The sequence below is a fragment of the Buchnera aphidicola (Rhopalosiphum maidis) genome (genome assembly GCF_003671935.1).
In the GTDB taxonomy this organism is placed as follows: Bacteria; Pseudomonadota; Gammaproteobacteria; order Enterobacterales; family Enterobacteriaceae; genus Buchnera; species Buchnera aphidicola_AL.
On record NZ_CP032759.1, the window covers coordinates 115343 to 173013 of the forward strand.

A 57671-nucleotide genomic window follows, 5' to 3' on the forward strand; every position below is an offset into this window, starting at 1 on the left:
AAAAAACTATTAAAATTTCTTTGTTTAGAAAAATATCCTAAATATTACGATCCTAAATCAAAAAAAATTTTTCCATTTCGAGTTCCTTATTCTTTCGCGTTAAGAATGAAAAAAAAAGACCCCGAAGATCCATTATTATTACAAGTTATTACAAATAATCAAGAATTTTTAAATAATTCACAATTTAATCACGATCCTGTCAAAGAAAGAAAAGATATTGTTTTACCAGGGCTATTACATAAGTATAAAGATCGAGTACTATGGATGTTAAAAACAAATTGTGCCATTAATTGCAGATACTGTTTTAGAAAACATTTCCCATATGAAAAAAACAAGGGAAATAAAAAAAACTGGATGAAAATACTTAACTATATTAATCAAAATATACAGTTAAATGAAGTAATTCTTTCAGGAGGAGATCCATTAATGGCAAAAGATCATGAATTACTATGGGTAATCACATCATTATCTAAAATAAAACATATAAAAAGACTAAGAATTCATACTAGATTACCTGTTGTAATACCAAATCGCATTACGTCTGATCTTTGTCAAATTTTTTTTAATTCAACTTTAAAAATCATTATTGTTACTCATATTAATCATCCACAAGAAATTAATAAAGAATTAAGTGATAGTTTGTTAAAATTAAAAGAATCTAACGTTATTTTACTTAATCAAAGTGTTTTATTAAAAAAAATAAATGATAATGCTTCTGTTTTAGCGGAGCTTAGCAACGTTTTATGTAAAAATAATATTATTCCATATTATTTACATATTTTAGATAAAGTTAAGGGAACATCACATTTTCTAGTTTCAAATGAAAAAGCTAGATCTATTATATCAGATTTAATGAAAATGGTATCCGGTTTTTTAGTACCAAGATTAGTTTTAGATGATGGGTCGAAAAATCACAAATCAATTATTATTTAATATAAATAGTTAATTTTATATTATTTGTTAGTAATTTAAAAAAAATAAAATCTTTCCTCAGAAAGATACATCTGAGGAAAGATATCTTTAAATTAATTTAAAAAGTATTAACTAAGAAATTTTTACATCATTCCACCCATGCCGCCCATTCCACCAGCAGGGGATGAACCTATATCAGAAGATTTATCTTCTTTTGGTAAATCAGTTACCATACATTCTGTTGTAATCATTAATCCAGCAACAGAAGCAGCATACTGTAAAGCAGATCGAGTAACTTTAGTAGGATCTAATATACCAAAATCAATCATATCTCCATATTCATCAGTAGCGGCATTATAACCATAATTACCTTTTCCATCTTTTACATTATTAGTAACTACAGAAGGCTCTTCACCAGAATTTGAAACAATTTGACGCAATGGAGCTTCCATAGCACGCAAAGCAACTCTTATACCAACATTTTGATCTTCATTATGACCACGTAAAGTAGATATTTTTCCGGCTACACGAACTAAAGCAACACCTCCACCCGCAACGACACCTTCTTCTACAGCAGCACGAGTAGCATGTAAAGCATCTTCTACTCGAGCTTTTTTCTCTTTCATCTCTACTTCTGTAGCTGCACCTACTTTAAGTACTGCAACACCTCCAGATAGTTTAGCTAAACGTTCATTTAATTTTTCTTTATCATAATCAGAAGTAGCTTCTTGAATCTCTTGACGAATTTGACCAATACGACTTTGAATAGCATGTTTTTCTCCAACACCACCAATTATAGTCGTAGTATCTTTATTAATTACAACTCTTTTCGCTTGCCCTAAATCTTCTAAAGTAGATTTTTCTAAATCCATAGCTAATTCTTCAGATATTACAGAACCACCGGTTAATATAGAAATATCTTGTAACATTGCTTTGCGTCGATCACCAAATCCAGGAGCTTTTACAGCAGCTACTTTAACAATTCCTCGCATAGAGTTTACTACTAGAGTAGCTAACGCTTCTCCTTCTAAATCTTCTGAAATTATTAATAATGGTTTTCCAGACTTTGCAACAGATTCTAATATTGGCAGCATCTCACGAACATTGGAAATTTTTTTATCAGCCATTAAAATATATGGATTCTCTAATTCAACAATACCTGTTTCTGGTTTATTGATAAAATAAGGAGACAAATAACCTCTGTCAAACTGCATACCTTTTACAACTTCAAGTTCATTTTGAAGACCTGTTCCTTCTTCTACTGTAATAACTCCATCATTACCAACTTTTTCCATTGCTTCTGCAATTAAAGCACCAACTTTTTCATCTGCGTTCGCAGAAATAGTACCAACTTGTGTAATAGCTTTAGAATCTGAACACGGTACAGATAAATTTTTTAATTCTTCAACAGCACTAATAACTGCTTTATCAATTCCACGTTTTAGATCCATAGGATTCATGCCAGCTGCTACAGCTTTTAAGCCTTCATTCACAATAGATTGTGCTAATAAAGTAGCAGTTGTTGTACCATCGCCAGCTGCATCATTTGCTTTTGATGCAACTTCTTTTACCATCTGAGCTCCCATATTTTCGAACTTATCTTCTAGTTCAATTTCACGAGCTACTGATACTCCATCTTTAGTAATACTAGGTGCTCCAAAAGATTTATCTAAAACTACATTTCTACCTTTTGGTCCTAAAGTTACCTTAACTGCATCTGCTAATACATTCACTCCGCGAAGCATTTTAATACGTGCTTCATTACCAAATTTTACATCTTTAGCGGCCATTTTGACATTTCCTTAAATATGTTGTTTTTATAAATATAACATATAGTTTAGTTTACTAGCTTAGTTTACTATTCAACAATTGCTAAAATGTCACTTTCAGTTAAAATTAATAATTCTTCGTTATCAATTTTTTCTGTTTTTGCACCATAACCTTCATTAAAGATTACAACATCTCCAACTTTAACATCCAACGGTTTAATTTGACCATTATCTAGGACACGACCATTACCAACTGCTGTAATTGTTCCACGAGTAGACTTTCCTGCAGCAGAACCTGTAAGAACAATACCACCTGCAGATTTCAATTCTGCTTCGTTACGTTTTACAAGCACACGATCATGCAATGGACGAATTTTCATATAACAATACTCCTGTGAATAATCCTGCTGAATTAGATTAAAAAAAAATTATTTTTTAATTGTTTAAAACTCTTTCTATATATTTAGATATAGGGATGCTTATTAAAACTTTCAAGGGTAAAAAATTATTTTTTTATTTTTTATTTTTAATTTTTACTGAAAATAGAAAAAAATTAGTTAAATTAAAAAAATTCAAAACCAACTTCTATAAAAAAAGATTGACAAAGTTTTATCTTTGATGATTTAATGTAAAAACTGCCCGGATAGCTCAGTCGGTAGAGCAGGGGACTGAAAATCCCCGTGTCGGTGGTTCAATTCCGCCTCCGGGCAAAAAATTGTATTTTTATTTTCCTATACAAAAAGTAGAAAAAATACGTTTTAATAAATCACTAGAAGTAAATTCACCTGTTATTTCTCCTAATAATTTATTTATTATAGAAAGTGATTCAGCTAGTAGTTCAATGTTTTTATATTTTGTCCAATTTTTTTGAGCTTTTAAAAACTCGCGATAAGATAAATCAATTTGATAAATGTGACGTCTTCTAGCTATAAAAAGACCCTCTTTAGCTTTATCCTTTTCTTTATTTAAAAGATGTTTCTTTAAAGTATCGATTCCTTGACCTGTAAGAGCGGAAACACTGATAAATAATAAATTATCAATTTTTTTAATTCCAAAAGAATCTTCTAATAAATCATTTTTATTTAAAACAAAAGTTACTTCTTGTATCTTATAAGAAGAAATTTTTTCCATGAATTGTATAGATAGTTTCTTTTGATCTTCTAAATTAATTGTTTTATCCATTACATAAAGGATATGATCAGAATTTTTAATAATCTCCCAAGAACGTTGAATTCCAATTTTTTCAATTTCATCTTCTGTATTACGTAAACCTGCAGTATCAATTATTTCACATGAAATACCGTGAATATTTACATATTCGTAAAGAACATCGCGTGTTGTTCCAGGAAAATTAGTAACTATAGCTCTATCACGAGATGATAAAATGTTCAATAAACTAGATTTTCCAGCATTTGGTGGTCCAACAATTGCTATTTTTTTTGCTTCTCTTATCAAACTACCTTCTGAAATTATACTTTTTATTTTTGAAAACTTATTATTCAATTTTTCAAAATTTGATATGACAAGGGTGTTAAAATCAAAAGAAATATTTTCTTCTGAAAAATCTATACTTGCTTCTATATTAGTACGAAATTCAATTAGTTCTTTTATTAATTCTTGAATATAAACTGAAAAACCTCCATGTAAAGAATTTAAGGAAGCTCGAACAACTGATTCTGTCTCAGAATTAATTAATTCGTCTATTGCTTCTGCTTGAATCAAATCAATTTTTCCATTTAAAAATGCTCGTTGACAAAATTCACCTGGTTGAGCTATTCTTATTTTAAGATTCTTTATGCATAAAATTCTTTTCATTAGTAAGTCCATGATAAAAGGACTTCCATGACCTTGTAATTCTAATACATCTTCACCTGTTAGAGAAAAAGGTGCTGGAAACCATAAAGATATCCCTTCATCTAATACCTTTTTATTCTTATCAAAAAATTTTGAATAAGTAGCAAATCTTGGCTTAGGGACTTTACCCAATACGTTTATAGCCACTTGATCTGCATGAAGTCCTGAAATTCTTAATATTCCAACAGAACTTTTTCCCGGACAAGTAGCTTGAGCGATAATAGTTTCATTTTGAATCATAAAATATTTTCTTAATTTGCAAATAAAAAAAACAACTAACTTTTATCTTTTTTATTTCTTTTTAAAATTAGATAGAATAAATTTTTGTTGTATAATAGTCACTAAATTACTGACTATATAATATAAAACTAATCCTGACGGAAACCATAAAAAAAATACTGTAAAAACAACAGGCATAAAATTCATTATTTTTTGTTGAAATGGATCTGAAATACTATTAGATGACGTTCTTTGGATAAAAAACATAGTTAAACCCATAACTATAGGTAAAACATAATATGGATCCTGATCAGATAAATCTTTTATCCAAAATAAAAAGGGAGCGTGACGTAATTCAACAGAACCAATCAACATATAATAAAGAGATAAAAAAATAGGCATTTGAATAAAAATTGGCAAACAACCACCTAATGGATTTATTTTTTCTTTTTTATATAAAGCCATCATTTCTCTACTCATTTGTTGCTTATCGTGTCCAAAATTTTTCTTTAACTCATTAATTTTAGGTTGTAATTCACGCATTTTTGCCATAGAAGTATACTGTGCTTTTGTTAACGGATAAGTAACACCTTTCATGATAAAAGTAATTAAAATAATAGAAAAACCCCAATTTCCTATAATATTATATATAATACTTAATAATTTAAATAAAGGTTGAGATAAAAACCAAAGCCAACCATAATCCACTGTTAAATCTAAATTTGGTGCTACTGCTGCCATCTCTTCCTGTTTTTCAGGTCCCACCCACAATTTAGATTTTATAATATATTTAGAATTAGAGGGGATATTAATTAAAGAAGATTTATATCCAATGATAGCTGTACCATTATCTAGATAAGATGTATAAATTATATTAGAACCAATATTAGTTTGAGGTATCCAAGCAACAACAAAATATTGTTGTAACATAGCAATCCAGCCATCATTAGTCGTAATATTTAAATGTTTATTATTAGCGATATTATCAAATTTGTATTTTTCATATTTAAAATCTGAACTTGAATAAGCAGCACCACGAAAAGTCTGAAGAGCAAAATTACCACTATAAATATCACGATTTTTAGGCAATTTAATGGTTTGTTTCAATTGTCCAAAAATATTTAATTCTAAGTTTTTATTACTAGAATTATCAATATCATACTCTATATGTACATCATATCTTCCCGATTTAAGAATGAAATTTTTTATATAAGTTATCCCATTTTTTCCAACAAAAGTTATTGGAACACGTAATTCTTTTTGATTATTCCTTAATTCAAAAAAATTTTTTTTTGCAGAATACAACGGTCTGATATTATTCATTGAACTATCTGGACCATCTTTCCCAATTAGTCCACTTTGTGCCTGATAGACAAAATCAGATTTTGTTTCTAATAATTTAAAATGATTAGGAGAATTTAGTTTGTCTTTATAATCAAGTAAACTTGCTTCTTCTATATCACCTCCATACATATTTACAACTAAACGAAGTACGTCATTTTTAATAATTATTTGATTTTTTTTTTCTTTTTTATAGTTCAAATAAACACGAGAATTAGTCGTTTCATTTGTTTTATTTTTTTTTAATGATTGACTTTGCCATTCTTGCCATAATAAAAAAGAAACAAATAAAAAAGCAAAAATAAAAAAATTACGCTGTAATTCCATCATTAATATTCACTTTTATTTTTAACTTTCAAAGGTAATAAATCATCTCCTCCTTCATGAAATGGATGACATTTACATAAACGTAAAATTGTTAAAATTAAACCTTTAAAAACACCAAATCTACGTAAAGATAAAATCATATACGATGAACAAGTAGGATAAAAACGACAATTCGGCTGCATAAAAAAACTAATACAATTTTGATAGATTAAAACAAAAAAAGTTAAAAAAAATACAACTATCGTTGATAGTTTGACCATATGTTCTCCAATATATTTGTTATTTTTTTATTATCTAAATAAACAATGCTTTTCCTCGCTATAACAATAAAATCCATTGAAATTAATTTATGTTGTAATAAACGAAAAGTTTCTCGAATTAATCGTTTAATTGTATTACGCTTATATGCATGTTTGATGTTTTTACGAGATATACTAAGACCTAATCTAGGATGTCCTAATAAATTAGAACGTCCTAATATATTTATTTGAAAAGTATTTTTAGTACAAGGATTGCTAAAAACATATTGAAAACTTTCAGATCTCAACAACCTTGATTTTTTTTTTAAAAAATAATTTAACACTATATTTAACCTATTATTTACTGGAAACAGTTAAACGCGTTCTCAGTTTTGCACGTCTACGTGATAAAATATAACGACCATTTTTAGTTGCCATCCGAATTCTAAACCCATGTGAACGATTACGTTTTAATATTGATGGTTGGAAAGTTCGTTTCATTTTAATGTTTACCTAAATGTACTTTATTAAATACAATTAATAAGATTCTCTAAAAAAAAGAGAAGAAGATTTTTTCAAATGATAAAACTAAATTTAGTTTAGCTATTAAATCAGTAATTCATTATTTTTTTTATAAAAAACAAAATCTAAAAAATCACTTCTTTAAATAAAGAATATATTACATCCTTTTCGTTATACTCACCAATCTTAAATTGTATAACTTTTAATGTAAAAAAATATATTTTTTTTTATATAAAATATATGTGTCAAAATAGAAAAATAAAAAATAGCAATTTTTTCAAATTTTATTTAATTTTGTTCGCTTGGAGTCTACCGTGTCACTTTGTCTTTGGAAACAGTGTCTTGACCGGTTGCAGGATGAGCTTCCATCTACGGAATTTAGTATGTGGATACGCTCTCTGAAAGCCAAACTAAACAATAATACTTTAGAAATATATGCTCCAAATCAATTTATTTTAGATTGGGTAAAAGATAAATATTTAATTCATTTTAAAAAAATACTGCAAGATTTTTGTGGTTCTAATTCACCATTAATAAAATTTAAAGTATATCAAAATTCTAAAGAAAAAAAATTTAAAAAAAACATTTCACAGAAAGCACAAAATATAAATGAAAAACCAATTTGGGATAAAATACCAATTTTTAAACAATCATCTTATCGTTCAAATATTAATAAAAAACATAATTTTGATAATTTTATAGAAGGAAAATCAAATCAATTAGCACGAGCAGCAGCATCTCAAGTAGCTAATAACCCTGGAAATTCCTATAATCCACTTTTTTTATATGGAGGTACAGGATTAGGAAAAACACATTTATTACATGCTATAGGAAACGGAATATTAGCATATAAATATAATGTCAAAATCATCTATATGCATTCTGAACGTTTTGTACAAGATATGGTCAAAGCTCTACAAAATAATGCAATTGAAAAATTTAAATTATACTATCGTTCTGTTGATGCATTATTAATTGATGACATTCAGTTTTTCGCACATAAAGAACGTTCTCAAGAAGAGTTTTTTCATACATTTAACGCTCTTTTAGAAGGAAACCAACAAATTATTTTAACTTCTGATCGTTATCCTAAAGAAATTAATGGCGTTGAAGATCGTTTAAAATCAAGGTTTGGTTGGGGTCTTACAGTTGCTATTGATCCACCAGAATTAGAAACTAGAGTTGCTATTTTAATAAAAAAAGCAGATGAAAATAATATTATATTACCTGATGAAGTTGCATTCTTCATAGCTAAACATTTACGTTCTAATGTTCGAGAATTAGAAGGAGCTCTAAATAGAGTAATTGTTAACGCTAATTTTACTAATCGCTCTATTACTGTAGAATTTGTTCGAGAAGCGCTTCGAGATATACTAGCTTTGCAGGAAAAACTTGTTACTATTGATAATATTCAAAAAACAGTTGCAGAATATTACAAAATAAAAGTAGCAGATTTATTATCTAGACGACGCTCTCGCTCAGTAGCTCGGCCAAGACAAATGGCAATGGCTATGGCAAAAGAATTGACTAATCATAGCTTACCTGAAATTGGAGATGCTTTCAGTGGAAGGGATCATACTACAGTACTGCATGCTTGTCGTAAAATTGAACAATTACGTGAAGAAAGTCACGATATTAAAGAAGATTTTTCAAATTTAATTAGAACTCTATCAGTGTGATATTATGAAATTTATTATTCAAAACGATATTTTAGTTAAAAATTTAAAAAAAATAACACGATTACTAGTAAAAAATGTTTCATTTCCTATTTTAGAAAATATATTAATTCAAATTGAAAATGGAATATTATCTTTAACAACAACTAATTTAGAAATAGAACTTGTTTCAAAAATTGAAATTTTAACAAAATACATACCAGGAAAAACAACTATTTCAGGTAGAAAAATTCTAAATATTTGTCGAAATTTTTCGGAAAAATCACAAATAAAAATGCAATTAAAAGAAAAAAAAATGTATATTTCTTCTGAAAATAGTAATTATGTATTAAGTACTTTATCTGCTGAAACTTTTCCAAACCATCAAAATTTTAATCATATTTCTAATTTTTATATATCCTCAAATATCCTAAAGGAAATGATAGAAAAAACAGAATTTTCAATGGGAAAACAAGATGTACGATATTACTTAAATGGTATGTTGTTAGAAAAGAAAGATGAGTATCTACGTAGTGTTGCTACAGATGGATATAGATTAGCAATATCACATACTCAATTAAAAAAAGATATTAATTTTTTTTCAATTATTATTCCAAGCAAAGCAGTAATGGAATTATTAAGATTATTAAACATTAAATCAAAATCATTAAATATTTTAATTGGTACCAACAGCATAAGAATACATATAAAAAATTTAATTTTTACTACTCAATTAATTGAAGGTGAATACCCTGATTATGAAAGTGTTTTATTTAAAGAAAAAAAGAATCCTATTGTTATCAATTCTATTTTATTAAAAAAATCATTATTACGTGCTGCTGTTTTTGCTCATGAAAAATTTTGTGGAATTGAAATAAATATTAAAAACAATAAATGTCAAGTACTATCTGATAATCAGGAAGAAGAAACTGCCGAAGATCTATTCGGTATCAATTATTTTGGAGAAGCAATAGAAATATCAATAAATGTTTATTATTTATTAGATGTAATCAATAATATAAAAAGTGAAAAAATTACCTTGTTTTTAAATAAATCTCAATCTTCGATACAAATTGAAGAAGAAAATAATTCTTCAAATTCATACGTTATAATGCTATTGAAAAGATAAAAAAGAATAATTTAAATATATCAAAAAATTTTAGAACATAAACTTTATAATATTAAAAAAAATAATTAAAGTTTTAAAAATAAAAAATATATCATTATTAATGATAAAAACATTTTATCAATAAAAAAATAATAAGGAAAAATATGATAGATACCTATAATTCTTCCAAAATTAAAATATTAAGAGGATTAGATGCTGTTCGTAAAAGACCAGGAATGTATATTGGAGATACTGATGATGGAAGTGGACTGCATCATATGGTATTCGAAATTGTAGATAATTCTATTGATGAAGCACTAGCAGGATTTTGTAAAGAAATTAAAGTAGTAATTCATTCTGACAATTCAGTGTCGATTAAAGATGATGGAAGAGGTATTCCAACGGACATACATCCTGAAGAAAATATTTCAGCAGCAGAAGTTATTATGACAGTATTACATTCAGGTGGTAAGTTTGACAATTCTTCTTATAAAATATCAGGGGGACTGCATGGTGTAGGAATATCAGTTGTGAATGCTTTGTCAGAAAAACTAGAATTAGTAATTTACAAAAATAAGAAGAAATATCAACAAATATATAAAAACGGAAATCCAGAATCAGCTTTACGTGTTATAGATAAAGCTCATTCAACAGGTACATATATAAGATTTTGGCCTAGCTATAAAATTTTTACTAATAAAACAGACTTTAAATATGAAATTTTATCTAAACGTTTACGCGAATTGTCTTTTCTTAATTCTAATATATCTATTCATTTAAAAGATAATCGAATTAATTTAGAAGAAAACTATCACTATAAAGGAGGTATAAAAGCATTTATAAAATTTTTAAATAAAAATAAATTTCCAATTAATCCACATATATTTCATTTTCGATGCGTTAAAAATCAAATAGAATTAGAAATTGCAATACAATGGAATAATTCCCATCAAGAAAACATACTTTGTTTTACTAATAATATACCTCAAAAAGATGGAGGAACACATTTAGCAGGTTTTCGAGCAGGAATAACACGTACATTCAACTTACATATAGAACGCGAAGGATATAATAAAAAAAATAAAACAATCATTACAGGTGAAGATACACGAGAAGGATTAACAGCAATAATATCTATTAAAATACCTGATCCAAAATTTTCTTCTCAAACAAAAGATAAACTCGTTTCTTCTGAAGTAAAATCAGTAATAGAATCATTAATTAATGAAAATCTTATTGAATATCTTTTAGAAAATCCTATTGACGCAAAATCTATAATTCAAAAAATTATAAATTCAGCTAAAATAAGAGAAGCTGCAAGACGAGCTAGAGAAATAAATAAAAAGAAAGGAACATTAGATTTAGGTACATTACCTGGAAAACTATCTGATTGTCAAGAAAATGATCCTAAGTTATCAGAAATTTATTTAGTCGAAGGAGATTCTGCTGGGGGGTCAGCTAAACAAGGTAGAAATCGAAAAAATCAAGCAATTCTTCCTTTAAAGGGAAAAATACTAAATGTGCAAAAAACAAAATTTGATAAAATCATCTTATCTCAAGAAGTAGCATCGCTTATTACAGCACTAGGATGCAATATTACTAACAATGAATATAGTTTGGAGAAACTAAGATACAATCATATTATTATAATGACTGACGCTGACGTAGACGGAGCACATATTCGAACACTATTGTTAACTTTTTTTTATCGTCAATTACCAGAATTAATTGAAAAGGGATATATTTATATTGCTCAACCTCCTTTATATAAAGTAAAAAAGGGGAAAAAAGAAAAATATATTAAAAATGACGAAGAAATGAATAAATATCAAATTAAAATAGCTTTAAAAGAAGTTGTTATAAAAAATACAAAAAGCACAGATTTCAATGAAATTACTAAAGAATTTCAAAGAATAGTGTCTGATTTTAATCAAATTCAAATTGAAATGAAAAAAAATAAAAATTATTTTCCTGAATTAATATTAAATGAACTGATCTATCATCCTCGTTTATATAATTTTAAAAATGAAAAAATAGTTCAAAATTGGATAGAAAAATTAGTAATAAAATTAAATAAAAAAGACAAAAAAAATACAGTATATACGTCAAAAATAAAAAGAAACGAAAAAAAGAATATATTTGAGCCAAGTATAAAATCATCAAGATATGCGCATCATGTTCAATATGATTTAAAAAATGATTTTTTAGAGAGTGAAGAATATCTTTTAATCACTAATTTAGGTGAAAAATTCAAAAAATTTCAAGAAGATGAAAATTTCATAGAAAAAGGAGATAAAATTTACAAAATAAACGATATAAAAAATACATTAGAATGGCTGCTAAAAGAATCAAAACGCGGTTTATTTATACAACGCTATAAAGGACTCGGAGAAATGAATCCAGATCAATTATGGAATACTACAATGAATCCTAAAACGCGAAATATGCTACAAGTAACTATCAAAGACGCTATTTCTGCTGATAATTTATTTAATACACTGATGGGAGATTTAGTTGAACCTAGAAGAAAATTTATACAAAAAAACGCTTTGAAAGCAGAAAATATCGATATCTAAACATATAATTAAAACGCTATAAAACAGGTGTACATTTTTGTATCATTTTAAAAAAATTTAACTAATAATTGCGGCAGGAAGAAAACCAGCCGCGAAAATTTTTTATTTTTTAAATTTATCCATAATTTCAAGAACACGTAATTTTGCAATTGCTTTAGAAATTTCAAGTAAAACATCGTCTTTTTTAACAGTTATAGTTTTTTTTGCAAAATTTTCTTCAGCTTCTTTCTTTGCTTGTAAGACACGTTTCCGATCTAAATCAATACCACGAATAGCAATATCTGCTAAAATAGAAACAACGGAAGGCTGGACTTCTAAGATACCCCCAGATATATAAAGACACTCTTCTTTTTTATTTGTATGGAATATATATACTATCCCTGGTTTAATTATGCTTAGTAATTGAGTGTGTCCTGGATAAATTCCCATTTCTCCTTCACTTCCAGATACTTGTATTTTATTTACTGATCCAGAAAATATACGTTTTTTAACACTGACAATATCTAAGTAAAAATTCATGGATATATCCAAAATATTTAATTATAATAATTTTGCTTTTCTTATTACTTCTTCAATAGTACCTACCATGTAAAAAGCTTGTTCTGGTAAATCGTCAAATTCACCTTCAATAATTCCTTTAAAAGCACGAATATTATCTTTTAAAGATACATATTTTCCTGGAAAACCAGTAAAAACTTCTGCTACAAAAAATGGTTGAGATAAAAATCTCTGTATCTTACGAGCTCTCGAAACCAAAATTTTATCATCTTGAGATAATTCATCCATGCCTAAAATTGCAATAATATCTTTTAGTTCTTGATATCTTTGTAAGATAGACTGCACACCTCGTGCTGTTTCATAATGTTCCTCTCCTACAATATAAGGATCTAATTGACGACTAGTAGAATGCAAAGGATCAACAGCTGGATAAATACCTAATGCTGCGATTTGACGGCTCAACGTTACGGTAGAATCCAAGTGTGCGAACGTAGTGGCTGGAGAAGGATCAGTTAAATCATCTGCTGGAACATATACTGCTTGAACAGATGTGATCGAACCTTCTTTCGTTGAGGTGATTCTTTCTTGAAGCAAACCCATTTCTTCAGCTAAAGTTGGTTGATAACCTACAGCAGAAGGCATTCGACCAAGCAATGCAGAAACTTCTGTCCCTGCTAAAGTATAACGATATATATTATCAATAAATAACAATACGTCTTTTCCTTCATCACGAAACTTTTCAGCTATAGTCAATCCTGTAAAAGCAACACGTAATCGATTACCAGGGGGTTCATTCATTTGACCATAAACAAGAGAAACTTTATCTAATACTTTAGAATCTTTCATTTCATGATAAAAGTCATTACCTTCACGAGTTCTTTCACCAACTCCAGTAAATACTGAATAACCAGAATGTTCTATCGCAATATTTCTAATTAATTCCATCATATTAACTGTTTTACCTACACCTGCTCCACCAAACAAACCAACTTTTCCTCCTTTTGAAAAAGGACAAACTAAATCAATAACTTTTATACCTGTTTCTAATATTTCTTGAGAAGAAGCTTGTTCTTTATAACTTGGAGGAGAACGGTGAATTTCCCAATATTCTAACTCAGAATTATCTATATTTTTTAATGGTCCCTTATCATCTATTGTTTGTCCTAATACATTGATTATACGACCTAACGTAGCTTTTCCTACTGGAACTTTAATATAATGTCCAAGATCTATAACAACTAACCCCCTTCTCAAACCGTTAGTTGAACCCATAGCTATTGTTCGTACAATTCCAGCACCTAATTGTTGCTGTACTTCTAAAATAAGTTGTATATTTTTATTTCTTATTTCTAGAGCGTTATATATCTTTGGTACTGAATTTTGATCAAATTCTACATCTACTACCGCACCAATAATTTGAATAATTTTTCCAGAAGCTTTCATTTTAAAACCTCTAACTAATTTTTAATCTACTGATACTGCTGATGCTCCTGAAACAATTTCAGTCAATTCTTGAGTAATGTTAGCTTGACGAACTTTATTATAAATTAACTGTAATTCTTTAATACGATTGCTACTATTATCTGTCGCAGTTTTCATAGCAACCATACGAGCGGCTTGTTCACTTGCAATATTTTCTAAAATGCTTTGGTAAATCTGAGATTCAATATATCGATCAAATAACGTATCTAAAATTAATTTAGATTCTGGTTCATATAAATAATCCCATTTTATTGTCTTTTTGTAGAGAACATTTTCTTTACTGCAAAGTGGTAAGAGCTGACTGATTTTTGGGTACTGCGACAACTTATTATGAAACTTATTATAAGCAATAAAAAGTCTATCAATTTGATTATTTTGATACTTTTCTAAAATAATTTTAATTGAACCAATTAATTTTGATAAATCGGGATTTTCACCTAAGTTTGTTACACTTGAAATAACAGAACTACCGTATAACTTAAAAACAGATAAACTTTTTAAACCAAATAATATTAAATCAGCAGGTACATTTGTTTTAGCAAAATCTTGAATTTTAAATAGTACTTGTTTAAAAAGATTAGTATTTAAACTACCACATAATCCTCGATCAGTAGAAACTATAATAATACCAATTCTTTTATTATTTCTCTTTTCTAAATAACTGTGTTTATATTCTAAACTACCTTGTAAAACATGATGAATTACTTTTTTAATTATTTCAGAATATGGTCTACCTAAATGCATTCTTTCTTCTGTTTTTCTCATTTTAGAAACAGCAACCATTTCCATAGCTTTAGTAATTTTCTTGGTATTTATAACACTTGTTATTTGATTTTTAATTTCTTTTTTACTTGCCACTATTTTATCTCAATGAGTTTTTTTGTATTGTTAGAAAATAAAAATTAGAAAAAATTTTAAAATCAAGAATTTTTAAAATTATTAATTAATTCTATAAAATTTTTCTTTATTATATCATTGAAATTTCCATCTTTGTTTATTTCTTTCATTAAATCTAAATGATAATTATAAGCATATACTAAAATTTCTTTTTCAAATTGAACGATTTTTTCTACAGAAATATCATCAAGAAAATTATTTTCGGCAATAAAAAACATTAGTGCTTGTTCTGCTATAGACATAGGTCTATATTGTTTTTGTTTTAATAACTCAGTAATTTTTTGACCATACGTTAATTGTTTTCGAGTTGTTTGATCTAAATCAGATGCAAATTGCGAAAATGCAGCAAGTTCATTATATTGAGCTAATGCAGTGCGAATTCCAGAAGATAATTGTTTAATAATTTTAGTTTGAGCGGCACTACCGACACGAGATACAGATATACCTGCGTTTACAGCTGGTCGAATACCTGAATTAAACAAATTAGATTCTAAAAATATTTGTCCATCAGTGATAGAAATTACATTTGTAGGAACAAATGCAGAAACATCACCAGATTGTGTTTCAATAATAGGTAAAGCCGTAAGAGAACCAGTTTTTCCAATAATTTTACCTTTCGTAATCTTCTTCACATGCTCTTTAGACACACGAGCAGCTCTCTCTAATAAACGTGAATGAAGATAAAATACATCTCCTGGAAACGCTTCTCTTCCAGGTGGTCTTCGTAATAATAAAGAAATTTGGCGATATGCTATTGCATGTTTTGAAAGATCATCATAAACAATTAAAGCATCTTTTCCTCGATCACGAAAATATTCTCCCATTGCACAACCGGAGTAAGGTGCTAAATATTGTAAAGAAGCTGCTTCTGAAGCTGAAGCAACAACAACAATAGTATTTAACAAAGCATCATGTTCATCTAATTTTTTCACAACATTGATAATAGTCGACAGTTTTTGTCCTATAGCAACATAAATACATGGAATATTAAATGCTTTTTGATTAATAATAGTATCTATTGCAAGCGCTGTTTTTCCTGTTTGTCTATCTCCAATAATTAATTCACGTTGTCCACGACCAATAGGAATCATCGAATCAATAGCTTTATAACCAGTTTGTATAGGTTCGTTAATTGATTGTCGATCAATAACACCAGGCGCATCCGCTTCTACTGGCAAATAGACGTCATGTTTTATAGAACCTTTTTCATCAATAGGAAAACCTAATGCATTAACTATTCTACCTAACAGTGCAAAACCTGCTGGAACTTCTAGGATTTTTCCTGTGCATCTAACTTTAGTACCTTCAGTAATATGAATATAGGGTCCCATAACTACAGCACCAATTGTGTCTCTTTCTATATTTAATGCAATTGCATATTCGTTTTCAGGCAATAAAATCATTTCTCCTAACATAACATTAGAAAGACCATAAATTTTTATGATACCATCATTAACAGAAATAATAGTACCTTCATTATAAGATTGATTAAATACTTCAAATTGAGCAATTCTTTCTTTAATCAATTGACTAATTTCTGTAGAATTTAATTGCATATATAATGCTCGCTTAAAAATTTAAAACTTCAGATAATTGTTTAAGATAACTACGAACAGAATAATCAAACACCATATCATTTTTTTTTATGACTATACCATCAAGTATTTCTTGATCAATTTTATATATAAACTTTATTTTAGATAAAAATGCTTTTTGCAATACACAACGTATATCAATAATCTCGCTTTTTTGCAAAGAATATGCTGATGTTAATTCAATAATGGTATTACCTTGATAAGATGTTTCTAATTTTAAAAACTGTTGCAGTATATTATTAAATATTCTAAAACGCTGATTTTTCGCTAATAATTTTATTAAATTTCTTGCATGATCATTAATTTGATCACCAGCAATAAAAATAAAACAAGACGATAAATAACTAGGAGATAAAGATCCAGATAAAAATTTCTCAATTTTTTTTGAAAAAACCATTTCATTAATAAAAATGAGCATTTTTTTCCATTTTTCTATTGATTTATTTTCTACAGCTAATTCGAAAATCGCTTTAGCGTATGGTCTAGCAATAGTATCAAACGATGACATTAATCTTTCACCTATATTAATTTTTTATCTGTGATAAAGAAATAATTAAATTTTTTATTAAGTCTTTATTTTTATCTTTTTGAATGTTCTCTTTAATAATTTTTTCAGCTATAGAAATAGATAAATCTACAATTTCTTTATGTAATTTTTTACGTTCTTGCATAATTTTTATATCGATTTCTAATTGATTTCTTAAAAAAATTTTTTTACTTTCCTCTACAGCAATATTTTTCGCATTCTCTAAAATAATCAATTTTTGTTTATTTGCTTCATTTATAATAAAAGAAGCTTTTTCTTTAGAAACTTGAATTGTTTCATTCATTTTTTTTTGAATAATGAGAAATTCTTCTTTGGCTTTTTTTAAAGAAATTAAAGATTCTTCAATGTTTTTTTGTCTTGTTTCAATAGCAAAAATAATAGGAGGCCATATATATTTCATACAAAACCAAACGAATAAAAAAAATGAAAGTGCTTGTCCAAGAATTGTTGCATTAAGATTCACGATAATGGACCTTATGTATTAAAAATAAAAATTAATCTTTACGCTATCTAAAAACGTAAAGATTTTACTTATAATTTAAAGCAATAAATTTTTTTAAAAAGAAATAAAAGAAAATCAAGAAACAGCAAAAAGCATATACAAACCTAAGCCAACTGCAATCATTGGAATTGCATCTACTAATCCCATTACAACAAAGAACTGTGTCCTTAATAAAGGAACTAAATCAGGTTGCCTAGCTACTCCTTCTAAAAATTTACTTCCTAAAATACCGATACCAATTGCTGCTCCAATTGCTGCTAATCCAATCATAATAGATACTGCTATATACAACATATCAACATTTAAACTTTCCATTACAAACTCCTGTTTTGAATACAATTATGGTCAATTTTCATCTTAATGAGATTGAGAAGCCATTGACAAATAAACAATCGTCAATACCATAAAAATAAAAGCCTGTAGAGAAATTATTAAAATATGAAAAATAGCCCATGGAACATTTAAAACAAACTGAGACCACCATGGGAGTAAACCAGCAATTAAAATAAAAATCATTTCACCAGAATACATATTTCCAAAAAGCCTCAATCCCAAAGAAATTGGCTTAGATAGTAAAGAAACTAATTCTAATAAAAAATTAAAAATAAAAAATACAGGATGATTAAAAGGTTGTAAAGTAAGTTCTTTAAAAAAACCAAATAATCCCTTGATTTTTATACTGTAAAAAAGAATTAAAACAAAAACACCTAACGACATTGACAATGTAATATTAATATCAGCAGATGGTACAATACGCATTGCTGGAAAATGAAAAAGCTTCTCAGAAATAAATGGAAGAAAATCAATTGGAATTAAATCCATAAGATTCATTAAAAAAACCCAAATAAAAACTGTTAACGATAAAGGTGCAATAAGGGGATTTTGACCTTGATACATACTTTTTACATTAGAACTAATAAAATCAAAAATCAATTCAATACAAGCTTGCAATCCATTTGGAATACCAGTCGTAATTTTTTTCGCTACTGTATAAAAGATACTCAAAAAAAAACATCCTAATACGAGAGAAAATATCATTGAGTCAATGTTTAACACCCAAAAATGGGAGGAAACATTTCCTGGTGCAACAATTTTAAAATTACATAAATCTATTTGAAAATGATTTAAATGATGACTGATATATTTTTGAGGATTAGATATTTTCTCTAAAAACATAGTTTTTTCTCATTTATTTTATATATTTTAAAAATAAAAAAAACGAAATAAAGTAACTAATTTTAAAAATACTAAATTAATAAATAAAATCAAGAAAAATATTATATATTTAAAATTAATTAAAAAGTGAAAAAGACAATTTATCATAATACATGATTTTTATAATATTCTTTTTTTAAATGTATTAATAAAATAGATATAGTTGCTGGTGTTATACCAGAAATACGCGACGCTTGACCAACGGAAACCGGTTTATAATCATTTAATTTTGAAGCAGCTTCATGAGATAAACCTTTGATTTTATTATAATCATAGGTAGGTAGCAAGGGAGTATTTTCATTTTTTAAATGTCTATTTATTTCTTCTAACTGTCTTTTAATATAACCTTCATATTTAATTTGATTTTCTATTTGATCTGCTGCTTCTAAATCAGAAATACCTGTTTCGAATGCTTTTAAAAAATTTAAATTTTTATATGTAATTTCTGGACGTTTTAACAAATTTAAAATATTTACTTTTTTAGTTAAAACAATATTAAATAAATTACTTAAAATATCAGCATCAGAAGATTCAGGATATAATTCTATTTTTTTTAAACGATTAGTTTCATTATGAATATTCAATATTTTTTCATTATAACGAACCCATCTTGAATTATCTACTAATCCTAATTTATAAGCAATTTTAGTTAAACGTAAATCAGCATTATCTTCTCTCAAAGTTAACCTATATTCAGCTCTTGAAGTAAACATTCGATAAGGTTCTTTGGCACCTTGAGTAGTTAAATCATCAATAAGAACACCTAAATAAGCTTGATCACGTCTAGGGAACCATTGTTTACAATCTTTTGCATTTAAAGCTGCATTCAACCCTGCTAGAAGTCCTTGAGAAGCAGCTTCTTCATATCCAGTAGTACCGTTAATTTGACCGGCTAAAAAAAGACCTTTAATCCATTTACTTTCTAGAGTAAGATTTAAATCCTTAGGATCAAAAAAATCATATTCTACAGCATAACCAGGAGTAATAATTTTAGATTTTTCTAAACCTTTTATAGATTTTACTATCTCTTTTTGCACATCCAAAGGTAAACTAGTTGAAATACCATTAGGATATATTTTAATACTAGTTAATCCTTCTGGTTCTAAAAAAATTTGATGAGATTTCCTATCAGGAAAACGTATAATTTTATCTTCAATTGAAGGACAATATCGAGGACCTAAACCTTTAATTATACCTGTATATATAGGACTCTTGTCTAAATTATTACGTATTATTTCATGTGTTTTTTCATTGGTATGTGTAAGAAAACATGGTATTTGAAGAGGATGATTAGAAACATGTCCCATAAATGAAAAAACAGGAGTAGGAATATCACTATGCTGAACAAATAAATTTTCAAAGTTAATTGTATTAATGTCAATCCGAGGTGGTGTTCCAGTTTTTAATCTATTTACACGAAGAGGTAAATCTCTTAAACGAAGAGCTAAATCTATGGATGCTTTTTCTCCTTTTCTTCCAGAAGAATAACTGTTCAACCCTATGTGTATTTTCCCTCCTAAAAAAGTACCTGTAGACAATACAACTGATTTAGAATAAAAACTTATGTTACTTTGAGTTAAAACGCCTATAACTTGATAATTTTTAACAATTAAATCTTTTACTTCTTCTCCTAAAATTAATAAATTAACTTCTTTGTTTAATAAATTTTTTATATTTTGACAATAAAGTATTCTATCAGCTTGAGCTCTAGTAGACCTCACAGCAGGACCTTTTTTAGAATTTAAAATTCTAAATTGAATCCCTGAATAATCAATAGCTCTAGCCATCAAACCACCTAAAGCATCTATTTCTTTTACCAAATGGCTCTTTCCTATTCCTCCAATTGCTGGATTACAAGATAATACACCTATGTCATCAATTTTTTGAGTTAATAATAATGTTTTACAACCTATCCTTGCAGAGGCTGCCGCAGCTTCAGTACCAGCATGTCCTCCACCAATAACAATAACATCAAAATTTTTTAAATACGACTTCAACATACAAAAGACCCTTTAAAATATTCAAATTATTCTATACAGTATTAATATTTTAATCAAGATAACACATAATAAATATTCAAAATAAAATATTACAAACAAAAATAATTAAAGATTGTTTTTCTGTTTTTAAAAATAAAAAAAAAAAGAATAATACTTATTATTAGTAAACATAAAATCTGTGGATAAGTCACGTGTGATATTGATAATCAAAGAAGTTCTTGAACTAACTAACTGTGTACAATTAGTGTTTTTCATACGAATAACTTTTTTTATATGTTATAATTTTAATCAAAATTAAACAAAAATTTACTCTAAAAAAAGTTACTATTGCATTCATGATTATTTTTTTTATAAATTAATAAAAAACTATCTACTAATAACAAAAAATTTTAAATTATATATCGTTAAAAAATAAAAAACTAAAATAAGGAAAAATAGAAATGCATTTAAATAAGATGAAAAAATTAACTATATTAAATAAAAAAACATATTTAATGATATTTCTTCTGGTTTTTCTTATTTTTTTTGTTGTTTTGTTTAAAAAACCGAAAGAAAAAAAAATAAATTCACAAGAATTCAGATACGAAGAAATTATAAAAAAAATAAATGCAAAAAAAAATCAAGATTTAAGTACAATTGAAAAATTTATTATAGAAAACAAAAATATTTATGGAACTTTATCTTCTCTTTTTTTAGCAAAAGAATATATTTTAGATAATAATTTAGATAAAGCTTTTATCCAATTAAACAATAGCTTAAAATATACAAAAGAAGAAAATTTAAAAAATATACTGAAATTAAGAATGGCAAGAATAAAAATTCAACAAAATAAAAATCAAGATGCAATGAAAATACTAGAAAAAATAAAAGACGATAGTTGGATAAGTATAGTAGAAAACATAAAAGGTGATATTTTTATGAAAAATAAAGACATTAAAAAAGCAAAATTAGCGTGGGAAAAAAGTAAATATTTTCAACAATCTAATGCATCTAAAGAAATGATTAATATGAAAATTAATCAAATAAAAAAATAAATGCAAAATTTAAAATAAAAAAATGGATACTTAAAATGTTACCTATCATTGTATTAATTGGACGTACTAATGTAGGAAAATCTACTTTGTTTAATATATTGAGTAGAACTAGAAAAGCACTAGTTGCTGACTATCCCGGACTTACTAAAGACAGAAATTATGGATCTTGTTACTTAACAGAAAATAAAAAAATAATTATAGTAGATACAGCAGGACTCGACTTTAAATTACAAAAAATAGAAAAAAAAAGTCATGAACAAACTTTAAAAGCTATTCAAGAATGCGATGGAATTTTATTTTTAGTAGATGCTCGTGATGGAATCATGCCACAAGAATATGAAATTGCTGAAGAAATAAGAAAATATCAAAAAAAAACAATATTAGTAATTAATAAAGTAGATGGCATTAAAGAAGATTCTAAAATTAATGAATTTTATTCTTTAGGATTTAAAGAAAATATAAAAATTTCTGCAAGTCATAACCAAGGAATTAATAGTCTTATTTCAAAGTATTTAACTCCTTGGATTACAAAAAAATTTAAAGAAACAAACCTAGAAAAAAACAGTCAAGAACATTCCATAAGAGAAAAAATTTCCGTAACAGTTGCATGTATAGGAAAACCAAATGTTGGAAAATCAACGTTGATTAATTCAATAATCATGAAAAAAAGAATGATTACTTCTAAAACACCTGGTACAACAGTAGATACTGTGTCAGTACCTATTAAATACAACAATAAAAATTATATTTTTATAGATACTGCAGGAACATCTAAAAAAAAATCTAAAAAAAATAAAATAGAAAAATTTTCTACAATTAAAACATTGCAAACGATTGAAAAATCAGATTTAACTTTACTCGTAATAGACGCAAAAAATGAAATATCTAATCAAGATTTATTATTAGCGAACTTTGTTGAAGAATCCGGAAAACCATTAATTATTGTAATTAATAAATGTGATTTATTAAAATTATCAGAAAAAAAGAATTTACAGAATTTGATTAAATATCAATTAAAATATTATTTCTTTTCAAGAATACATTTTATATCAGCGCTTTATAATGAAGGAACATTTGAACTTTTTCAATCTATTGATATGTCTTATAATTCTTCTAAAAGAAAAATACAAACTTCAGAGCTCATGAAAATCATGCATACAGCAATAAAAAAACACCACCCTCCAATGATAAATGGACGACGAATAAAACTAAAATATGTCCATCTAGGAAGCTCTAATCCAGTTAAAATTATTATACATGGTAATCAAGTAAAAAATTTATCTTTATCTTATAAAAAATACCTAAAAAATTTCTTTTACGAAACACTGAAAATGAATGGAATACCAATAAAAATACAATTTAAAGAAACTATTAATCCATATATTTCAAAAAAATAACTAATTTTCTATTGTATAATTCGTATTATATAAGGGAATTTGTACTTCTATGTCACTAGTACCAATAACTGCTTGACAACTCAATCGACTCGTAGATTCTAAACCCCAAGCTTTATCTAATACATCTTCTTCTTTTTCAGACCATCCTGAAAGAGAACGAAAACCTTTTGTTATAATACAATGACACGTACTACAAGCACACGATTTTTCACAAGCATGTTCTAATTTAATGTTATTTTTTAATGCAACATTTAAAATAGTTTCACCTTCTTTAGATTCAAAACATCCACCTTTAGGCAATAAAAATTTATGAGGTAAAAAATATATTTTAGGCATTATATAATCTCTTCTAATCAATTTTTAATTGAAGAAAAATCAATAGTTTTTTTTAATCGTAATGAAAAAAAATTTTTACTAACTTCTTCTAACTTTTTTAAATTTAATTTCATAGAAAAAAAATCATCGTCATCTATAGATTTTTGCAATTTAATTTGTTTTGATCTTATTTTTTTTAATTCTTCTGAAGTAATTAGGTGTTTGTCTTCTTGTAAAGCATTGTTTAAAATATCTAAAATATATTTAGATTCAATTTTTTTTTCTTTTTTAACCCTGAGATAATAATCATCCTTGGCGTACATAGTAGATTCTTTAATTATATTATTAATATTTTTATTTTTTAAAAAAACAATATTTTCAATTTGAACTTTTTTTTGTTTATGGCTAGCTTTTTCTAAAGCTTGTACACTAATTAAACCATCAGCATCTACTTCAAAAGTAACTAAAATACGAACCATACCAGCCTTTTTAGAAGGAATATTTTTTAAAACAAATCTTGAAAGAGAAATACAATCTTTTACTAATTCTCTTTCTCCTTGTAATACATGAATAAGAATAGAACTTTGATTATCTTTAGAAGTCGTAAATTCTTTCGTCTTAGAAATAGGTATAGGAGTATTACGCAAAATAATTTTTTCAACAAACCCGCCCATAACTTCAATACCCAAAGAAAGAGGTATCACATCAAGTAAAATTGTTCTTTTTTGAAAAGTATTTTGAACAAGCATACCTGATTGCATTGCAGCTCCTATTGCAACAACCTGGTCAGGATTTATAGAAATTAAAGGTGGTCTTCGAAAAAATTTTTTTACTTCCTCGTATACTAATGGAACACGTGTTGATCCACCAACCATAATAACTTCTTTAATATGCTCTACTTTAAGATCAATTTCTTTAAGAATATTAGAACAAATAAATAAAGTTTTTCTAATTAAATTTTTAATAATTAAATTGAATTCATCACGATAAATAACACCATTCCAATTAAAAAAATTTATTTCTACTTTCTCATATTGAGTAAGTTTTATCTTTATTTCTTTCGCTTTTTTAAGCAACAAAGATTGAAAAAAGATATTGCATTTATTTGGAAAATTTAATTTTTTATAAATATAATTAGCTAAGCAAGTATCGAAATCATCTCCTCCTAAATTTGAATCACCAGCTGTTCCTAAAACTTCAAATATTCCTTTATTTAACTTTAATATAGAAACATCAAAAGTACCACCTCCTAAATCGTAAACCACAACGAGACCTTGTTTATCTAATTGTAAACCATAAGCAACAGCAGCAGAAGTTGGTTCATTTAATAATCTAATTAAATTAATTTTTGCTGAAATAGCAGCTTTCTTTATAGATTCTTTTTGAAGATTATCAAAATAGGCAGGAACAGTAATTACTGTTGCATCTATTTTTTGATTAAAAAATTCACATGCTTTTTCCTTTAAAAATTTTAATATTTCGCTAGCAACATCAATAGGAGTAACTAATCCAGCATTTGTATGAAATAAAACCCCTCCATCTTTATTCTCTTCTATAACGTATGGTAAAATAGGAAATTCTTTTTTTATAAAATCAATAGAACGACCAATTAAACGTTTCACTGACGTAATTGTATTTATTGGATCTTCAACGATTTTTTTTTCTGCTTCCCAGCCAATTAATGGTTTGCTTTTATTAAAATTTACAATTGATGGTAATAAAAAGCGTTTCTTATTATCTGTTAATAAAATAGTACGTTCATTTTGTATACTAGCTAAAAGAGAATAAGTAGTTCCAAAATCAATACCTAAAATTAATTTTTTTTTAACTTTATTTTTTGAAAAAAACATGTAGAAAATCCTAATTTATCTAACTTAGATAAGTTATTATTGTTTCTTTAAACGAGTTTGTATTTTTTTAAAAAATAGAAGTTCAGTTATTAATCGAATAACGTCATTCCATTTTTTTTCGTCAAATTTAATTTCAATTGTTTTTTCATAATTTTTTATTATATTTTTTATTTTTTTAAAAAAAATTTCAATTTGAACTTCATCACAATTGTTTTCTGTTAAAAAATCTAATTCTTCATATAAAAAAAAATATTTTTTTAAAAAATCTTTATCTTCACACAAAAACTTTTCTTTACTAATTTTAAAACCATTTAAGGAAAGTAAATATATACCTCTCTTTAATGAATCTTGTAAAATCTTATACCCTTTATTAATTTCAATTGATTTTTGTAAAACAATTTTCTTTTCAAATTCAGAACAATGTATGAATAAATCTGGATGAAATTTTAATTGTAACTTATAAAAGGCTTCAGAAAGTAAAGATTTATTAATTCTATATTTTTTCGGTAAATTAAATAATGTAAAATAATCCATAAACCACCTAAGTTACACTATATTTCAAAAATTTATAATGCATAATTAAATGTTGAAAGAACATTTTCTTTCAACATTTTAATTAAAAAAAATTAAAAGTTAGTTTTTATTTCTTTTACTTTTATAATCTGAAATAGCAGCTTTAATAGCATCTTCTGCTAAAATAGAACAATGTATTTTTACTGGCGGTAATTCTAATTCTTCAACTATATTAGTATTTTTAATCGCTTCTGCTTCTTTTATAGATTTACCTTTAATCCATTCTGTAACTAAAGAGCTAGAAGCTATTGCAGAACCGCAACCATAAGTTTTAAAACAAGCATCTTCAATGATACCCTTATTATTAACTTTAATTTGTAATTTCATTACATCACCGCAAGCAGGGGCTCCTACCAATCCACTTCCTACGTTAGAATCAGAATTAGAGAATGATCCGACATTACGTGGATTTTCATAATGATCCATAACTTTTTTACTATAAGCCATTTTTCAATTACCTTCTTATCTGTTTAATTTAATTACTTTAACTATGATCCCATTCTATACTGTTTAAATCAACTCCTGATTTAAACATTTCCCATAAAGGTGAAAGAGCACGCAATCTATGAATTGATTTATGTACTGACTTTATTGTATGTTGAATTTCTTCTTTCGTTGTAAATCTTCCAATTGAAAATCGAATAGAACTATGTGCTAATTCATCTTTAATTCCTAAAGCTCTTAAAACATAAGAAGGTTCTAAACTTGAAGAAGTACATGCAGAACCAGAAGAAATAGCTAAATCTTTAAGTGCCATAATTAGTGATTCACCTTCAATGTAATTAAAACTAACATTTAAAATATGAGGTGCACCTTGTTTTAAATCACTATTTAAATAAACCTCTTCAATATTTTTAATACCATTCCAAAGATCGTTTCTTAAATTGGTTAAATGAATAAAATCATCATTTATTTTCTTTCTAGCTAACTTAAAAGCTTCACCCATTCCAACAATTTGATGAACCGGTAAAGTTCCTGCACGCATTCCTCTTTCATGACCTCCTCCATGTGATAATGCTAATAAACGTACACGTGGTTTTCGACGAACGTATAAACCTCCAATGCCCTTAGGTCCATATATTTTATGAGCTGAAAAAGACATTAGATCCACAAATAAATTTTTTAGATTAATAGCTATTTTTCCTACACTTTGAGTGGCGTCAACATGAAAAAAAACATCATGAGATCTGCAAATTTTAGATATATTGGTAATGTCTTGTATAATCCCAGTTTCATTATTTACATGCATTATTGAAACCAGTATAGTATTTTTGTTTATATTTTTTTTTAAATCATTTAAATCAATGATGCCGTTATTTTTAGGTGTAAGATAAGTTACAGAAAAACCTACACTTTCCAAATATCTACATGCATCTAATACAGATTTATGCTCTGTTTTACTCGTAATAATATGATTACCCTTTTTTTTATGGAAAAAAGCTATACCTTTAATAGCTAAATTATTTGCTTCAGTCGCACCAGAGGTAAAAATAATTTCTCGAGAATCTGAGCCAATTAACTCTGATATTTCATTACGAGCAATGTCAATGACTTCTTCAGCTTCCCAACCAAATTTATGCGAACGAGAAGCAGGGTTTCCAAATATTCCATCTATTGTTAAATAATTCATCATTTTTTTTGCAACTTTAAATTCTACTGGTGTAGTAGCTGCATAATCTAAATAAATTGGAGTTTTCACTAAGTTGTTCACCTTATATAATTATTGTAAAAAAACTAAAAAAAATAATATTGTATTATTTTAACAAACATTTAAAAATAAAAGTAAATACAAATTAAAAGTAAAAATATATAATATACAAACTAGACTTTTAACTTAATTAGGAATATAATTGTTTTTAAAATTTAAATATCATTAGGGGTGTAGTTCAATTTGGTAGAGCATCGGTCTCCAAAACCGAAAGTTGTAGGTTCAAGTCCTTCCACCCCTGCCAAAAATCTCACTCATTTTTTTTTAAAAAAACTTAATCTTATTAAATCAAAGAAAAACAATATCAACTGATTATCATATTTTTTTTATGATATATAATTCCTTTTTTTAAAAATAAAAAAAAATCTTTAAAAATTTAAAAAAATATACCTTTTTTAAAAAAATCCTAAAAAATAATAAGAAATATTTCTAGGAGTAATTTATAAAATGCCTAAATATCGTTCATTTACAACTACACATGGAAGGAATATGTCTGGAGCAAGATCTTTATGGCGTGCTACAGGTATGACAGATGAAGACTTTAAAAAACCTATTATTGCAATAGTAAATTCATTTTCTCAATTTGTACCAGGACACATTCATTTGCAAGAAGTCGGTAAAATAATTTCTAAAGAAATAAAAAAATACGGTGGTGTTCCAAAAGAATTTAATACTATTGCTATAGATGACGGAATAGCAATGGGTCATTCAGGAATGTTATATTCTTTACCATCTCGTGAATTAATTGCAGATTCTATAGAATATGTAATTAACGCACATTGTGTTGATGCAATTATATGTGTTTCAAATTGTGATAAAATAACTCCGGCAATGTTTATGGCTGCATTACGTTTAAATATACCATCAGTCTTTGTTTCAGGTGGACCAATGGAAGCAGGTAAAATAAACAGAAAAGATAAAATAGAAAAAATTGATTTAGTTGATGCCATAATACATGGAGGAAATCCTAATCAATCAGATGATTTTTTAAGAAAAGTGGAGCTTTCAGCTTGTCCTACCTGTGGTTCTTGTTCAGGTATGTTTACAGCAAACTCTATGAATTGTTTAATAGAAGCTATAGGTTTAGCTTTACCTGGAAATGGAACACTATTAGCAACGCATATTGATCGTAAAAAATTATTTAAGAAAGCAGCAGAAACTGTTGTTAAAATTACACAAGATTATTATCTTAATAATAATAAAGACATTTTACCACGAAATATAGCAAATAAAGAATCTTTTGAAAATGCTATGGCTCTAGATATTGCGATGGGAGGTTCTACTAATACTATTCTACATTTATTAGCTGCAGCTTATGAAGGCAATATTGATTTTAAAATGTCAGACATTAACACACTTTCAAAAAAAATTCCTCACATTTGCAAAGTTGCTCCAAGTACTAATTTATATCATGTAGAAGATGTACATCGAGCAGGTGGTGTAATGAGAATTTTAGGAGAACTAAATCGTTCTAATTTATTGAATAAAAAAACAAAAAATATATTAGGATTAAATTTAGAAGAAACATTAAAAAAATATGACATTTTATCTGCAAAAAACAAAAATATAATAAAGATGTTTCATGCAGGACCAGGTGGTACTCGTACAGTAAAACCTTTTTCTCAAAATTACAGATGGGATAAATTAGACAACGATCGTGTTAATGGATGTATTCGTTCATACGATAATGCCTATAGCAAAAATGGTGGTTTATCTGTTTTATATGGAAATTTAGCAAAAAATGGATGTATAATAAAAACAGCGAGCATAGACAAAAAAAATTATATTTTTTCTGGATTTGCTAAGGTATATGAAAGTCAAGAAGAAGCTGTTACTGCTATTTTATCAGGAAAAATAATTTCTGGTGATGTTGTAGTTATTCGTTATGAAGGTCCTAAAGGTGGACCAGGTATGCAAGAAATGCTATATCCGACAACATATTTGAAATCTATGAATTTAGATAAAGAATGCGCATTAATCACTGACGGGCGATTTTCTGGTGGAACATCTGGTTTATCTATAGGTCATATATCACCTGAAGCAGCAAATAAAGGTATTATAGCTGTAGTAAAAAATGGTGATAATATTCAAATTAATATTGAAAAAAAAACAATTCATTTAAATATTACAGAAAAAGAATTAAATCTTCGTATTATTAAAGAAAACCTAAAAGGTTCTAAAGCATATAAACCCCTAAATCGAATAAGAAATGTTTCTTTTGCTCTGCGTGCTTATGCACATTTTGCTTCTAGTGCAGATACAGGTGCAATAAGAAACAAAAAGAAATTATTCAATTTTTAAAAAATAAAAATTTGTCATTAATAATGGTAAATATTAAATAAATTTTAAAGACTTAGGAATTACTGAAATGAATTATTTTAATAAATTATCTTTTCGTAAAAAAATTAATGAAATTAAGAAATGTCGTTTTATGAAGAGAAACGAATTTAAAAATGAAAACGAAATTTTAAAAAATAAAAAAATAGTTATTGTAGGTTGTGGATCACAAGGTTTAAATCAGGGTTTAAATATGAGAGATTCTGGATTAAATGTTTCTTTTGCACTTAAAAAAAAGAGCATTTTAAAAAAAAATACTTCCTGGTTAAACGCTACTAAAAATAATTTTGAAGTTAACGATTATGATTCATTAATACCAAATGCGGACCTAGTTATTAATTTAACACCGGATAAACAACATGAAAATGTTGTAAAAGAATTGCAAAAATTAATGAAAAAAGATTCATTTTTAGGTTATTCACATGGATTTAATATTGTAGAATGTGGTGAAGTTATACGAAAAGACATAACAGTGATTATGGTCGCACCAAAATGTCCTGGAACAGAAGTTCGAGAAGAGTTCAAAAGAGGATTTGGAGTACCTACATTAATTGCAGTTCATGATGAAAATGATCCTAATAAAATCGGATTAGAAATTGCGAAAGCATGGGCTTTTTCAACAGGTGGACATCGTGCTGGAGTATTAGAATCCTCATTTGTAGCTGAAGTAAAATCAGATTTAATGGGAGAACAAACAATTTTATGCGGAATGCTGCAAACAGCGTCTTTAATATGTTACGAAAAATTAATTAAAGATGAATATGATCCTTCTTATGCAGCAAAATTAATACAATATGGTTGGGAGACAATTACAGAATCTCTTAAACATGGAGGTATTACGTTAATGATGGACAGACTCTCTAATCCATCAAAAATAAGAGCATATAAAATATCTAATGCAATAAAAAAGATATTATCACCTTTATTTAAAAAACATATGGATGATATTATTTCAGGTGATTTTTCTAAAGAAATGATGATAGATTGGCATAATAATGATAAAAAACTATTAAATTGGCGCGAAAATACAAAAAACACATCTTTTGAAAAAAATACTCTTTCTTATTCAAAAAAAATATCAGAACAAGATTATTACGATCATGGAACACTAATGGTAGCTATATTGAAATCAGGTATTGAATTAGCTTTTGAAACCATGATTAATACAGGTATCATAAGTGAATCAGCTTATTACGAATCTTTACATGAACTACCATTAATTGCAAACACGATTGCAAGAAAAAAATTATATGAAATGAATATAGTGATTTCAGATACAGCAGAATATGGAAGTTATCTATTTTCAGAATCAGCATATCCTATTTTAAAAAAATTTATTATTAATCTTGAAAGAAATGACTTAGGATCTTCGTTAAATAAAACAAAAATAAACAATGTTGAATTATATAAAATTAACGAAAAAATTCGTAATCATCCAATTGAAATTGTTGGAAAAAAATTAAGAAAATATATGAAAGAAATGAAATCAATTTGTGTTGAAAAATAAAATCCAAATTTACCAAATTGTAATTTTTTTAAGAATTTTAAAAAACCAATTATTTAATTAATCTAAAATTATCATTTTATGCCTCTTAATTTTAATCAAAGAAATGCTATAGAACTTATTAATGGTCCCTGCTTAATATTAGCAGGGGCTGGTTCAGGAAAAACAAAAGTTATTATCAATAAAATTATTTATTTAATAAATTATTGTCAATGTAAACCCGGAAATATTATCGCTGTTACGTTTACTAATAAAGCTGCTCATGAAATAAAAGTTCGTCTTGCAAAAAATTTAAATTATTTGCAAATAAAAAAAATGATTATTTCTACTTTTCATTCACTTGGATTAGAAATTATTAAAAAAGAAATTAATGCATTGGAATTTGATTCTAATTTTTCTTTATTTGATGAAAAAGATCAAATGATTTTATTAAAGAAAATATGCAATAAAAATATAAAAAATAACACAAAATTATTAAAAAAATTAGTATTCATGATTTCTTTTTGGAAAAATAAATTTCTTACTCCTTTACAAGTACAGTTATCAGCACAATCAAATTTAGAAAAAGATTTCGGATACTTGTATGAAGAATATAACTCTTATTTACGCAAATCAAATATATTAGATTTTGACGATTTAATTTGCATACCAACAACTTTATTGAAAAACAATCAAATTATACAAAATCGCTGGCAAAAAAAAATTTCTTATCTATTAGTAGATGAATATCAAGATACAAATAATAGTCAGTACGAATTAATAAAAATGCTTACTAATATAAATTCAAATTTTACTTTAGTAGGAGATGATGATCAATCAATATATTCATGGAGAGGTGCCAAACCGCAAAATATTTTTCTATTAAAAGAAGATTTTCCCAATTTAAAAGTCATAAAAATGGAACAAAATTATCGTTCTTATGGAAGAATACTTAAAGCAGCAAATAAGTTAATCTCAAATAATTTACATTATTTTAAAAAAAATTTATTTTCTACTCTAGAATATGGTAAAAAAATAAAGGTTATAATTGGACAAAATGAAGAAATCGAAGCAGAAAAAATAGCAGATAAAATAATTAATCAATGTTCGGATAACATAATACAATACAAAGATTATGCCATACTATATCGTGGAAATTATCAATCTCAAATTCTTGAAAAAACTTTATTAAAAAAAAATATCCCCTATGATATTTCTAGCAGTTCATCATTTTTTTCTCGTCCTGAAATAAAAGATTTATTAAGTTATCTTCGTTTAATTGTTAATCCAAACGATAACTATGCATTTATAAGAATTCTAAATATTCCTCATCGTAAAATTGGATTAACTACACTAAACAAATTAGAAGAACTATCTATTAAAAAAAATAAAAGTCTTTTCGAAATAAGCAACGATATAGAAATAAAAAAAATTTTAAGAGAAACAACAATAAAAAAAATAAAAAATTTTATTTCTTGGGTAAATAACATAATTGCATTATCGCATCTTAAACCAGATGATGTTTTAGATAATATTATTAATGATACTAAATATGAATTATGGTTAACTAAAACTTTAAAAGAACCTAAAAAAATTCAAAAAAGTATAAATAATATTTACACTTTATCAAATTGGTTAAAAGACATGTTAAAAGGAAATGAATTTGAAAAACCAATGAATCTATTACAAATTGTTAAAAAAATGACTTTACGAGATGTTTTAGAAAAAAAAATAAAAAAAAATCAAGTTCAAAAAAATCGAGTACAATTGATGACATTACATTCATCTAAAGGACTAGAATTTTCTTCAGTTTTTATAATTGGTATGAATGAAGGTATTTTACCTAATATAAAAAGTATTAATAATGATAATATTGAAGAGGAAAGAAGACTAACTTATGTAGGTATGACAAGAGCAAAAAAAGAATTATTCTTTACATATTGTCAAACTAGAATTCAATATGGACAAAAATTAAATACACTTCCTAGTAGATTTTTATTTGAGTTGCCTCAGGAGGATTTACAGTGGGATAAAGATATTTATTTTCATAAATTTTATAAAAAATAAAAAAAATATAAAGATAAAAAATTTAAAAAAGATACCAAAAAAAAATATCTAATTTCAAATAATTAAAATTATTTAATTTTAGTTTAAATCAATTCTCAAAAATGATATTATATTAAGGCTAATTAAATAAATTTAAATTTTTTATTATTGAACTAGAGTAAAAAAAATGAACAAAATAATTGAACTTACTGATGACAATTTCGAAAAAAAAGTATTACAATCAAAAAATTTTGTACTAGTCGATTTCTGGGCGGAATGGTGTAACCCATGTAAAATACTAGCTCCTATTTTAGAAGAAGTGGCACAAGAATACTTTCATAAAGTTACGTTTGGTAAACTAAATATAGAAAAAAATCCAAATACTGCTCCTATTTATTCTATTCGTGGAATTCCAGCATTGCTATTATTTCGTGAAAAAGAAGTTCTTGCTACTAAAGTAGGAGCAATTTCTAAATTACAACTTAAAGAGTTTTTAAATGAAAATATTCAATAAATATTTATATTATAAATATTATTAATTAATTTTTAATTAAAAATTTAATTTTATGAAAAATTTATTAATGAAAATAAAAAAATTTATAATTTATATCACAGTTATCATTTCGAGATTTACCCCGATTTTACTAAGAACCCACCATTATGAATCTTACCGCACTTAAAAATATGCCAGTTTCTGAATTAATTACTCTTGGTGAAAAAATGGGGTTGGAAAATTTAGCGCGTATGCGTAAACAAGATATTATTTTTGCCATCCTTAAACAACATGCAAAAAGTGGAGAAGATATATTTGGAGACGGTGTTTTAGAAATATTACAAGATGGATTTGGTTTTTTACGTTCTGCTGATAGTTCTTATTTAGCCGGTCCTGATGATATATATGTTTCACCAAGTCAAATTCGTAGATTTAATTTACGTACTGGTGATACTATTTCAGGAAAAATAAGACCACCAAAAGAAGGTGAAAGATATTTCGCTCTGCTTAAAGTTAACGAAGTAAATTATGATAAACCGGAAAATGCTAGAAGTAAAATTCTTTTTGAAAATTTAACACCTTTACACGCTAATTCTCGATTAAGAATGGAAAGAGGAAACGGCTCAACTGAAGACTTAACAGCAAGAGTTCTTGATTTAGCCTCACCTATTGGACGAGGTCAAAGAGGTTTAATTGTAGCACCACCCAAAGCAGGAAAAACGATATTATTACAAAATATTGCACAAAGTATAGCTTACAATCATCCAGATTGCGTACTGATGGTTTTATTAATTGATGAAAGACCAGAAGAAGTTACTGAAATGCAAAGACTAGTGAAGGGAGAAGTCGTTGCATCTACTTTTGATGAACCTGCGTCAAGACATGTTCAAGTTGCTGAAATGGTTATTGAAAAAGCCAAAAGATTAGTAGAACATAAAAAAGATGTAATTATATTACTCGATTCTATCACTCGTTTAGCACGTGCTTACAACACAGTTGTTCCAGCATCAGGAAAAGTTTTAACAGGAGGAGTAGATGCTAATGCTTTACATAGACCTAAAAGATTTTTCGGTGCAGCTCGAAATGTAGAAGAAGGAGGAAGTTTAACAATTATTGCAACAGCATTAGTTGATACCGGATCAAAAATGGACGAAGTTATTTATGAAGAATTTAAAGGAACAGGAAACATGGAACTGCCATTGTCAAGGAAAATAGCAGAAAAACGTGTTTTTCCTGCTATTGATTACAATCGATCTGGTACTAGAAAAGAAGAACTATTAACTTTACCAGATGAATTGCAAAAAATGTGGATTTTAAGAAAAATAATTCATCCTATGAGTGAAATAGATGCAATGGAATTTTTATTAAACAAATTATCTATGACAAAAACAAACGATGAATTTTTTGATATGATGAAACGTTCGTAAAGATTAAAAATATTTTTTTACTTTATATTATTTTTGTTTTTTAAAATTTTAAAAAAAAAACTGGACAATAAAGATTATTAATCTTAAACTAATCTAGTTTGGTTTTATTTTAAATGCGCTCGTAGCTCATTTTGGATAGAGCGCTATCTTCCGAAGGTAGAGGTATCAGGTTCAAATCCTGTCGAGCGCACTTTTTACAAAATATAATAAATAATTTTTAAAAATATTCAAAAAAATAATGAAATTTTGGTGGCTATAGCTCAGTTGGTAGAGTTCTGGATTGTGATTCCAGTGGTCATGGGTTCAAATCCCATTAGCCACCCCAAAATAAAATATTTTACGGCGAATAGCGCAGCTTGGTAGCGCAACTGGTTTGGGACCAGTAGGTCAGAGGTTCAAATCCTCTTTCGCCGACCAAAAAATTAAGTTTTATTATTAATTTTACTAATTAATTCTAGTAAACTATTGTTATTTGCATAATCAGAAACAACTACATCATGCCAACCAATCTCTTTGGCTATCTTTTCTAATCTATTTCCAACAACAATAATTTTACATTTAAACAACCATTGAATTTTATCAGGAACAGAAATTATTTTATTTAATTGATATAATGTTTCACTGTTTGTTACTACAAGTGTATTTATTTTGTAATAACGCCATTTTTTTGTTTCTGAAACAATATCTATAATTTTAAATATTCTTTTATAACATTCAACAACAGATACATCACAACCTTTTTTTATCAAATATTTTTTTATTAATTTTCTTCCATTTTCCCCTTGTAATAAAATAATTTTTTTCTTTAAAAGATTACTTTGACATAAAATAGATAACAAATTTTCACTGTTTTCTTTATTCTTAGGAATTAAAATTTTTTTTTAACATATTTTTTTAAAAGAATCGCAGTACTTTTACCAATAGCATAATATATTGGATATATCGGCCATATTAATTTTTTTTTTTTAAATAAATATTTATGTAATAAATAGAAGTTTTAGAAAAAATCAGAATTATATCTGATATATATATATCATAAATTTTTCTTGATACACTATTTTCTGTTTTACTCGGATAAAAATCAAATAAAGAGAAATGTAAAGAAAATACATCTATATTATTTAAATTCCTTACTAATTTTTTTCCCTCTGGAGAGGGTCTCATAACTAATATTTTCATATGTAATGTGATTTTTTTATATAAAAATTGTCTAAAATTTTTCTTGCCCCATTATTAAGTAATTCTTTTGCTAAAGAATAACCCATTTCTTCTGCAGTATTATACCAACCGAATCTTTCTCCTTTTAATATTATTTCACCATCTGGTGAACCAACTAATCCTCTAAGCCAAATTTTTTTCTTTTTAAGAATTGCGTAGCTTCCAATTGGAATTTGACATCCAGCTTCTAATTTTTTACAGAATGCTCTTTCTGCATTGATTTCAATAAAAGTATTAAAATGATTTAAACGTGATAAAAAAAATAATATTCTTTTATCATGTAATCTAGATTGTATACCAATAGAACCTTGACCACAGGAGGGAAGAGATAACTCAGCTGGTATAATTTGAGTAATTCTATGTTTTAAATTTAATCTATTTAATCCTTCAGCAGCTAAAATAATTGCATCATATTTACCTTCGTCTAACTTAGCAATTCTTGTTTCTACATTACCTCTTAATGGTGATACAATTAAATCTGGCCGATAAGTAACTAACTGACATTGTCTTCTTAAACTGGATGTACCAATTATTGCTCCTTTCGGTAAATGATTAATAGATTGATAACGATTAGAAACTAATGAATCTAATGGATTTCCTCTCTTACATATACTAATTAAACATAATTCTTTTGTGATATGAACAGGAAGATCTTTCATTGAATGTATAGCAATATCCGCTTTATTTTCAAGAAGAGCAAACTCTAATTCTTTTATAAATAAACCTTTTCCTCCAATTTTAGAAAGAGATTTATTTAAAATATTATCTCCATGAGTAACAATAGGTATTATTTTTATATTTAAATCTGGATATAAAGATAACAACTTTTTTTGTACATATTTAGTTTGTTGTAGAGCCAAGGGACTTTTTCTAGTAGCAATTCTTAATGTTTGTTTTCGCATATTACAATTCGTATTATTATAGAGATATTATTTAGTATTTTAAAATACTTAAAAAAATTATTTTTTATTTTGCGGTTCTTTTTATAGTAGTAAAAATTAAATTTTTATTTGATTGCATAGAACATGATTTTTCAAATATTTCCCAAAAATTTTTGTTACTGCGATTACAAATCCATTTATCTGTCTCGTAATTAAAATGATATGCATTTAATTTTGTAGCTAACCATACTTGTTGCAATGATTCTTGTTTGTTAATAACAATTATACTTTTATTTGAAAAAGTAATAGTCATAACATAATCTTGCACTTCATAATCAATATCAATTTTATTATCGTAAAAATTTAAATTATCTTCTATCTTTGAAAATAAATCATCTACTAATTTATAAAAATTATTATTTATTTCAGTAAAAATTGTATTTTTTTTCATTTTTTATATCCTTGAATAATAAATTTGATTATATTAAGTTAATAAAGATAATTATCTTTAATAAAAAAAGAAAATTACTATTAGGAAAAAAAAATGTTTTCAAATCATAAAAAAAAGAAAAAGATTAATTTTTCCAAAATGCATGGTTTAGGTAATGATTTTATGGTTATTGAATCAATTAAACAAGATTTTATTTTGAATCAATCAATTATCAAAAAATTATCTAATCGAAATACTGGAATCGGTTTTGATCAATTATTATTAATTGAAAAATCAAATAATCTTAAATTTGATTTTCATTATCGTATTTTTAACTCTAATGGAAATGAAGTTGAACAATGTGGAAATGGTGCTCGATGTGTAGGTTTATTTCTTCTTTTAAAAGGTTTAACTAATAAAAAAACAATTAGTTTAAGTACTAATAAAAAAAATATATTTATAAAATTTATTGCTGATAACAATATTAAAGTTAACATGAACGAACCTAATTTTAAATTAGAAGAAATACCTGTTTCAAAAAAAATTACATCGAAAAATTTTTGCGTGAAACTTTTAAATAAAAATTTAATATGCAGCTTAGTTTCTATCGGCAATCCTCATTGTGTTATTCAAGTAGAATCTATAAATAATGCACCTGTAAAAAAAATTGGCAAATTTTTAGAAAAAAATTCAATATTTACTCACGGGATAAATATAGGTTTTATGAAAATTATAAATAAAAATCATATTCAGTTAAGAGTTTATGAACGTGATGTAGGTGAAACTCAGTCTTGTGGTAGTGGTGCTTGTGCAGCTGTTGCAGTAGGTATTGCTAAAAATCTTCTTTGTGATAATGTTAAAGTAGATTTATTAGGTGGAAGTTTAATCATTAAATGGAAAGGTTTTAATTATCCTCTTTATATGATAGGACCGGCTCATCATGTTTACGACGGGTATATATACATATAAGAAACATTTTGTATTTGAAAGATGTTTTTTATACTTTTGGAAAAAAAAAATGCTATTAAAAAAAAAAATACAAAAAAATTTAATCAAATTGTTTTATCTCTTTTTTTAGGCGGGTTTTCTAGTTTTTCTATTTTATACTGTGTACAATCAATTTTACCAGTATTTTCTAAACAATTTTCTTTAACTGCAACAGAAAGTAGTTTATCTTTGTCAGCTGCAACAGCAACAATGGCTATTGGAACACTATTTATTGGTCCTTTATCAGATAGAATTGGTCGAAAATCAATTATGTCTTCTTCTTTACTAATAGCAGCAATACTTACTATTATATGTTCTATTACAAATAGTTGGTTAATTATTGTTTTTCTTCGTGCTTTAACTGGATTAGCATTAAGTGGTGTTGTTGCAGTTGCTATGACTTACATTATTGAAGAAGTACATCCAAATTCTGTTTCATTTTGTATGGGATTATATATTAGCGGAAACACAGTGGGTGGATGTTCTGGAAGACTTTTAAGTAGTTTTTTAGCAGAATATTTCTCTTGGAATATTGCATTTGTAATAATTGGTTTTTTTTCTTTAATATCATCTTGTCTATTTTTATATTTTTTACCATCATCAAAAAACTTTTATCCTATTTCTATAAATCTTCATAAATTTTTAAAAAATTTTTACTTGCATCTAAAAAACCCAACATTACTTGTTTTATTTGCAATAGGATTTATTTTAATGGGTAGTTTTATTACAATTTTTAATTATATTGGTTATCGATTAATGTTATCACCATTTTTTTTATCTTCTTCAAGCATAGGATTTACATCTATTATTTATTTAACTGGAGTCTATAGTTCTCCTAAAGCTGGTATTTTGATAAATCAATATAATCGAAGTAGTATATTAAGAATAGCACTATTATTAATGATTTTAGGTGTTTTAATTACACAATATAATCAAATTTATATAATTATTTTAGGATTAGTAATATTTTCAGGTGGATTTTTTGCATCTCATTCTATTGCAAGTAGCTGGATTAGTTCTTATGCAAAGATTGCTAAAGTTCAAGCAACTTCTTTGTATTTATTTTTCTATTATTTAGGATCAAGTATATTTGGTACGTTTGGAGGATTTTTTTGGTTTTATTCAAAATGGATAGGTATTTCAGCTTTTATTATAATTATTTTAATTTTTGGCATTTTTTTATCTTTAAAATTAGAAAAATAACATAATTTTTTAAATAAAATTTATATTTTACTTTCCTCTAACACGGTTTCTCACAGATAATAAACTTAGTTCAATTCATCAAAATGGCTTAAAGATCATGCTATATTTATTTTCTTATTCTGATTTGAATCATAGTTTATTTGTTTTACTTGCTTTAGTTTTTGTATTGTGTTACGAAGCTATTAATGGATTTCATGATACAGCCAATGCTGTGTCAACATTAATTTACACACGGGCAACTTCAGCTCATTTTGCAGTTATAATGTCAGGTGTATTTAATTTTCTTGGTGTTCTTCTTGGAGGCTTAACAGTTGCATATGCGATTGTTCATTTATTACCTAACGATTTATTATTAAATACTGATTCAAAACATGCTCTTGCTATGGTTTTTTCCATGTTATTGGCGGCTATACTATGGAATTTATCTACATGGTATTTTTGTTTGCCAGCTTCAAGTTCACATTCACTTATTGGAGCAATAATTGGAATTGGTTTGACTAATGCAATAACTACTGGTTCGTCTTTAGTATATGCATTAAATATTCCTAAAATGACAAATGTTTTTTTATCTCTTATTTTTTCTCCTATTGTAGGCTTGATAATTTCTGGGAGTTTAATATTTTTGTTACGTTTTTTTTTAAAAAAGAAAAAAAATTTTTATCGTATTCATATGACTCCATTAGAACGAGAAAAAAAAGACGGGAAAAAAAAACCACCTTTTTTAATTAAAATTGCTTTAATTTTATCATCTATCGGAGTAAGTTACGCTCATGGTGCAAATGATGGTCAAAAGGGAATCGGTTTATTAATGCTTGTTCTTATTGGAATTACACCATGTAACTTTTTAGTTAATTTAAATGCATCTAAAAAAGAAATTATTTATACAAAAAATGCAATTAATCATTTATATGAATACTATTTGAAAAACAAAATTAAAATAATTAATAATACTAATAATCAAAAAAAAATTAATAACACAATAAAAAATTATAATTATTTTCAAGTTATAAAAAGCATAAAAAAAACTAAAATTTTATTACAAGATATCTATGATTATAATCAATTAAACATACAAAAAAGATTTAAATTACGTCATTTTTTACTTCTTCTTTCCGAAAATATTGATCAAACAATGAATTTTTTGAATATTTCTAAAAAAGAGAAAAATTTCCTGGAAAAAAGTAAAAAAGACATACTTAAAACAATTGAATATGCACCTATGTGGATAATATTAATTATCGCACTCTCTTTATCTGTGGGTACAATGATTGGTTGGAAACGTATAGTAATAACTATTGGTGAAAAAATAGGAAAAAAAAGAATGACATATGCGCAAGCTATGTCAGCACAAATAACTGCTTCGTTATCAATTGGGATAGCAAGTTATACAGGAATACCTGTATCTACAACACATATTTTATCTTCGTCTGTGGCTGGAGCGATGTTAAGCGATGGAGATGGAATTCAAATTAGTACAATAAAAAACATTGCTCTTGCTTGGATATTAACCTTACCTGTTTCAATTTTATTATCTAGTTTTTTTTATTGGATAGCTCTTTTATTAATATAAAAAATTTTAAAAGATTGACAATATTTTTAATATAGGAGTACGTTTTACAATAAAATGTACTCCTATTTTTTTTATTTAAAAGGAAGATATATATCAAAACGATGATGTTTATTACTAATAATAAAATCTACTTTATCATTAGATATAGGATTAGCATAAGATGGTCTTTTTACAACAATTCTTTTTTTTGCAAATTTTCTTGCAACATTTAATAAATCTTTAGATTGATTACTTTTATTTGTTAACTTTCTCAAAAATTGCATGTTTTTTTTAGGAAGAGACTTTCTTTTATTACTTGGATACATTGGATCTAAATAAATGACATCTGGTTTTAAAATTTCCATATTAAGCATATTTAAGCTATTGTTAAAAATTAAGTGTAATCTTTTTTTTAACCAAAAACCAATATTTTCATCTTTATAACCTCTTTGTAATCCATCTTTTAATAAAGCGGCAATTACAGGATGACTTTCTATCATAACGACATGGCATCCTAAAAAGGAAAGTAAAAAAGCATCTTTTCCCAATCCTGCTGTTGCATCTAACACAGAAGGAAAATAGTTTTTTTTGATTCCTATAGCTTTATAGATAATTTCATTTTTTTTTTAAAATTTAAACATCTATAATTATTTCTTTTCGAACTAAAATTAACTTTTATAGATTTTTTTTGAGGTGTTGAACGATCATATAATTCTAAAGAGTTGGAATTCATTATTAATGCCATAGAAGAATTTTTATCATGTTGTAAACGATATTCATGAATTAAATTTTGTATTCTTTGATTTTTATGATTTATTATTAAATATATATTCATAATATTTTTTATTTTTTTAAAATTAATTAATTGACTTTTTTAAAAATACATTTTATAATTAAATTAAATTTTTTTTTATTTTTGTTTCTTTATTTTAAGAACTTAAATTTAATAAATTTTTTTTGTATAGTTATAAAACTTTAAAATTGTAATTAATAATCTATTTTTTTGTTTTTAAAAAAAATTTAATTTACAATTTTTAAAAAAATTTACGTTAAGACTGAGATAGTAAATTCTGAGATAGTAAATTAAAAAAAGGAAAAAAAATTATGTCATCTAATATTACTCTAGTTGATAAATTAAATCCAACACGTTTTAATCAAAATGACAAATTAAAAACTAAAATTGATGAAATATACCACGAATCATTAAAAAATATTAAAAATTCTTCAGAAATTTTAACACAAGAAAAAAAATATCCTATTAGTAGCACTAAAGTTTCTATTAATTATGTTGAAAATGAAAATGAAAATAGTCCAATTGATTTAGAAGAATTTTATAGAAAATATTTATTAAAATTCAATGATTTCATAGATATGAAAAAAAAACTTCTTCTGAATCCTCTTCTGAAAGTACTTCCTATAATCCAATCGATATAATAAAAAAAATTCAAAAAAAAATTCAAGATATAGTTAAAGATATTAATTTAAAAAAACAAATCATGGATTCTCTTAATGCATTAAAAAATACTGTACTTAGTGCTTATGAGACAGTTAAAAACGAAACTATAAATCTTTTTAATGGTACAACCTTCTTAAAAATTTTTAACGCAGGATGTGAGTTATTCTCACAGCCGACAGAATCAACTAAAGAGACAAGTGAAAAAATTGATAATTTGATGAATCAAGTTGAAGAATTAGGTAAAACAATTGAATCTTCAAAATTTTTTATACATACTATAATTGAAAAAGTTAAAGAACAAGGAAGATTAAAAGTAGTTAATAAATTAAATAAAAATCCACAGCATCCAGAATATGAAAGTTCTTTTCCAGAGCTTAATGTTATGGTTCCTAAAAAAGAAAATTTAAATAAATGGTATCCATTTAATTTAGATGAAAGTTTTGATATAGAAGTAAGAGAAGGTGCTTTAAAAGTTAATCAAAAATTTAAAGATAGAATGAATAGAACTATTGAGAAATCCCATTATAAATATTTCACAGATAATAATGTTTGGACAGTTTCAGATAGATTAGATGTATCACCTGAAAATTTCTTTTCTACGATTGCGCATTTTCAAAAAATATACGAAAAATTAAAATCTTCTTCTCAAGAATTAAATAAAGATTTTATGACAGATTTTAATTCATCTCTTTTTGTTGTTGATGGAAATTTAATTTATTCTACAAATAAAGAAGATATGATAGAAAAATTTAAAAAAATCGTTCCAAATGTTACAGATCAAAAGTTAATTTCTGCATATGCACATCCAAAAATTTTAAGTCAATCTTATTTCCAATTGCTTTCTAAACATCCAGAACTAAATGAATATCAAATTATAAATTCAAGAAATGTTTATACAATTACACACATAGATAATAATCAAATAAAATTAGTGGCTACCAACTTATCTAATTTACGTGCAAAAGACGAAAATTCTGTTCAGCCGTATTATTCTTTTGGAATACGTACAAGTATAATTATTTCTTCTAAAAATGCACCAGCAATGAAATTTTCACATTTTGTTCGTTAATTTGTTAACATAAACATTTTTTTAAAAAAATAGGGTATATGAAATATACCCTATTTTTCAAAAATAGTATTTATCTATTAGAAATATCTTTAAATTTTTCCATTAAAGCAAAATGTATTTCTTTAGGAAGATAAGGTTTAATATTACCTTTATATTTTGCTATTTCTTTCACAAAAGATGAAGATATAAACGAAACTTCTTTAGAAGAAAGAAAAAAAATACTATCTAAATCAGGATAAATTTGTTTATTTATAGCAGCTAATTTTATTTCATAATCAAAATCAAATATTGTTCTTACTCCCCTAATTAAAATATTAGTTTTTTCTTTTTTTGCTAAATTAGCAAGCAAACCATTAAATCCAATTACTTTTTTTATATTTTTAAGATGTAATGTAGCTACTTTAGTTAATTTTATTCTTTCTTTTAAATTAAAAATAGTTTTTTTATTGAGATTGTTAGAAATAGCAATAGTGATATTATCAAAAATTTTTGCTGCGCGAGTTATGATGTCTAAATGTCCGTATGTAATTGGATCAAATGTACCTGGATATATTGCTATTTTTTTCATTTTTTATTTTTTTTTATTTACTGATTAATTATGTTTAAGTCATTTATTATATATATAATATTTTTTTAAAATTAATATTTTTATTTTTTAAAGGGAAAATATATGCAAAAAAAATGGCAACCTAGTTCTTCTATTAAAATTTTAAAAAAACGATCAAAAATTATTGCTAATATTCGTTCTTTTTTTTTAAAAAAAAACGTTATGGAAGTAGAAACTCCAATATTATCTCGATCATCAGTAACAGATATAAATTTGACTCCATTTGAAACAAATTACTTTTCTTTTAATAGTAATCTAAAAAAAATTAAATTATGGCTAATAACTAGTCCAGAATATCATATGAAACGTTTATTAGCAGCAGGAAGTGGATCTATATATCAAATTTGTCGTAGTTTTAGAAATCAAGAATTTGGTCAATATCACAATCCAGAATTTACCATTCTTGAATGGTATCAACTTTCTTTTTCTATGGAAAGAATGATTGAAGAAATAGACTGTTTTTTTCAAGAAATTTTGAATTTTGATAAATCAGATAAAATTTCTTATCAAGAAACATTTATAAAATATTTACAAATAGATCCCTTATCTACTAACTTATCTGAATTATTACAATGTTATAAAAAATTTAAATTAGAGCATTTAATTCATTTTGAAAACGATTTAAGTAAATTAATAGAAATGCTTTTTACATTACAAATACAACCTTTTCTTGGAAAAGAAAAACCATTATTTGTTTATCATTTTCCTTTAGAACAAGCTTCTCTTGCTGCTATGAACGTAAAAGATAATCGTATTTCAGAAAGATTTGAAATTTTTTTTAAAGGTATTGAATTAGGAAATGGTTTTTATGAATTAACAGATTATTTTGAACAAAAAAATCGTTTTTTAAAAGATAATGAAAAACGTCAAGATATGAATCTTCCCAAACAAAAAATAGATAGTTATTTTCTAAATGCAATGAACTATGGTTTACCAATTTGTTCAGGAGTAGCTATTGGTTTAGATCGTTTAATTATGATAGCATTAAATCAAAAAAGTATTGATCAAGTTATGTCTTTTTCATTTGATCGTTGTTAAAAAATTACCAATAATTTTCCATGGTAATATGACCACGTTTGCGTCGCAAATTCTTTTTCATAAGTCGATTCTCTTGTAAAAATAAATATGTATCTTTTACCATAAATGGATTTCCACATAACATAACATGTGAATTATTGGAATTAATTTTTAAACCAATTTTTTTTTCTAAAATTTGATTTTTTAATAAAAAAGGAATTCTTCCGTGCAATGAATTATCAATTTTTTCTCGACTTAATATTGTTTCAATTTTTAATTTTCCATTGTATTTCTTATGAAGTTCTTTCATTAAAGGAAGATAGGTTAAATCATTTTTATATCGTACAGCATGTATTAAGACAATGTTTTTAAATCTATTAACATCTTTGCCTTCTTGTAATATAGAACAATAAGGACCTATTGCAGTACCAGTAGCAAACATCCACAACGTTTCACAAGTCTGTATTTCATCTAAGGTAAAAAAACCAAATGAATTTTTTTTAATAAATAAACTATCTCCAGATTTTAAATTATATAAAAGATTACTTAATTTTCCATTAGGTACTCGAACAATATAAATTTCCAAATTTTTATTACTTGGAGCATTGACAAAAGAATATGCTCTTTGAATTTTTTTTTTCTGAATATTATTTGAAGAAGTTATATTTTCTTCATTTAAAGCTAATTTTGTAAATTGTCCAGCTTGAAAAGGAGAAATTGATGCATGTAAAATAAGACTAAATAAATTCTCAGTCCATTTATGAACTTTCAAAACATTAGCATTAATCCATGGATTCACTAATTTATTCCTCTATTGATTTTTAATATTTGAATCATTGTACTTATTTTAGAACAAGTACAATGATTAATTTAAAAAAATATTCATTTTTTTTAAAAATTTTTATATTTTATTTTTTTTCAATTTCTGTAACTTTACTGGGAATATTAATAAATATTTTTTTAGGTTTTTCTTCATCTGGTACTTTGCATTCAAAATTAATTTGTAATAGTCCTAAAAATAGTTCTGCTTTTTTAACTTGGATTTTATGATCAAAATTAAAATTTAAAGAGAAATCATTAAATATAATACCTTTGTGTAGATGTTTTTTTATTTTATGATTATCATTTTTTTGATTCTTTTTTTTCCCCTGTATTATTAATTGACTATTATGTACAGAAATATCTACTTCTTTCTCTTCATATCCAGGAATACTTAATATTAATTCATATTTATGTTCGTCAATTTGATATAAATTGTATGCTGGTGTTTCTGATAAAGGTTTTTCTCCTGTTAGAGTACTAAAAATTTTATCAATTTGATTAAATCTATTTGAAAAAACACTATTTTGATTAATATTTGGTAAAAAAGAAAAAGAACGGTAAGACATAAAACCTCCTTTTATAAATTATATTAGTGTTGTATTCTAATAATTAATATTCAAATTAAAAAGAGTTCTTTGATTAATATAGGGTTGTATTTTTTTTTTTTCAATGTTTAGTTATCATAAATAATAAAAATATTTATTTTAAAAGATATTTATCTATTTTTACTATACTAAAATAGTAAATAAATATTATAAGAAATTATAAAATGAATCGACTTAAATCTTCATTAGATATCAGTTGATCTAAATGTTTTCCAACATATTCTGAATTAATTTCAATAGTTTTACCATTATTATCACTGGCGTTAAAAGAAATATCTTCCATAAGTTTTTCTAATATTGTATGTAAACGACGAGCTCCAATGTTTTCCATAGATTCATTAACTTTCCAAGCAGCTTCTGCAATATTTCGTATTCCTTCTTTTGTAAAATTTATATATACACCTTCTGTTTTCATAAGTGCTTTATATTGTGCAGTAATTGATGCAGTTGGTTCAGTTAAAATTTTTTCAAAATCATTGATTGTTAATGCTTGCAACTCCACTTTAATTGGAAGTCGTCCTTGTAATTCTGGAATTAAATCAGAAGGTGTTGATGTTTGAAAAGCACCTGACGCAATAAATAAAATATGATCTGTCTTAACCATTCCATATTTAGTTGATACTGTACAACCTTCAACTAATGGAAGTAAATCTCTTTGTACACCTTCTCGAGAAATATCTGGACCAGAAGAATCACCTCTTTTGCATATTTTATCAATTTCATCAACGAATACTATACCATTTTGTTCGACTGCATTAATCGCTTCTTTTTTAATTTCTTCTTGATTTATCAATTTGGCAGCTTCTTCTTCTTTTAATAATAGAACTGCATCTTTTATTTTCAACCGTCTTGTATTTTTTTTATGACCTCCTAAGTTTTGAAAAAGAGATTGTAACTGACTTGTTAATTCTTCCATACCAGGTGGCGCCATTATTTCTACGCCCATAGTAGTAGCTAATAAATTAATTTCAATTTCTTTTTCATCAAGAACACCTTCTCTTAATTTTTTTCGAAATATTTGCAAGGTATTTAATAAACTTTCATTTTTTTCATTTTCTGTCCAGTTATTTTTTGGTCTAGGAACTAAAACATCTAATATTCTTTCTTCAACTATTTCTTCAACTCGAATTTTGTTTTTTTCAATATTTTTGACTCGAATCATTTTAATAGCAGCGTCTGTTAAATCTCGAATGATTGAATCTACTTCTTTCCCGACATATCCAACTTCAGTAAATTTAGTGGCTTCTACTTTTATAAAAGGTGAGTCTGCTAATTTAGCTAATCTTCTAGCAATTTCTGTTTTTCCTACTCCAGTAGGGCCAATCATTAAGATGTTTTTGGGAGTAATTTCATGGCGTAGTTCATTATTTAACTGCATTCTACGCCAACGATTTCTTAATGCAATAGAAACAGCTTTTTTTGCTTGTTCTTGACCAATGATAAACTTATCAAGTTCAGAGACAATTTGAGGGGGAGTCATTTCAGACATATAAATAATCCTTATTTTCCTGAAAATAGTTCTTTTATAGTAAAACTATGATTAGTGTAAATACAAATATTTGCTGCAATATTTAATGATTTTTCTACGATTTCATTAGCACTAAGTTTAGTGTTATCAATTAATGCACGTGCTGCTGATTGAGCATAAGAACCACCAGAACCTATTGCGATTAAATCATCTTCAGGTTGAATTACGTCGCCATTTCCAGTAATAATTAAAGAATTATCTTTATCAGCAACTGCTAATAAGGCTTCTAATTTACGTAGCATTCTATCAGATCTCCAATCTTTCGCTAATTCAATAGCAGCACGTTGTAGTTGACCTTGATACATAGCTAATTTTTTTTCAAACATTTCAAATAAAGTGAAAGCATCTGCAGTTCCACCTGCAAAACCAGCAATTACCTTTTCATGATAAAGTGTTCTAATTTTTTTAACATTACTTTTCATAATAGTATTGCCTAAAGTTGCTTGTCCATCACCTCCAATTACTACTTTATTTTTTAATCTTACACTGAGTATTGTGGTCACAAGAAGAACCTCTTAAAAATAATGTGTTTATTTTTTTTTAATTATATAAAAAATAAAATTTTTAATATAAAATTAAGAATTTTAACTTTAATGTAAAAAAATTATTTAAGTAAAATTATCAATAAGATCAAATTTTATTTTGTATAAAAAATATTTAAGTTTACTGGTTTCTTAAAAATTTTTTAAGAATTATAAATGTTCTAATTTCTGAATATATTTCCATTTTTCTTTAGGTTTAGGAGGTAATAAATCATTACTTTTTTCTTTATTTATAAAAATTTTTTTTTCTGCATCTTTTGGCTTGTTAAAAAAAACATTTAAAAAAGAAAAAAAAAGAATAGTTGCTATAATAATAACAAGAATATGATATTTATTTAAATTTATATTCTTTTTTTTGTTTTTTTTTTTTTTTTGAAATATATTGAATTAATTTTATTGTTATCGTTGTACATATTTGCTTAATATATTTTATTTAAATTGAAAAATATTAATTATTAGTAGACCAATAATCGTATAATAGAATAGATATTATTAGTATATTTTAGGAAAATTTTTATGAAAAAAAAAATACACCCAGCTTATTCTCAAATAACAGCTACTTGTTCATGTGGAAATATAATTGAAATTTTTTCAACCGTTAATCTAAATCTAAACTTAGATATATGTGCAAAATGTCATCCATTTTATACTGGAAAACAAAGAATTATTGATACTGGAGGACGAGTTGAAAGATTTAAAAAACGTTTTAAATTGATTAAGAAAGATACGATATAAATTATTTTTTTAATTTATAATCTTTTGATTTTAAGCATCTTAAATAATATTTTAGATGCTTAAAATAATTTTTAAAATCATTTTTTTAATTTTTTTACGTATCTCTCAAATTAGAGAGAAATGTATCTTGAAAATAATTTTTTAAACCCATATAAATAGCATTTGCAATTTTATTTTGGTATTCGTCAGTTCTTAATTTTTTTTCTTCTGAAAAATTCGTGATAAATCCTGTTTCTATTAACATAGAAGGTGTGTTTATAGAGCTTAGTATTCCTAAACTAGCATAGTTTGGTGTTATTTTATCTAATTTTATAATTTTTTTAAATTGTTGAAATACATAATTGGATAAGTTAATTTCCATTTTTTGAAAATTATTAAATTGTAAATCAAGAATAGTTTTTTTTAAAAAAAGATCATATTTTTTGTTTTGAATTAAATTTTGAATATTTTTAGGAAAATATATGTGTTCTTTTGTATCTTTTATAAAATTATTAATTTCGCGATGCATTCTTTCATTAGTAGTAATCCAGATTGATGCACCTGATACATATTTCTTTTTAGATGAGTCTACGTGGATAGATATTAAAAAGCTTACATGATTGTTTTTTAGAAAATCTCTTCTTTTTTTTAAAGAAACATAAGAATCATCATTTCGTGTTAAAACTGGATAAAACAGATTACTGTTTTTTAATAAATTTTTAAGCTTTATCCCAATTTTTAAAGTTATTTTTTTTTCTTGCAATCCTAGACTGTTTACTGCTCCTGGATCTTGTCCTCCGTGTCCTGGATCAATTAAAATAATAAATTTTTTTAATATTTTTTTTACATTCTTTTTATTTTTTTGGTTTTTTTTTATATTTTTAAAAAAAATAATTATTTTTTTGTGAATTGTCTTTTTTAAAAATAACTTCATTTATTTTATTTGCAGACTGTGTTGGAAAGGTTATTAATAAGATAGCAAATATTATCCATTTATAAAAAGAACAAAAAATCATACATTTTCCTTCTATAATATTAATTTTAGACTGATAATATAAAAAAATGTAAATGGAGCGGGAAACGAGATTCGAACTCGCGACCCCAACCTTGGCAAGGTTGTGCTCTACCAACTGAGCTATTCCCGCAAAAAATTTTACAAATTATAATTTTATTTTTATCAATATTTATTTATCTTATATACATAAGATGTATTTATCAAGCTTTCTTTTAAGAAAAATTATTTTATTTAATATTTTTTTTAAATAATTTTTAACTATAATAATAAAATTATTATGTTTAACGTATATTTAAATATTGAAGAAAATTTTTTTATAAAAATTTAATTCTATTATAGATTCGTGAATATCTTCTAGTGCTGTATGATTTTTTTTTTTTTTTTATTATGAAAGGATACCATCGATTTACTAATTCTTTAACAGTACTAACATCTATACATCGATAATGAAAATATTTTTCTAAATTTGGCATATATCGAGATAAAAACTTTCTATCTTGATAGACACTATTACCGCAAATAGGTGATGATTTTATAGGAACCCATTTTTTTAAAAAAGATATTATTTCATATTCAGCTTTCAACTCATCATACGTACTTTTTTGAACACGTTTTATTAGTCCATTTTTTTTATGTATTTTAATATTCCATTCATCCATCAGCATCATATGTTTTTCTTTTTGATGAATAGCAATAACGGGACCTTCTGAAAGTATATTTAATTTTTTATCTGTAATTACTGTGGCAATTTCAATAATTCGATGTATTTCAGCGTTTAATCCAGTCATTTCTAAATCAATCCAAATAAGATTTTTATCATTAATTATCATAATTTTTTTATTAATTTTGATGTGTCTGTTATAAAAAACAAAAGATTTTTAATTGTATTTTTTTAGTCAAAAATTAATGAATATAGTATAATAAAAAATTAATAAAAAATATATATTTTTTAAATATATAAAGATTAAAGGTAGGTAAATGAGATGAAAAAAATCAATCTTATTGAAACTCAGTCTTGGAAAGATTTAAAAAATCATTTTAAAGAAATAAAAAACGTCCATTTAAAAGATCTTTTTTTGTCTGATTCTGATAGATTTAAAAAATTTTCGATTTTATTTAAAAATGAAATATTAGTTGATTTTTCAAAAAATCGTATTACTGAAAAAACTTTAACATTTTTATTAAATTTAGCAAAAGAGATGAATGTTAAATCTGCTATTAAATTAATGTTTTCTGGATCTGTAATCAATAAAACCGAAAATCGGCCAGTATTACATATCGCATTACGAAATAGAAGTAATTTTCCGATTTTGTTAAATGGTTCTGATGTTATGTTAGAAGTTAATAATGTATTAAAAAAAATAAAAAATTTTTCAGAATTAGTTATAAGTGGAAAATGGAAGGGTTACACTGGAAAATCTATTTCTGATGTTGTTAATATAGGTATTGGTGGATCAGATTTAGGACCATATATGGTTACAGAAGCGTTACGTCCATATAAAAATCATTTAAACATGCACTATGTTTCTAATATAGATGGTACTCATCTTTTTGAAGTTTTAAAGAAAATAAATCCTGAAAAAACAATTTTTTTAATAGCTTCGAAAACATTTACTACAGATGAAACTATAACTAATGCTAATAGTGCAAAATTTTGGTTTTTAAAACATTCAAAAAACAAAAATACTCTAGATAAACATTTTTTTGCTTTATCAGCTAATATAAATAATGCTTTAAATTTCGGGATTAATATTAAAAATATTTTTCAATTTTGGGATTGGGTAGGAGGTCGTTTTTCATTATGGTCTTCGGCTGGACTATCTATTGTTTTATCTATTGGATTTAATAACTTTGAAAAGTTTTTACAGGGAGCTCATGTTATGGATAATCATTTCTATAACACGGAATATAATAAAAATATTCCGGTATTATTAGCTCTTATTAGTATTTGGTACTCTAATTTTTTTAATTCTGAAACAGAAGCTATATTTCCATATGATCAGTACATGCATCGTTTTTCTGCATATTTTCAACAATCTAATATGGAATCTAATGGGAAATCAATTGATAAAAATGGAAATAAAATATGTTATCAAACTGGACCTATTATTTGGGGTGAACCAGGTACTAACGGTCAACATGCATTTTTTCAATTAATTCATCAAGGTACTAAGCTAATTCCAAGTGATTTTATAGTACCAGTTATTTCTCACAATAATTTCCACGATCATCATCTTAAGTTAATATCTAACTTTTTAGCTCAAACTCAAGTGCTTGCTTTTGGAAAATCTAAAAATTCTTTTTTAAAAGAATCTGTTTTTTTTACTAAAGATGAAAATAAATTTAATGCAATTTTGCCTTTTAAAATATGTGAAGGGAATCAACCAACAAATTCTATTTTATTACGAAAAATAACACCTTACAATTTAGGTGCGTTAATTGCTTTATATGAGCATAAAATTTTTGCTCAAGGTCATATATTAAATATTTTTAGTTTTGATCAATGGGGTGTTGAAATAGGAAAAGAAGTAGCTAAAAACATTTATAATAATATTAATGAAAAAACAAAAAATAATAAATTTTATGATTCTTCAACACAAGGGCTTATTGATTTTTATAATTTTTTTACGAATAAATAAAATTATTTTTTCTTTATATTTAAATTGTTTTTAGTCAAAGTTAATTATAACTTTTTTCTATTTTTTAAATTTGAGTAAATATTTATGCTTAGATTAATAAAATTAAAAATACAAAATTTTGGTCAATTTTTAAGTAATATGATTATGCCTAATATAAGTATATTTATTACATGGGGAATTATGAATGCTTTATTTATCCCCTTAGGTTGGCAAAGTAATAAAATATTATCTCAATTGATATCACCTATAATATTTTATCTCTTACCTATTCTTATTGGATATACTGGAGGTCGTTTAATTGCTGGTGAAAGAGGAGGCTTAGTAGGAAGTATAACTGCTATAGGGATGGTAAGCAGTACAGATATGCCTATGTTTTTAGGCGGAATGGTTTCTGGTCCCTTAGGAGGATGGGTAATAAAAAGTTTTGATCAATTAATTAAAAACCGAATAAAGAGTGGTTTTGAAATGTTAGTTAATAATTTTTCAATTGCAATAATTGGAATATTTTTAACAATTATTTCATTTTTTTTAATTGGTCCTTTTATCGAAAGGACATCTAATTCTTTGGGATGTCTAATAAAAATAATAATAGATTTTAATTTATTACCTCTTATTGCATTCATTATTGAGCCCGCTAAAGTATTTTTTTTAAATAACGCAATTAACCATGGGATATTTTCTCCTTTAGGAATTCAAGAAATATCAGAGAATAAAAGTTCTTTATTTTTTTTAATAGAATCTAATCCTGGCCCAGGAATAGGTGTTTTAATGGCCTGTTTTTTTTTCGGAAAAGAAGCGTCTTATAAATCTTCAGGAGGGGCAGCAATTATTCAATTTTTAGGAGGAATTCATGAAGTTTATTTTCCTTATGTATTAATGAAACCAATATTAATGCTTTCTTTAATTTTAGGAAGTATGACAAGTATTTTTATGCTGGTTTTTTTAAAAGGAGGATTAATTTCTGCCGTCTCACCAGGTTCTATTTTACTTATTTTAGCAATGACAAAAAAAGGTTTGTATTTTGCAAATATTATTTCTATATTCTCTTCTTTTTTAATTTCTTTTCTTAGTGCAGCTTTATTTTTTAAAATTAATTTAACTAAAAAGATAGAAAATAAACAAAAATATGTAAAGTCATTTAAAAATAATTTATATCCTATAAAAACAAAAGATTTTAAAAAATATGATTTTATTAAAAAAATTAAAAATATTCAACAAATTAAGAAAATTATAATTGCTTGTGATGCTGGAATGGGATCTAGTGCAATGGGAGCAAGTATTCTTCGTAAAAAAATAGAGAGTAAAAATTTAACACATATTTCTGTATCCAACATTGCTATTAATTTATTACCTAAAAATGCAGATTTAGTTATTACACATGAAAAATTAACTTACCGAGCTAAAAAAAATGCTCCTAATTCTCAACATATATCATTAAAAAATTTTCTTGACAACAATTTTTACACTATTTTAGTAAAACAATTAGATGAAAACAAAATTCTTTATAAAAAAAAGAACGAAGAAGATAAAAAAGATAGTATTTTTGAAAACAATATTCATTCTAATGAGCAAATGAAACCAAAAAAATTTTTTCAAATAAGTGAAAAAAATATTTTCCTTAATCAATATGCCGAAAATAAAAAAGAAGCTATTAAAATTGTTGGTAAATATTTAGTAGAACAGGGATATGTTAAAAAAGATTATATTAATGCAATGCTGGATCGAGAAAAAATTGCTTCAACTTGGTTAGGCGAATCTGTAGCTTTACCACATGGAACTATAAAGGCTAAAGATTCCATTTTAAAAACTGGAATAATTTTTTGTCAATTTCCAAAAGGTGTTCACTTCGGAGAAAGTATTGATGATATTGCCTATCTCGTTATCGGTATTGCTGCCAAAAACAATGAACATATCATGGTAGTAAGTAATATTACTAATGCATTAGATGATAAAGATATTATTATTAAATTATCAAAAACAAAAAGTGTAAAAGAAGTATTGTCATATTTAAATTCAAATATTGAAAAAAACTAATTTTAATTGGAATAATTTTATGCAAGCTTTACATTTTGGAGCAGGAAATATTGGACGAGGTTTTATTGCAAGAGTATTGTTAAAATCTGGTTTTCATTTAATATTTTCAGATGTGGATCAAGAAATAATAAATATTATTAATCATTATAAAAAATATAAAATTAAATTAGTAGGTAATAATTTTGAAAAAATTATAGATATAAATAACATTAGTGCTGTAAATTCTCATGATCCAAATGTTTTAAAAATTATTTCTAATGTTGATTTAATTACAACAGCATCTGGAGTTAACGCTCTTCATAAAATAGCTTCTATTCTTATAGAAGGAATTATTTTAAGAATGAATTTAAAATGTAAGAAACCATTAAATATAATTGCTTGTGAAAACAAAATTAAAGCCACTTCTTTTTTAAAAGAAATTATTTTTAATCAAATTCCTGTTAAATATTATAATTATTTTAATGAATATATTGGTTTTGTAGATTGTAGTATTGATACTATCATACCAACTGTTTCTTCTAAAGAAGAAAATTTATTTTTAATTGCTGAAGATTTTAAAGAATGGATTGTGAATATAAATCAATTTAAAGGAACAGTTCCTAAAATTATTGATATGACATTAAGTAATAATTTAATGCCTTTTATAAATAGAAAAATATTAACTCTTAATACAGGCCATTCTATAGCTGCTTATTTAGGTTTTATAAAAAGTTATAAAACTATATATGAATCAATGTTAGATTGTAGTATAACAAAAATTGTAAAAAATGCTATGAAAGAAAGTGGCTTAGTTTTAGTTAAACGTTATAATTTTGATAAAAAAGATCATTTATCTTATATTAATAAAATTTTTCTTCGTTTTAAAAACCCTTTTTTTTTAGATAAGATTGAACGAGTTGCACGAAATCCACTACAAAAATTAAATAAAAATGAACGTTTAATACAGCCTTTTTTAGGAGCGATAAAATATAGTTTGCCATATTCTAATTTAGTTAAAGGTATTGCAGCAGCGTTACATTATCGAAATGTAAATGATATAGAGTCAATTAAACTATCTTCTTTAATTCAAATACATGGAATTGAAAAAACTTTAGTTAAAGTATGTAACTTAAATGAAAAAAGTAAGGAAATTAATTTAATTATTTCAGAATATTATTCTATATTAAAAAATTTTTTATAAATTTATATCAAAAATCATTTTTTTATAATTTTAGAGAATAAGGTCAAATGTTATCACCTATTCGTATATTATCAACTAACTTATCTAGTCAAATTTCAGCTGGAGAAGTAATTGAAAGACCATCATCTGTAATTAAAGAACTATTAGAAAATAGTATTGATGCTAAAGCAAAAAATATCAATATTAGTATTGAAAAAAGTGGTCTTCATTCTATAACAGTAAAAGACGATGGTTTTGGTATTGAAAAAAACCAA

General features: G+C 25.6%; 52 protein-coding genes, 6 tRNA genes and 2 pseudogenes (2 of these 60 running past the window's edge). 27 read left to right on the plus strand and 33 right to left on the minus strand.

What is annotated here, in order from left to right; translation table 11 throughout:
* Nucleotides 1-933, plus strand: the 3' portion of a protein-coding gene (gene epmB, locus D8S97_RS00565; RefSeq protein ID WP_158360985.1) for an EF-P beta-lysylation protein EpmB. It extends 81 nt beyond the left edge of the window; only the last 933 of its 1014 coding nucleotides appear in the window; its start codon lies off the left edge, out of view; it ends in the stop codon at nucleotides 931-933.
* A 122-nt stretch (nucleotides 934-1055) separates the two neighbouring features.
* On the opposite strand, the gene groL is transcribed toward epmB, so the two are convergent.
* Both groL and D8S97_RS00575 read right to left on the minus strand, forming a co-directional pair.
* Nucleotides 1056-2702, minus strand: a complete 1647-nt coding sequence (groL, locus tag D8S97_RS00570) for a chaperonin GroEL (protein ID WP_158360986.1) — start codon at nucleotides 2700-2702, stop codon at nucleotides 1056-1058.
* Nucleotides 2703-2770: 68 nt separating this feature from the next.
* Nucleotides 2771-3061: a co-chaperone GroES gene (locus tag D8S97_RS00575; protein ID WP_158336814.1), complete on the minus strand. Its 291-nt coding sequence runs from the start codon at nucleotides 3059-3061 to the stop codon at nucleotides 2771-2773.
* 257 nt (nucleotides 3062-3318) lie between these two features.
* Between D8S97_RS00575 and D8S97_RS00580 the strand changes: the two genes are divergently transcribed.
* A tRNA-Phe gene (locus D8S97_RS00580) sits at nucleotides 3319-3391 on the plus strand.
* A 13-nt stretch (nucleotides 3392-3404) separates the two neighbouring features.
* On the opposite strand, the gene mnmE is transcribed toward D8S97_RS00580, so the two are convergent.
* Genes mnmE through rpmH form a run of 5 tightly spaced genes read right to left on the minus strand, consistent with a single transcriptional unit; the run spans nucleotide 3405 to nucleotide 7162 of the window.
* Nucleotides 3405-4775, minus strand: coding sequence for a tRNA uridine-5-carboxymethylaminomethyl(34) synthesis GTPase MnmE (gene mnmE / locus D8S97_RS00585; protein WP_158360987.1), 1371 nt, complete (start codon nucleotides 4773-4775; stop codon nucleotides 3405-3407).
* A gap of 51 nt (nucleotides 4776-4826) precedes the next feature.
* Entirely contained in the window at nucleotides 4827-6422 is a 1596-nt protein-coding gene (yidC, locus tag D8S97_RS00590; RefSeq protein ID WP_158360988.1) for a membrane protein insertase YidC, read from the minus strand.
* 2 nt (nucleotides 6423-6424) lie between these two features.
* Nucleotides 6425-6682, minus strand: a complete 258-nt coding sequence (gene yidD / locus D8S97_RS00595) for a membrane protein insertion efficiency factor YidD (RefSeq protein WP_158360989.1) — start codon at nucleotides 6680-6682, stop codon at nucleotides 6425-6427.
* Complete coding sequence (rnpA, locus tag D8S97_RS00600) at nucleotides 6661-7005, minus strand: ribonuclease P protein component (protein ID WP_158360990.1); 345 nt, start codon at nucleotides 7003-7005, stop codon at nucleotides 6661-6663. Before rnpA ends, yidD begins: the two co-directional genes overlap by 22 nt.
* A gap of 13 nt (nucleotides 7006-7018) precedes the next feature.
* Nucleotides 7019-7162 carry a 50S ribosomal protein L34 gene (gene rpmH, locus D8S97_RS00605; RefSeq protein WP_009873975.1) on the minus strand — a complete coding sequence of 48 codons (144 nt, stop codon included), beginning with the start codon at nucleotides 7160-7162 and terminating at the stop codon, nucleotides 7019-7021.
* Between the two features lie 335 nt (nucleotides 7163-7497).
* Here rpmH and dnaA point away from each other — a divergent pair, with 335 nt between their 5' ends.
* The 3 genes from dnaA (at nucleotide 7498) to gyrB (ending at nucleotide 12522) form a co-directional block, all read left to right on the plus strand.
* Nucleotides 7498-8862 (plus strand): chromosomal replication initiator protein DnaA, encoded by a 1365-nt coding sequence (dnaA, locus tag D8S97_RS00610; RefSeq protein ID WP_158360991.1) that lies wholly within the window; start codon nucleotides 7498-7500, stop codon nucleotides 8860-8862.
* A gap of 4 nt (nucleotides 8863-8866) precedes the next feature.
* A complete protein-coding gene (gene dnaN, locus D8S97_RS00615; RefSeq protein ID WP_158360992.1) occupies nucleotides 8867-9967 on the plus strand; it encodes a DNA polymerase III subunit beta in 1101 nt (366 codons plus the stop codon).
* A 143-nt stretch (nucleotides 9968-10110) separates the two neighbouring features.
* On the plus strand, nucleotides 10111-12522 hold the full coding sequence (gyrB, locus tag D8S97_RS00620) for a DNA topoisomerase (ATP-hydrolyzing) subunit B (RefSeq protein WP_158360993.1): 2412 nt from the start codon (nucleotides 10111-10113) through the stop codon (nucleotides 12520-12522).
* A gap of 102 nt (nucleotides 12523-12624) precedes the next feature.
* Here the strand turns inward: gyrB and D8S97_RS00625 are convergent, their stop codons facing one another.
* The 9 genes from D8S97_RS00625 to mnmG all read right to left on the minus strand — a co-directional run bounded on the left by D8S97_RS00625 (nucleotide 12625) and on the right by mnmG (nucleotide 21258).
* Nucleotides 12625-13047, minus strand: coding sequence for a F0F1 ATP synthase subunit epsilon (locus tag D8S97_RS00625; RefSeq protein WP_158361654.1), 423 nt, complete (start codon nucleotides 13045-13047; stop codon nucleotides 12625-12627).
* A 15-nt stretch (nucleotides 13048-13062) separates the two neighbouring features.
* Nucleotides 13063-14463, minus strand: a complete 1401-nt coding sequence (gene atpD / locus D8S97_RS00630; protein ID WP_158360994.1) for a F0F1 ATP synthase subunit beta — start codon at nucleotides 14461-14463, stop codon at nucleotides 13063-13065.
* A 21-nt stretch (nucleotides 14464-14484) separates the two neighbouring features.
* Nucleotides 14485-15360 carry a F0F1 ATP synthase subunit gamma gene (gene atpG, locus D8S97_RS00635; protein ID WP_158360995.1) on the minus strand — a complete coding sequence of 292 codons (876 nt, stop codon included), beginning with the start codon at nucleotides 15358-15360 and terminating at the stop codon, nucleotides 14485-14487.
* A gap of 62 nt (nucleotides 15361-15422) precedes the next feature.
* The gene (atpA, locus tag D8S97_RS00640) at nucleotides 15423-16955 is read right to left on the minus strand and encodes a F0F1 ATP synthase subunit alpha (RefSeq protein ID WP_158360996.1); all 1533 of its coding nucleotides are present in this window, start codon (nucleotides 16953-16955) and stop codon (nucleotides 15423-15425) included.
* 13 nt (nucleotides 16956-16968) lie between these two features.
* A complete protein-coding gene (gene atpH, locus D8S97_RS00645) occupies nucleotides 16969-17502 on the minus strand; it encodes an ATP synthase F1 subunit delta (RefSeq protein WP_158360997.1) in 534 nt (177 codons plus the stop codon).
* A gap of 16 nt (nucleotides 17503-17518) precedes the next feature.
* Complete coding sequence (locus tag D8S97_RS00650; protein ID WP_158360998.1) at nucleotides 17519-18004, minus strand: F0F1 ATP synthase subunit B; 486 nt, start codon at nucleotides 18002-18004, stop codon at nucleotides 17519-17521.
* A gap of 114 nt (nucleotides 18005-18118) precedes the next feature.
* Complete coding sequence (gene atpE / locus D8S97_RS00655) at nucleotides 18119-18358, minus strand: F0F1 ATP synthase subunit C (RefSeq protein WP_158360999.1); 240 nt, start codon at nucleotides 18356-18358, stop codon at nucleotides 18119-18121.
* A 42-nt stretch (nucleotides 18359-18400) separates the two neighbouring features.
* Nucleotides 18401-19219 (minus strand): F0F1 ATP synthase subunit A, encoded by an 819-nt coding sequence (gene atpB, locus D8S97_RS00660; protein WP_158361000.1) that lies wholly within the window; start codon nucleotides 19217-19219, stop codon nucleotides 18401-18403.
* Nucleotides 19220-19362: 143 nt separating this feature from the next.
* The gene (gene mnmG, locus D8S97_RS00665; RefSeq protein ID WP_158361001.1) at nucleotides 19363-21258 is read right to left on the minus strand and encodes a tRNA uridine-5-carboxymethylaminomethyl(34) synthesis enzyme MnmG; all 1896 of its coding nucleotides are present in this window, start codon (nucleotides 21256-21258) and stop codon (nucleotides 19363-19365) included.
* A gap of 440 nt (nucleotides 21259-21698) precedes the next feature.
* Here mnmG and D8S97_RS00670 point away from each other — a divergent pair, with 440 nt between their 5' ends.
* Both D8S97_RS00670 and der read left to right on the plus strand, forming a co-directional pair.
* Nucleotides 21699-22292 carry a YfgM family protein gene (locus D8S97_RS00670; protein WP_158361002.1) on the plus strand — a complete coding sequence of 198 codons (594 nt, stop codon included), beginning with the start codon at nucleotides 21699-21701 and terminating at the stop codon, nucleotides 22290-22292.
* Between the two features lie 35 nt (nucleotides 22293-22327).
* Entirely contained in the window at nucleotides 22328-23689 is a 1362-nt protein-coding gene (gene der, locus D8S97_RS00675; protein ID WP_158361003.1) for a ribosome biogenesis GTPase Der, read from the plus strand.
* Here the strand turns inward: der and fdx are convergent, their stop codons facing one another.
* The 5 genes from fdx to D8S97_RS00700 form a co-directional block, all read right to left on the minus strand.
* Nucleotides 23690-24025, minus strand: a complete 336-nt coding sequence (gene fdx, locus D8S97_RS00680) for an ISC system 2Fe-2S type ferredoxin (RefSeq protein WP_158361004.1) — start codon at nucleotides 24023-24025, stop codon at nucleotides 23690-23692.
* 17 nt (nucleotides 24026-24042) lie between these two features.
* Nucleotides 24043-25854, minus strand: coding sequence for a Fe-S protein assembly chaperone HscA (gene hscA, locus D8S97_RS00685; protein WP_158361005.1), 1812 nt, complete (start codon nucleotides 25852-25854; stop codon nucleotides 24043-24045).
* 36 nt (nucleotides 25855-25890) lie between these two features.
* Nucleotides 25891-26388, minus strand: coding sequence for a Fe-S protein assembly co-chaperone HscB (gene hscB, locus D8S97_RS00690; protein ID WP_158361006.1), 498 nt, complete (start codon nucleotides 26386-26388; stop codon nucleotides 25891-25893).
* A 99-nt stretch (nucleotides 26389-26487) separates the two neighbouring features.
* On the minus strand, nucleotides 26488-26874 hold the full coding sequence (iscU, locus tag D8S97_RS00695) for a Fe-S cluster assembly scaffold IscU (RefSeq protein ID WP_158361007.1): 387 nt from the start codon (nucleotides 26872-26874) through the stop codon (nucleotides 26488-26490).
* 37 nt (nucleotides 26875-26911) lie between these two features.
* Complete coding sequence (locus D8S97_RS00700) at nucleotides 26912-28126, minus strand: IscS subfamily cysteine desulfurase (protein ID WP_158361008.1); 1215 nt, start codon at nucleotides 28124-28126, stop codon at nucleotides 26912-26914.
* Between the two features lie 176 nt (nucleotides 28127-28302).
* Between D8S97_RS00700 and D8S97_RS00705 the strand changes: the two genes are divergently transcribed.
* From D8S97_RS00705 to D8S97_RS00745, 9 genes are all read left to right on the plus strand, one after another.
* Nucleotides 28303-28379 (plus strand) — tRNA-Trp (locus D8S97_RS00705).
* A gap of 203 nt (nucleotides 28380-28582) precedes the next feature.
* Complete coding sequence (gene ilvD / locus D8S97_RS00710) at nucleotides 28583-30436, plus strand: dihydroxy-acid dehydratase (protein WP_158361009.1); 1854 nt, start codon at nucleotides 28583-28585, stop codon at nucleotides 30434-30436.
* Between the two features lie 67 nt (nucleotides 30437-30503).
* Complete coding sequence (ilvC, locus tag D8S97_RS00715) at nucleotides 30504-31979, plus strand: ketol-acid reductoisomerase (RefSeq protein WP_158361010.1); 1476 nt, start codon at nucleotides 30504-30506, stop codon at nucleotides 31977-31979.
* Between the two features lie 78 nt (nucleotides 31980-32057).
* Complete coding sequence (gene rep, locus D8S97_RS00720; RefSeq protein ID WP_158361011.1) at nucleotides 32058-34022, plus strand: DNA helicase Rep; 1965 nt, start codon at nucleotides 32058-32060, stop codon at nucleotides 34020-34022.
* Nucleotides 34023-34188: 166 nt separating this feature from the next.
* On the plus strand, nucleotides 34189-34515 hold the full coding sequence (gene trxA / locus D8S97_RS00725) for a thioredoxin TrxA (RefSeq protein ID WP_158361012.1): 327 nt from the start codon (nucleotides 34189-34191) through the stop codon (nucleotides 34513-34515).
* 146 nt (nucleotides 34516-34661) lie between these two features.
* Nucleotides 34662-35921 (plus strand): transcription termination factor Rho, encoded by a 1260-nt coding sequence (rho, locus tag D8S97_RS00730; protein WP_158337677.1) that lies wholly within the window; start codon nucleotides 34662-34664, stop codon nucleotides 35919-35921.
* Nucleotides 35922-36036: 115 nt separating this feature from the next.
* Nucleotides 36037-36111 (plus strand) — tRNA-Arg (locus D8S97_RS00735).
* A 59-nt stretch (nucleotides 36112-36170) separates the two neighbouring features.
* Nucleotides 36171-36246: transfer RNA gene (locus D8S97_RS00740), tRNA-His, on the plus strand.
* 15 nt (nucleotides 36247-36261) lie between these two features.
* A tRNA-Pro gene (locus D8S97_RS00745) sits at nucleotides 36262-36338 on the plus strand.
* Between the two features lie 5 nt (nucleotides 36339-36343).
* On the opposite strand, the gene D8S97_RS00750 is transcribed toward D8S97_RS00745, so the two are convergent.
* The 3 genes from D8S97_RS00750 to cyaY all read right to left on the minus strand — a co-directional run bounded on the left by D8S97_RS00750 (nucleotide 36344) and on the right by cyaY (nucleotide 38471).
* Entirely contained in the window at nucleotides 36344-36760 is a 417-nt protein-coding gene (locus tag D8S97_RS00750) for a uroporphyrinogen-III synthase (RefSeq protein ID WP_261789584.1), read from the minus strand.
* A 336-nt stretch (nucleotides 36761-37096) separates the two neighbouring features.
* Nucleotides 37097-38041 (minus strand): hydroxymethylbilane synthase, encoded by a 945-nt coding sequence (gene hemC, locus D8S97_RS00760; RefSeq protein ID WP_158361014.1) that lies wholly within the window; start codon nucleotides 38039-38041, stop codon nucleotides 37097-37099.
* Between the two features lie 64 nt (nucleotides 38042-38105).
* Nucleotides 38106-38471 carry an iron donor protein CyaY gene (gene cyaY, locus D8S97_RS00765; RefSeq protein WP_158361015.1) on the minus strand — a complete coding sequence of 122 codons (366 nt, stop codon included), beginning with the start codon at nucleotides 38469-38471 and terminating at the stop codon, nucleotides 38106-38108.
* Nucleotides 38472-38594: 123 nt separating this feature from the next.
* On the opposite strand from cyaY, the gene dapF reads away from it, so the two are divergent.
* The 3 genes from dapF (at nucleotide 38595) to D8S97_RS00780 (ending at nucleotide 42210) form a co-directional block, all read left to right on the plus strand.
* Nucleotides 38595-39419, plus strand: a complete 825-nt coding sequence (gene dapF, locus D8S97_RS00770; RefSeq protein WP_222610135.1) for a diaminopimelate epimerase — start codon at nucleotides 38595-38597, stop codon at nucleotides 39417-39419.
* A gap of 21 nt (nucleotides 39420-39440) precedes the next feature.
* A complete protein-coding gene (locus tag D8S97_RS00775) occupies nucleotides 39441-40640 on the plus strand; it encodes an MFS transporter (RefSeq protein WP_158361017.1) in 1200 nt (399 codons plus the stop codon).
* Nucleotides 40641-40737: 97 nt separating this feature from the next.
* Nucleotides 40738-42210, plus strand: coding sequence for an inorganic phosphate transporter (locus D8S97_RS00780; RefSeq protein ID WP_158361018.1), 1473 nt, complete (start codon nucleotides 40738-40740; stop codon nucleotides 42208-42210).
* Nucleotides 42211-42281: 71 nt separating this feature from the next.
* On the opposite strand, the pseudogene D8S97_RS00785 reads toward D8S97_RS00780, so the two are convergent.
* A pseudogene (locus tag D8S97_RS00785) lies at nucleotides 42282-43024 on the minus strand (class I SAM-dependent methyltransferase).
* 269 nt (nucleotides 43025-43293) lie between these two features.
* Between D8S97_RS00785 and D8S97_RS00790 the strand changes: the two are divergent.
* Both D8S97_RS00790 and D8S97_RS03175 read left to right on the plus strand, forming a co-directional pair.
* Entirely contained in the window at nucleotides 43294-43623 is a 330-nt protein-coding gene (locus D8S97_RS00790) for a hypothetical protein (RefSeq protein ID WP_158361019.1), read from the plus strand.
* 62 nt (nucleotides 43624-43685) lie between these two features.
* Complete coding sequence (locus D8S97_RS03175; protein WP_261789585.1) at nucleotides 43686-44714, plus strand: hypothetical protein; 1029 nt, start codon at nucleotides 43686-43688, stop codon at nucleotides 44712-44714.
* 70 nt (nucleotides 44715-44784) lie between these two features.
* Here D8S97_RS03175 and coaD read toward each other — a convergent pair whose 3' ends face one another.
* Nucleotides 44785-45282, minus strand: coding sequence for a pantetheine-phosphate adenylyltransferase (coaD, locus tag D8S97_RS00800; RefSeq protein WP_158361020.1), 498 nt, complete (start codon nucleotides 45280-45282; stop codon nucleotides 44785-44787).
* A 102-nt stretch (nucleotides 45283-45384) separates the two neighbouring features.
* Between coaD and epmA the strand changes: the two genes are divergently transcribed.
* A complete protein-coding gene (gene epmA, locus D8S97_RS00805; RefSeq protein WP_158361021.1) occupies nucleotides 45385-46359 on the plus strand; it encodes an elongation factor P--(R)-beta-lysine ligase in 975 nt (324 codons plus the stop codon).
* Between the two features lie 4 nt (nucleotides 46360-46363).
* On the opposite strand, the gene D8S97_RS00810 is transcribed toward epmA, so the two are convergent.
* The 4 genes from D8S97_RS00810 to hslV form a co-directional block, all read right to left on the minus strand.
* Nucleotides 46364-47137 (minus strand): FAD-binding oxidoreductase, encoded by a 774-nt coding sequence (locus D8S97_RS00810; protein WP_158361022.1) that lies wholly within the window; start codon nucleotides 47135-47137, stop codon nucleotides 46364-46366.
* A 109-nt stretch (nucleotides 47138-47246) separates the two neighbouring features.
* Nucleotides 47247-47726: an Hsp20 family protein gene (locus D8S97_RS00815; RefSeq protein WP_158361023.1), complete on the minus strand. Its 480-nt coding sequence runs from the start codon at nucleotides 47724-47726 to the stop codon at nucleotides 47247-47249.
* Between the two features lie 196 nt (nucleotides 47727-47922).
* Nucleotides 47923-49254 carry an HslU--HslV peptidase ATPase subunit gene (gene hslU / locus D8S97_RS00820; protein ID WP_158361024.1) on the minus strand — a complete coding sequence of 444 codons (1332 nt, stop codon included), beginning with the start codon at nucleotides 49252-49254 and terminating at the stop codon, nucleotides 47923-47925.
* Nucleotides 49255-49265: 11 nt separating this feature from the next.
* Nucleotides 49266-49796: an ATP-dependent protease subunit HslV gene (gene hslV, locus D8S97_RS00825; protein WP_158361025.1), complete on the minus strand. Its 531-nt coding sequence runs from the start codon at nucleotides 49794-49796 to the stop codon at nucleotides 49266-49268.
* Between the two features lie 555 nt (nucleotides 49797-50351).
* On the opposite strand from hslV, the gene rpmE reads away from it, so the two are divergent.
* The gene (rpmE, locus tag D8S97_RS00830; protein WP_158361026.1) at nucleotides 50352-50570 is read left to right on the plus strand and encodes a 50S ribosomal protein L31; all 219 of its coding nucleotides are present in this window, start codon (nucleotides 50352-50354) and stop codon (nucleotides 50568-50570) included.
* Between the two features lie 94 nt (nucleotides 50571-50664).
* On the opposite strand, the gene D8S97_RS00835 is transcribed toward rpmE, so the two are convergent.
* The 3 genes and pseudogenes from D8S97_RS00835 to orn all read right to left on the minus strand — a co-directional run bounded on the left by D8S97_RS00835 (nucleotide 50665) and on the right by orn (nucleotide 52394).
* Nucleotides 50665-51387, minus strand: coding sequence for an N-acetylmuramoyl-L-alanine amidase (locus D8S97_RS00835; RefSeq protein WP_186821885.1), 723 nt, complete (start codon nucleotides 51385-51387; stop codon nucleotides 50665-50667).
* Between the two features lie 231 nt (nucleotides 51388-51618).
* A tRNA-Gly gene (locus D8S97_RS00840) sits at nucleotides 51619-51694 on the minus strand.
* Nucleotides 51695-51856: 162 nt separating this feature from the next.
* A pseudogene (orn, locus tag D8S97_RS00845) lies at nucleotides 51857-52394 on the minus strand (oligoribonuclease).
* Nucleotides 52395-52547: 153 nt separating this feature from the next.
* Here orn and pgi point away from each other — a divergent pair.
* The 4 genes from pgi to mutL form a co-directional block, all read left to right on the plus strand.
* Nucleotides 52548-54203, plus strand: a complete 1656-nt coding sequence (gene pgi / locus D8S97_RS00850) for a glucose-6-phosphate isomerase (RefSeq protein WP_158361029.1) — start codon at nucleotides 52548-52550, stop codon at nucleotides 54201-54203.
* Between the two features lie 144 nt (nucleotides 54204-54347).
* The gene (locus D8S97_RS00855; RefSeq protein WP_410002695.1) at nucleotides 54348-56237 is read left to right on the plus strand and encodes a PTS mannitol transporter subunit IICBA; all 1890 of its coding nucleotides are present in this window, start codon (nucleotides 54348-54350) and stop codon (nucleotides 56235-56237) included.
* Nucleotides 56238-56256: 19 nt separating this feature from the next.
* Entirely contained in the window at nucleotides 56257-57417 is a 1161-nt protein-coding gene (locus D8S97_RS00860) for a mannitol-1-phosphate 5-dehydrogenase (RefSeq protein WP_158361031.1), read from the plus strand.
* 47 nt (nucleotides 57418-57464) lie between these two features.
* Nucleotides 57465-57671, plus strand: the 5' end (the start) of a protein-coding gene (mutL, locus tag D8S97_RS00865; RefSeq protein ID WP_158361032.1) for a DNA mismatch repair endonuclease MutL. It continues 1545 nt past the right edge of the window; only the first 207 of its 1752 coding nucleotides appear in the window; its start codon is at nucleotides 57465-57467; its stop codon lies beyond the right edge, outside the window.

What these genes read in the sequence shown, in the direction of transcription:
- der (WP_158361003.1), top strand. Translation starts at nt 22,328, where the DNA reads ATGTTACCTATCATTGTATTAATTGGACGTACTAATGTAGGAAAATCT.
- coaD (WP_158361020.1), bottom strand. Translation starts at nt 45,282, where the DNA reads ATGAAAAAAATAGCAATATATCCAGGTACATTTGATCCAATTACATAC.
- epmA (WP_158361021.1), top strand. Translation starts at nt 45,385, where the DNA reads ATGCAAAAAAAATGGCAACCTAGTTCTTCTATTAAAATTTTAAAAAAA.
- D8S97_RS00775 (WP_158361017.1), top strand. Translation starts at nt 39,441, where the DNA reads ATGTTTTTTATACTTTTGGAAAAAAAAAATGCTATTAAAAAAAAAAAT.
- iscU (WP_158361007.1), bottom strand. Translation starts at nt 26,874, where the DNA reads ATGGCTTATAGTAAAAAAGTTATGGATCATTATGAAAATCCACGTAAT.
- fdx (WP_158361004.1), bottom strand. Translation starts at nt 24,025, where the DNA reads ATGCCTAAAATATATTTTTTACCTCATAAATTTTTATTGCCTAAAGGT.
- atpD (WP_158360994.1), bottom strand. Translation starts at nt 14,463, where the DNA reads ATGAAAGCTTCTGGAAAAATTATTCAAATTATTGGTGCGGTAGTAGAT.
- D8S97_RS00790 (WP_158361019.1), top strand. Translation starts at nt 43,294, where the DNA reads ATGTCATCTAATATTACTCTAGTTGATAAATTAAATCCAACACGTTTT.
- hslU (WP_158361024.1), bottom strand. Translation starts at nt 49,254, where the DNA reads ATGTCTGAAATGACTCCCCCTCAAATTGTCTCTGAACTTGATAAGTTT.
- atpE (WP_158360999.1), bottom strand. Translation starts at nt 18,358, where the DNA reads ATGGAAAGTTTAAATGTTGATATGTTGTATATAGCAGTATCTATTATG.
- D8S97_RS00780 (WP_158361018.1), top strand. Translation starts at nt 40,738, where the DNA reads ATGCTATATTTATTTTCTTATTCTGATTTGAATCATAGTTTATTTGTT.
- ilvC (WP_158361010.1), top strand. Translation starts at nt 30,504, where the DNA reads ATGAATTATTTTAATAAATTATCTTTTCGTAAAAAAATTAATGAAATT.
- ilvD (WP_158361009.1), top strand. Translation starts at nt 28,583, where the DNA reads ATGCCTAAATATCGTTCATTTACAACTACACATGGAAGGAATATGTCT.
- D8S97_RS00670 (WP_158361002.1), top strand. Translation starts at nt 21,699, where the DNA reads ATGCATTTAAATAAGATGAAAAAATTAACTATATTAAATAAAAAAACA.
- pgi (WP_158361029.1), top strand. Translation starts at nt 52,548, where the DNA reads ATGAAAAAAATCAATCTTATTGAAACTCAGTCTTGGAAAGATTTAAAA.
- groL (WP_158360986.1), bottom strand. Translation starts at nt 2,702, where the DNA reads ATGGCCGCTAAAGATGTAAAATTTGGTAATGAAGCACGTATTAAAATG.
- yidD (WP_158360989.1), bottom strand. Translation starts at nt 6,682, where the DNA reads ATGGTCAAACTATCAACGATAGTTGTATTTTTTTTAACTTTTTTTGTT.
- mnmG (WP_158361001.1), bottom strand. Translation starts at nt 21,258, where the DNA reads ATGTTGAAGTCGTATTTAAAAAATTTTGATGTTATTGTTATTGGTGGA.
- atpB (WP_158361000.1), bottom strand. Translation starts at nt 19,219, where the DNA reads ATGTTTTTAGAGAAAATATCTAATCCTCAAAAATATATCAGTCATCAT.
- yidC (WP_158360988.1), bottom strand. Translation starts at nt 6,422, where the DNA reads ATGGAATTACAGCGTAATTTTTTTATTTTTGCTTTTTTATTTGTTTCT.
- atpA (WP_158360996.1), bottom strand. Translation starts at nt 16,955, where the DNA reads ATGCAATTAAATTCTACAGAAATTAGTCAATTGATTAAAGAAAGAATT.
- trxA (WP_158361012.1), top strand. Translation starts at nt 34,189, where the DNA reads ATGAACAAAATAATTGAACTTACTGATGACAATTTCGAAAAAAAAGTA.
- D8S97_RS00575 (WP_158336814.1), bottom strand. Translation starts at nt 3,061, where the DNA reads ATGAAAATTCGTCCATTGCATGATCGTGTGCTTGTAAAACGTAACGAA.
- hemC (WP_158361014.1), bottom strand. Translation starts at nt 38,041, where the DNA reads ATGCGAAAACAAACATTAAGAATTGCTACTAGAAAAAGTCCCTTGGCT.
- atpH (WP_158360997.1), bottom strand. Translation starts at nt 17,502, where the DNA reads ATGTCATCGTTTGATACTATTGCTAGACCATACGCTAAAGCGATTTTC.
- cyaY (WP_158361015.1), bottom strand. Translation starts at nt 38,471, where the DNA reads ATGAAAAAAAATACAATTTTTACTGAAATAAATAATAATTTTTATAAA.
- dnaN (WP_158360992.1), top strand. Translation starts at nt 8,867, where the DNA reads ATGAAATTTATTATTCAAAACGATATTTTAGTTAAAAATTTAAAAAAA.
- D8S97_RS00860 (WP_158361031.1), top strand. Translation starts at nt 56,257, where the DNA reads ATGCAAGCTTTACATTTTGGAGCAGGAAATATTGGACGAGGTTTTATT.
- gyrB (WP_158360993.1), top strand. Translation starts at nt 10,111, where the DNA reads ATGATAGATACCTATAATTCTTCCAAAATTAAAATATTAAGAGGATTA.
- D8S97_RS03175 (WP_261789585.1), top strand. Translation starts at nt 43,686, where the DNA reads ATGGATTCTCTTAATGCATTAAAAAATACTGTACTTAGTGCTTATGAG.
- rpmE (WP_158361026.1), top strand. Translation starts at nt 50,352, where the DNA reads ATGAAAAAAAAAATACACCCAGCTTATTCTCAAATAACAGCTACTTGT.
- mnmE (WP_158360987.1), bottom strand. Translation starts at nt 4,775, where the DNA reads ATGATTCAAAATGAAACTATTATCGCTCAAGCTACTTGTCCGGGAAAA.
- rpmH (WP_009873975.1), bottom strand. Translation starts at nt 7,162, where the DNA reads ATGAAACGAACTTTCCAACCATCAATATTAAAACGTAATCGTTCACAT.
- rho (WP_158337677.1), top strand. Translation starts at nt 34,662, where the DNA reads ATGAATCTTACCGCACTTAAAAATATGCCAGTTTCTGAATTAATTACT.
- hscA (WP_158361005.1), bottom strand. Translation starts at nt 25,854, where the DNA reads ATGTTTTTTTCAAAAAATAAAGTTAAAAAAAAATTAATTTTAGGTATT.
- D8S97_RS00855 (WP_410002695.1), top strand. Translation starts at nt 54,348, where the DNA reads ATGCCTAATATAAGTATATTTATTACATGGGGAATTATGAATGCTTTA.
- hscB (WP_158361006.1), bottom strand. Translation starts at nt 26,388, where the DNA reads ATGGATTATTTTACATTATTTAATTTACCGAAAAAATATAGAATTAAT.
- D8S97_RS00815 (WP_158361023.1), bottom strand. Translation starts at nt 47,726, where the DNA reads ATGTCTTACCGTTCTTTTTCTTTTTTACCAAATATTAATCAAAATAGT.
- rep (WP_158361011.1), top strand. Translation starts at nt 32,058, where the DNA reads ATGCCTCTTAATTTTAATCAAAGAAATGCTATAGAACTTATTAATGGT.